Origin of the sequence: Asaia siamensis, from assembly GCF_014635085.1 — a bacterium.
GTDB lineage: Bacteria > Pseudomonadota > Alphaproteobacteria > Acetobacterales > Acetobacteraceae > Asaia > Asaia siamensis.
In genome coordinates this window covers 1-56,984 of the sequence record NZ_BMCH01000006.1, presented here as the reverse complement: position 1 = coordinate 56,984, position 56,984 = coordinate 1, and the positions used below count along the sequence as shown (strand labels likewise).

The window sequence follows — 56,984 nt, the reverse complement described above, 5'->3', positions numbered from 1 at the left end:
TTCCTTTGGCAGGTCGGCAGGCACGAGGTTGATCAGAATGCGTTTGGGCGGAAGCGCAAGACCAAGGGCTGCCAGAGCGGCTCGAACGCGCTCGCGGGCTTCGCCGACAGTCTTGTCAGGCAGGCCTACGATAATGAAGGCGGGCAGGCCCGATGAGATCTGGATCTCGACTGTGACCGGTATCGCATCGATTCCCGCAAAAGCGAAGCTCTGGATGCGGGCAATCGATGAAGAAGAGGACACGGCACCTACTATTGTCAGGAACAGATCTCTCTGTTCCTAACGATTACGCATGCCGCGTCAATATTTCATTAATAATTATTCAGCGCTGGTAGATCAGTCGGGCGCGCATCGTGCCCTTGAGATCGCGCAGTCGGGCGAGCAGACGCGTGTCGAGTTCGCTGTCAGGGCTTGCATCGATTTCGACCACCACATATCCGACCTCGCCGTCGGTCTGCAGATATTGCGCGACAATATTGCATTCCTCGCTCGAGAAGATCTCGTTGATCTGGCGCAGGATGCCAGGTCGGTTTTCATGCACATGCATGAAGCGCGTGCCGCGCGGGCGCTCGGGCAGCTGCACCGGCGGGAAGTTGACGGCACCAAGCGTCGAACCGACATCGGAGTATTCGACAAAGCGACGGGCAACCTCGACGCCGATGCGTTCCTGAGCTTCCATAGTCGAGCCGCCGATATGCGGCGTCAGGATGACATTGGGCAGACCCTGAAGGGGAGAGACGAAGCTCTCGCCAGCACCTTTGGGTTCCTTGGGGAACACATCCACGCCCGCACCCATCAGATGGCCGTCACGCAGGGCGGCGGCAAGGGCGTCGATATCGACAACTGTGCCGCGTGCATTGTTCAGCAGGATCGAATTCGGCTTCATGGCGCGGATTTCGGCCTCGCCGATCATGTCCTTGGTCTGTTCGGTCTGCGGCACGTGCAGGCTTACGATATCCGACTGGGCGAGCAGTTCCTGCAGGGTTGCCACCGGGGTCGCATTGCCATGCGGCAGTTTGTCGACCGTATCGTAGAAGATCACGCGCAGACCGAAAGCCTCAGCCAGAACGGAAAGCTGCGAGCCGATCGAGCCATAGCCGACAATGCCCAGCGTCTTGCCGCGCACTTCCCAGGCATTGATGGCCGATTTGTCCCAGCCGCCTGCATGGCACTGTTCCGAGCGTGACGGAATGCGGCGCAACAGCATGACGATCTCGCCCATGACGAGTTCGGCGACCGAGCGTGTGTTGCTGAAAGGAGCGTTGAAAACCGGAATGCCTGCCATGCGTGCCGCGTTGAGATCAACCTGATTGGTCCCGATGCAGAAGCAGCCGATGGCCATGAGACGGTCAGCGGCCTCGATCACCGGCGCGGTAAGTTGGGTGCGTGAGCGTATACCCACCATATGCACGCCCTTGAGGGCCTCGGTCAGGGCCTCTCCCTCGAGCGCGGTCTTGAGGCAGGTGACCTGCCTGTATCCCTGTGCAGCAAGATGCTGCGCGGCGCTCTCGTGAATCCCTTCAAGAAGAAGAATGCGAATGCGGTCTTTGGGGAGAGAAAACGAGGCTTCCATGTCTGGCTCCTGTCAGCGGCGCAAATCCGAAGAGCGGTGCTAACCTATAGTGCTGTCAGGGGGAAGGGCGAAGGCGCGCAACCGCGTCCTGCAGCAGGGTCTTGTCGCCACAGGCCAGAACAGTGCCGTCACTTTCCAGTGTGAGCGGGGCGCCCTGCCAGTCTGTCATGACACCACCGGCGCCCGTGACTACAGGGACCAGCGCCCCCCAGTCCCAGGGCTTCATGGTGCACTCGGCAATCACATCGATCTGGCCGAGGGCGAGCAGGCCATAGCCATAGGCGTCGCCGCCCCAGCTCGTGCGTCTTGTAGCCGCCTTGAGCCCCGCAAAACGGTTGTCATAGGGGGAGATGAGCATGTCCGGTGAGGTGCAGGAGAGTTCGGCCTCAGCAAGACCCGCGCAGGTCCGTACGCCGATCTGCCCCGGCATGGTGGCGGAGTCGAAACGGGTCTCTGCCCCATCGACGCCGATCCAGCGCTCCTGTGTGAAGGGCTGGTCGATAATGCCGAGAACCGGCCGCCCTTTGTAAAACAGGGCGATGAGCGTTGCGAAGCTCGGGCGGCCGGTGATGAAGGCCCTTGTGCCGTCGATCGGGTCGAGCACCCAGACCCAGTCACCCGTCACGCCCGAAAAGCCGAATTCCTCGCCCAGTATCGCATGGTCGGGGTGACGCTCGGCAATCAGCCCCCGCATGGTGGTTTCTGCTTCGCGATCGGCGCGGGTGACCGGGCTCTCATCGCTCTTGTCATCGACGGTGAGCCCGGCCCGGAAATAAGGCGTGACAGCCGCCCGCGCGCGATCGGCGCAAAGAACAGCGGTATCGAGGCAGGCGGCAAGATCGGAGGCGAGAGTCATGGCGGCAATCCGGGGGGGGCAGGAGGGGCGGGTGCAGAGCGGACGATTGACGCATCAAGGGGGGTGCGGCATGTCTGGCCATGCGCTGCAGCCCTCACAAGACAAGCGGAAAGCCTGCTTCTACCCCATGAAACCGATCATCGTCATCCCATCGCGTCTGGCGTCGACGCGCCTGCCTAACAAGCCTCTCGCCGAGATCGATGGCAAGCCCATGATCCTGCAGGTGGCGCTTCGTGCGCTGGCTGCCGGGATCGGCCCGGTGCTCGTGGCTTCCGGAGATGCGGCCATTCTCGATGTTCTGGCCGGTCACGGCATCGAGGGCGTGTTGACCGATCCGAAGCTGCCGAGCGGGTCAGACCGGGTTCACGCGGCCCTGCAAAGCCATGATCCTGAGCGGCATCATGATGTCGTGATCAATCTGCAGGGCGACCTCCCACTGATCGATCCGTCCTGCCTAGCCTCCGCTCTGCTTCCCGTGGCTCAGGGCGGTTTCGATATCGGTACGCTTGTGGCAGCCGTCGAGACCGAGGAAGAGGCTACCCGCGATTCAGTGGTCAAAGCCGCCTGTGCTTTCGGGGAAGGGCGAGCAATCGCAAGGGCGCTCTACTTCTCGCGTCGCGCCATTCCGTGGGGAGCGGGGCCTCTCTGGCATCATGTAGGCGTCTATGCCTGGCGCCGCGACGCTCTGGCTCGTTTCGTTTCCCTGCCACCATCGGGGCTCGAGAAGCGGGAATCGCTGGAGCAACTTCGCGCGCTTGAAGCCGGTATGAGCATTGGCTGCGTGGCAATTGACGAGGCGCCGCTTGGCGTGGATACGCCTGAAGACCTTATTCGTGTTCGTCAGGCGCTGCGCTCATGACCCAGATCATTGCTTTTCAGGGGCGCCCCGGCGCCTATTCCGACCTGGCCTGTCGCACCGCGCGGCCTGGCTGGGAAACCCTGCCTTGCCCCAGCTTTCAGGCTGCGATCGATGCTGTGCGCGAAGGACGGGCGACGCTGGGCATGCTGGCCTGCGAGAATTCCCTGGCCGGGCGGGTGCCGGAGATTCATGCTCTCCTGCCGGAGGCCGGGTTACCGATCATCGGTGAGCATTTCCAGCGCGTCGAGCACTGCCTGCTCGGTTTGCCAGGCACGCGTATCGAGGATCTGCGCCGTATCCATACCCATCCGGTGGCTCTCGGGCAGATACGCGACCTGATTCGCGAGCTGGGTGTCGAGGCATGCTCGGCCTTTGACACGGCGGGCGCTGCGGAGATGGTTGTTCAGTGGCAATCACGCGAGGACGGGGCGATTGCGTCTTCACTGGCAGCAGAACTGAATGGCCTCGAGATTCTGCGTGCCAATGTCGAGGATGCGGCCCATAATACCACGCGTTTCTATCTGGTCGCGCGTGAAGCGGTATGGCCTTCCGCCGAGGCAGAGCGTGTCATGACGACACTGGTTTTTCGTGTGCTCAATCGCCCCGGCGCGCTTTATCAGGCCTTGGGTGGTTTTGCAGAGAACGGGGTGAACATGACCCGTCTTGAAAGCTATATGAGCCCTGGCACCCTGACGGCGACAGGCTTCCTGTTGGATGTCGAGGGGCATCCGGAACAGGATTCGTTGAAACAGGCACTCTCGGTGTTGCGTGAATGCAGCGAGAATATCGCGATACTCGGCGTCTATCCGGCAAGCCCATCACGCTATCCTGAATAGGGGCTGTCAGGGCGATATCCATTTGACAGCGCCGTTTAGAGTTCTATTTAGCAGCAGGTTTGTTTAACGCGGCAGGTGAGGGCTCATGGCACGGAACAAGGATTTCAAGGGGTCTCTGACCGCGCTGCTGACGCCTTTCCGCGACGACGGCACTGTCGATCTCGCGGCACTTGGTCGTTTCATCGACTGGCAGATCGATCAGGGCACGTCTGGACTTATTCCGGCCGGAACGACGGGCGAAAGCCCGACGCTCACCCATGACGAGCACGCCCTGGTTGTGGCGCATACGGTCAAAATATCCGGCGGTCGCGTGCCGGTTATGGCTGGTGCAGGCTCGAACAGCACCCACGAGGCGATCGGCATGGCGCGCCATGCGAAAGCCGTCGGTGCCGACGCCCTGCTGGTTGTCGCCCCCTATTACAACAAGCCGACGCAGGAAGGGCTGTATCAGCATTTCATGCTGGTGGCCGATGCAACCGATCTGCCGCTTTACGTCTATAACGTGCCCGGCCGTTCTGTTGTTGAAGTTCTGCCTGAAACGATGGCCCGTCTGGCAGAGCATCCGAACATTGTCGGCACGAAGGACGCAACTGCCAATCTCTCTAGGCCGCTGCAGCTTCGCCACCTTCTGGGTGACAAGCCTTTCACCCTGTTGACCGGCGATGACGGGACGGCGGTATCGTTCCTCGCTGCAGGTGGCGCGGGCTGTATCAGTGTAACCGCCAATATCGCCCCCCGGCTTTGCGCAGATATGCATGAAGCCTGGCAGGCAGGCGATGTGGCGCGGGCAATGGAAATCCAGCAGCGTCTGACGCCGCTTCATGACGCCATGTTCTGCGAGAGCAATCCTGGCCCGGTGAAGTATGCGGCCTCGAAGCTCGGTCTGTGCACACCGACCGTTCGCCTGCCTCTTTGTGAACCCGGCGCCGCGTCTTGCGCTGTCATCGAAGAGGCCCTCAAGAAGACGGGCCTGTCAGGATGAATTGTGGCTGAAAAGAAGAAATCCGGTCTGATCTCGCATGGCATCGCCTCGCAGAACAGAAAGGGCCGGTTCAATTATACCATTCTCGAAACCGTCGAAGCGGGGATCGTCCTCAAGGGCCCGGAGGTCAAGAGCCTGCGCATGGGGCGGGCGACGATCAACGAGGCCTATGCCGGTGAGCGCAATGGCGAAATCTGGCTGCTGAACTCCTATATCCCTGAGTATCAGGGAGGTGTGCTGTCGCGCTTCGATACGCGCGCACCGCGCAAGCTTCTGTTGCACAAGAAGCAGGTCGATCATCTGCTCGGTGCCGTCTCACGATCCGGGGCCTCGCTTGTGCCGCTTGATATTCACTTCAATGCGCGCGGCGTTGCCAAGCTGACATTGGGGCTGGGTCAGGGGCGAAAGAAGGAAGACAAACGTCACGCTATTGCCGAGCGCGACTGGCAGCGTGACAAGGCTCGTCTTCTGCGAAGCAAGGGCAAGGATTACTGAGGGAGCTTCTGTCGTCGTAGGTCGCCACAAAGCGGGTCATGAGCAGGCAGCGTCTTGTAAAAAGCCACATCAGGTTTCGGTGTGGCTTTTTTCGTACGCAGATTGCGACTCTATACTGCCTGCATGATGAGTTAACCTGGTAGTTCCGAAGTAAGAAACAGTCGTTCGTTGACTATAAGTTGCAGATCACAGGCACAAAAAAAACCCGGCACTGAGGCCGGGTTTTTCTGGAAGACAAAGCCGATCAGGCGATGTTGATGTCAGCTGCCTCAGGACCCTTCTGGCCCTGAACGACCTTCACATCGACAGCCTGGCCTTCATTAAGGCTCGACAGGCCCGAACGCTCCAGAGCGGAAGCGTGAATGAAGATGTCCTTGCCGCCGTTTTCCGGCGTGATGAAGCCGAAGCCCTTCGTGGCGTTGTACCACTTGACGATGCCGCGCAGCTCCTGAGCCTGCGACAGATCAGGTGCCGGACGAGCCGGACGACCGCCGCCGAAGGACGGGCGCGGACCAGCCGGGTTGAAGGCAGCGCGGGGGCGCGGCGCTTCTTCGGTGCTGGTGTCAACTGTGAGAACTTCAGCAACCTGTCGACCCTTGGGGCCCTGGCCGATGCGGACGTTCAGCGTGGTGCCCGGATTGACGCTGGAATGACCAGCGCTGGACAGCGCGTTTGCATGGAGGAAAACGTCGCCCGATCCATCAGCGAGTTCGACAAAGCCGAAACCCTTTTCGCTGTTGAACCACTTGACGCTGGCGCCTACTTCCGGGCCTGACGCCAGAACCTGGGGGCCGCCCGAAGGGGGACGACGATTTTGCATCCCACCACGGTCACCGCCGAAGGAGGGGGGGGCCATAAAATCGTCATCGAATCCGCCGCGGCGCGGGGAACGTGGGCTGCGGTCGGTACGGTTGCTTCTCAACGGTCTAATCCCGAGATCTGAGCGGTGATCCATCGTCGTGAGAATCACCAGTGTTGTAAGTCGAAACGCTGTGCACGAGCCTGCCGAGGTGAGTGCAACGGGCGATGTCCACAGGGGTTTCGAGGGAACCCTAACACGGTTTTTTCAAACTATGCCACTGGAAAACGTGGCTCGATTACCACGATTTTCTTTATATCGCGTTTTTATGAGCAGATCGTCTTTTCGTTCCTGTCTGCCACTGTTTCCTGATACGTAGAATGAGATAAGGTAGTAACTTACTATTTCAGAAAGGGATGGATTTGCGCTGTTCAAAGTCGCGCTGGCCGAAAGCCAGGCAGGTCACGACAGGATCGCTCTCGGCTCTTGGTCTCGTGCTGGCCGGTGCTTCCGCGGCCCAAGCTACACCCAAGCAGGACCCCTACGGCACCTGGACTCTCCAGGGCGAGAATGACGCTGTCTCGACCTTCAAGGGAACGTCGGACCAGTATTACACCTCTGGTCTGCGCTTCAACTGGACGTCGGGCACAGACAACCTGCCCAAGCCTTTCGCTGATGTGAACCGCTTTCTGCTCGGCAACGGTGTGCAGCGTGTCAGCCTTGGCGTGCAGCAGCTTATCTACACGCCGCGCGACACGCAGGCTGCGCAGCCTGCTTCCGGCGATCGGCCTTACTCCAGTCTTCTGCTTGGTACGGTCAACTTCATCAACGATACCGATTTCTCGCGCAGCGTCGCCGGCATCCAGTTCGGTGTGATGGGGCCCGCGGGTCTGGGCCGTCAGCTTCAGAACGGCTTTCATGGCGCGATTGGCGATACGAAAAACCGGGGCTGGCACACGCAGCTGCAGAACCAGCCGATCTTCCAGATCCAGGCCGGTCGCATCTGGCGTCTGCCTGTCGTCAATCTGTACGGTATCAGCGCCGATGTGCTGCCCGCCATCTCCGGCGCTGCTGGCGATTATCGCACCTATGCCGACGCTGCTGGCACCTTCCGTATCGGACAGGGGCTGGACAGCGATTTTGGCAATGCAACGATCGGGCCGGGCCTCGATGGAACAGATGCTTTCGTCGCAACCCGTCCGGTTGCCTGGTATCTCTATGGCGGGGTTGAGGGTCAGGCTGTGGCCTATGACTCGACCCTGCAGGGCAACACGCTTCGTGATAACTCGCCGCATGTCAGCAAGACCTGGGATGTTGGCATGATCCATGCCGGTCTCGCCGTCATGTGGCACGGTGTGCGTCTATCCTACAGCCAGAACTGGCAGACAGCCCAGTTCAAGACCGCCAAATCCGGTCTGTTCAATTATGGATCGCTCAAGCTCTCGGTCAAGTTCTGATCCGGGCGCAAATGCGGCCGGGTCAGCCCGGCCCATAGAAAAGGCCATGGCACCTCGTGGTGTCATGGCTTTTTTTATGCCCTGGCGGGCGCCAGACGTGACGGTCAGAGATAATCGGTGGTGGGGATGCCAAGCAGATAGCCCTGGACTTCTTCACAGCCATAGGAGTCGAGAAAGGCCATCTGCCTTTCGGTTTCGACGCCCTTTGCGCAGCAGGAAATGCCGAGGCGACGGGCCATCTGGATGGTCTGGCCCATCACTTCATTCACGCGGCGGTCGTCATTCAGACGCTGCATGAAGGAACGATCGAACTTGATCTGGTCGACCGGAAAATTTGCCAGTCGCTCAAGCGAGGAATAGCCAGCGCCAAAATCGTCGAGCGCAACATGCACACCCAGGGCGCGCAAGCGGGAGAGTTCTTGATAGGCGATATCTCGGGGTCCGAAAGAGCGTTTTTCGGAAAGCTCGATCTGAAGCCGTTCAGGGGCGAGGCCCGTCTCACGCAGAACGGTCTCGACCATGGACGACAAGCGGCGTTTGGCGAGCCAGGTCGGAGAGATATTGACGCAGACACGGAGCGGATGACTCCATGACACGGCGGTCTTGCAGGCCGTTTCGAGACTCCATTGATCGAGCTTTTCGATCAACCCGCCGTTTTCTGCGCATTGTATGAAGACTTCGGGGGGCACCTGACCCGTGCCGGGCCGCTCCCAACGCAGCAAAGCCTCCAGGGCAACAACGGTCTGGGTACCTGATGCGATGATGGGCATCCAGTTAAGCGAAAACTCGCCGCGCTCACTGGCGTTGATCAGGTCGCGTTCGAGGCCGGATGTGCCGACCAGCGCAGCGATGCTGGTCAAGCTTGCGCGTCTTTCATGAGCGCCGCCATGAAGGCGAACTTCCGCCATTGCGGCATCGACTGCCTGAAGAAGAGAGGCCGCATTCGCGCCGTCTTCAGGGAAAAGCGCCCAGCCGATCGAGAACGAAGCCTGGATTTCGCTGTCTTCGACGCGGATGGAAGGAGCAAGTGCCTGTCGGATATAGGAGATGAGGGTGCGTGACGTCACCAGAGACAGCCCTGGTGGTGATACGACCAGAATACTGCCGCCGCCAGCATAGCTCAGAAAAGCATGCTGGGGCAGGATTGCCTTAACGCGTCCAATAGCCTCGTCAATGATGCGATTGGATGTTTCCCATCCGTAGCGCAGATTGAGCGTGTTCAGATGGTCGAGGTCGATCGCCATGACCGCAAAACTGCTCTTGCGGGATTCGCTCGTGGTGGTGGCGATCAGCTGTTCGATATGCGCAGCGCAGAGGCTTCGGTCGGGCAGATCGGGGCGCCGCGTCTGCAAGGTCTGGTTGCGCAGGATCGTCCGGGCACAGACTGCCAGATAGGGAGCAAGTTCACGCAGCTCGGATTCTTCGACACTGAGGGGGATGTGAGCGAGGAGCGTGAGGTCCGTGTCGAGTGCGAGGCCGAGTTCGTAACCGCTTTCGGTCTTGTTCAGATAAAGCTGATCAGGGCTGGCGCAGACGGTTTTGACGCAGGCCGGCGTGATCTTTTTTTTCTGGTCCCAGTCACTGGCGATCTCTATGAGGTCGTCCTCACTGTCATAGCCGCAGATGCAGATCGCCGAGGCACTCAACAGCCGGCGCGCGATTTCGAGTATCGCTGTTTGCGGCAAAAGCTGTTTATTCAGTGACATAACGCATCTCTCTCACGGGGAAACCCGCTTATGTAAGACAACGCAGGTTTGGGCAAGTATGCACAATCTTTAGTCAAAAGGCCATATGGCACATTATTTCAAAGATTTAAATAAGTATAAAATCCTTTGGTATTCATGGGCTTATCCCGAACGATTGATACGTTTCATGTCATCTCGGTCAAATATTTTGAGTTGCATTTGAAATTCTTTCGCAATTTCGTTCATTGTTGCGGTTTTTTCTGAAATAATAACTGCGTCGCGATGCGCTTCATGCAGTAGAGACTCAGCATCTACTCCTTCGGTTAGACGAAAAAAGGGCAGGCCGGACTGACGATTTCCGGCCATGTCACCGCCGCCACGCAGTCTGAAATCCCTTTCGGCAATCACAAATCCGTCTTCGGTCTCGCGCAGCAGGGCGAGGCGCTCCTTTCCCGTTGCGCCGGTCGCATCGTCATAGATCAGCAGACAGTACGATGTCGCGGCCCCACGACCTACGCGGCCACGTAGCTGGTGAAGCTGGGCGAGGCCGAAACGCTCGGCATGTTCGATAACCATCACCGATGCATTGGGGATATCGACCCCGACCTCAATGACCGTGGTGGCGACCAGAAGCCGCGTCTCGCCCTGTCGGAACCGGTCCAGCTCTGCCTGCCTCTGGGCAATTTCCTGCCTGCCATGGGCAAGGCCGACGGGCACGGAAAGGCGGAGCGAGAGATCGCCCCAGCGCGCTTCGGCCGCCGCCACATCAAGGACCTCGCTTTCCTCAACAAGGGGGCAGACCCAGAAGATCTGGGCTCCGCGATTCAGGATCCGCGTGATGCCGCCGATCACCTCATCGAGCGTTGAAAGCGGGTGCAGCGAAGTCTGGATCGGTTTCCGCCCGGGCGGTTTTTCGTCGAGCCGGCTGACGCTCAGATCGCCCCATTGGGTCAGGAGCAAGGTTCGGGGTATGGGGGTCGCGGTCATGACCAGAATATCGGTCTGCTCACCCTTGGCACCCAGCATTGATCTCTGTTGCACGCCGAAGCGATGCTGCTCGTCAATAACGGCCAGAGCGAGATCCTGAAATACCACTTTTTCCTGAAACAGGGCATGGGTGCCGATTACGATCCTCGCCGACCCGTCTGCTATGGCGTCAAGCGCCAATCGACGTGCCTTGCCTTTCACACTGCCGGAAAGATAGACGCAAGAGACGCTTGTCAGGCGAGAGAGCGTCTCAAAATGCTGGCTTGCAAGGATTTCGGTTGGCGCCATCAGGGCTGCCTGAGCGCCTGATTCGACCGCGCGCAGCATGGCAAGAAGCGCAACCAGTGTCTTGCCTGCACCCACATCTCCCTGAAGCAGACGCATCATCGGTGCAGGGGCTGCGAGATCAGCGTCGATTTCTGCCAGCGCCCTGATCTGGGCGCCCGTCGGTCGATGCCCGAAGCGGGTCAGGGTTTCGGCGCGCAGGCTATCATCACCACGAATGACGCGACCTGTCTGGGCGCGCGCTTCGCGCCGCGCCATGGCGATGGAGAGCTGATCGGCGAGGCACTCGTCATAGGCCAGTCGCTCGCGTGCCGGCAGGGCAAGGCTCGACCAGTTCTGATCTCCATCGGTTGAGGGCCGGTGCAGCGTCTCCAGCGCCTGGGTAAAACCCGGCCAGTCATGGCGTGCGAGGCGGTCGGCAGCGATCCATTCGGGCAAAGGCGGCATCAGATCGAGCGCCTTGTGTACTGCCCGTCTCATGACCGAGGGGAAAAGACCCGCGGTGAGCGGCCAGACCGGGTCGATAGGCGGGATCGTCTCGCGGCGCGCCCAGCCCAGCATGTAGTCGGGATGGGGCATGGTGAGGGAGAGGCCATAGCGTTCGAGCCGCCCGGAGACAGCAAGTTCGTCGCCCACCGCGACGGACCGGACGAATGACTGATGAAAGAACAGGATCTCGATTTCATCCGTGTCATCACAGGCGCGAATACGGAAAGGCTGCCGCGGGCGCGAGGGTGTCGCGATATCGAGCACGCGCAGCCTTGCGGTAAGCGTGGCGCCGGGCATCAGCTGCTCGCGGGCCTCGCGCAGGGTCAGTACGGTTCTTCGGTCGGTATAGCTTGTCGGAAGGGTGAAAAGGAGGTCGATGATACGCGGGCCGCAGGCAACCTTGCGTAGCAGATCGGCGTAACGAGGGCCGATGCCGGGCAATGTGGCCAGCGGGGCGAGCAGGGGCGAAATGCTTGACGACTCTGGGTGCATGGCCTTCGCGGAACATGGGCTGACAGCAGGAAACGCACAGGCTATAGGATAGAACTGTCATGGAACAAAACGAAACCATCGTCTGGCAGTCTGCCTGCATCGTGGTGCGCGTGCTTTGGATTTCTGAATGACCGATACCCCCAACTGGCCGATCCTCTGGGGCGTGCCGGAAGCCTATACCGCGTTCCTCCTGCGTCGCCGCCTGGGCGAACATGATGGGCCGCTTGTTCATGTCGCTCGTGATGACGCCGCCGTGGCGGCCCTTGCCGATATGCTGGCCTATGTTGAGCCGGATGTAACCGTGCTGCGCTTCCCTGCCTGGGATTGCCTGCCCTATGACCGCGTCTCACCCAATCCGGCCATAACGGCAGAGCGCGCCGCCACATTGACGCGCCTGCTCGAACCGGCGGGAAAGACGCGTCGCATCGTCTTGACGACGGTCCACGCGCTGGTGCAGCGCGTGCCACCCTGCGACGCCTTCCGCAATCAGGCCATTGCGGTGAAAAAAGGCGAAGCGCTCGATCAGGCGATGCTCATCGAATTGCTGATCGCAAGCGGCTACACGCGCACCGATACAGTCATGGAGGCCGGCGAGTTCGCCACGCGAGGCGGTATTTTCGACCTTTTCCCGGCAGGGGCGAGCGAGCCGATCCGTCTCGATCTGTTTGGCGATGAGGTGGATAATATCCGCCGTTTCGACGTTGCCAGCCAGCGTTCGACAGAGACGCTCGACGCGTTCAAACTGCGCCCCGTGTCGGAATATGCGCTGAGCCCCGATGCTATCAGCCGTTTTCGCTCGTCCTGGCGCGATCTGTTCGGTCCGTCCTCTGCTTCCGATGTCGTTTACGAGCATGTCAGCGAGGGGCGTCGCTTCCCCGGACTGGAGCACTATATTCCGCTCTTTCACGAGCATATGGACACGCTGATCGATTATCTGCCCGAGGCATCGGTCAGTATCGATCATCAGGTGCCTGATATTCTCAAGGCGCGGCTCGAAATGATCGCTGATCACTTCGAGGCCAGAAAAGCGCCGGCACGCGAGGGCGAGGCCATTTATCGCGCCCTGCCATCTCATCTGCTCTATCTCAACCGAACCGGCTGGGACGCGATGCTGGCCCGTGTGCCCTGCATCGCGCTCAATCCTTTCGCGAAACCCGACGCGACTGAGGGGCTGGATGCCGGAGGGCGCCCTGGCCCGATTTTCGTGCGGGGCAAGGATGGCACGCGCGAGGGGGCTTTCGAGGCATTCCGCACCCAGATTGAGGCGTGGGAAAAGGCCGGGCGGCGATGCTACGTGACGGCCTGGACCAAAGGTTCGCGCGAGCGAATCGCCTCCTTGCTGAGGGAGCATCGCTTCACCGTCGAATTGCATGACAGCTGGGCGTCGGCTGCCGGTATCGCGCCCGGCATCGTGGGGCTTGTTGTGCTCGGGCTCGAGCGAGGCTTTGTGGGCGACCGCATGGCGTTTATCTCGGAGCAGGATCTGCTGGGCGAACGCATCGCCCGTCCGCCCCGTCGCAAGCGCCGCGCCGAGCAGTTCATCACCGAAGCGTCTGAAATTGCCGAGGGTGATCTGGTTGTTCACGCCGATTACGGCATCGGTCGTTACGAGGGGCTCGAGACGGTCAGCGATGGCGTGGCGCCTCATGATTGTCTGAGACTGCTTTATGACGGCGCGCAGAAGCTGTTCCTGCCGGTTGAAAACATCGAGTTGCTGAGTCGCTTCGGCTCCGATCAGGGGGGTGTTGCGCTCGACAAGCTGGGTGGTCAGGCCTGGCAGGCGCGCAAGGCCAAGATGAAGGAGCGCATCCGCGACATGGCGGGTGAGCTGATTCGCACAGCCGCCGGTCGTGCCATGAAAGAGGCGCCATCGCTGATCCCGGCCGAAGGATTATGGGACGAATTCTGCGCGCGCTTTCCTTTTGTCGAAACAGAGGACCAGTCGCGCGCCATTGCGGATGTGCTCGAAGATCTCACCTCTGGCCGTCCGATGGATCGCCTGGTCTGCGGTGATGTCGGGTTCGGCAAGACCGAAGTGGCGCTTCGCGCCGCCTTTGTCGCGGCGCTTTCAGGCGTTCAGGTGGCGGTGGTTGTGCCGACCACCCTTCTGGCGCGTCAGCATTTCCGTAGCTTCTCGACGCGGTTCGAGGGCTTCCCTGTTCGTGTTGCCCAACTGTCGCGTCTGGTAACGGCAAAAGAGGCCGCCGAGACCCGTCGCGCCCTGGAGGCGGGGGAAGTCGATATTGTGGTCGGTACCCATGCGCTGATCGCCAAATCGGTCGCCTTCGGCAATCTTGGCCTGCTGATCATCGACGAAGAGCAGCATTTCGGTGTTGCCCATAAGGAGCGTCTCAAATCGCTGCGTGAAGATGTGCATGTGCTGACGCTGTCAGCCACGCCGCTTCCCCGCACGCTTCAGCTCTCCCTGAGCGGGGTGCGCGAGATGAGTCTGATCGCGACACCGCCCACCGACAGGCTGGCTGTGCGCACCTTCATCACGCCATTCGATAGCGTGATGATACGTGAGGCCATCCAGCGCGAGCGTTTTCGTGGCGGGCAGGTCTTCTGCGTCGTACCTCGTATCGAGGACATGGATCGTATGGCCGAGCGCCTGCGTGACATTGTGCCTGACGCCAAGACCGTCCAGGCCCATGGGCGTCTCACCCCCGCCGAACTCGAACGAGTCATGACCGAGTTCTCCGACGGGCGCTACGATGTTCTGCTCTCGACCAATATCGTCGAAAGCGGGCTCGATATGCCTGCGGTGAATACGCTCATCATCCATCGCGCCGATATGTTCGGTCTCGGCCAGCTCTATCAGCTTCGCGGCCGTGTCGGGCGAGGCAAGCAGCGTGGCTATGCCTATCTGACCTGGCCCCAGAGCCATCGTCTGTCTGTCGCTTCCGAAAAGCGGCTCGAGATCATGCAGACCCTCGATACGCTGGGCGCCGGCTTTACGCTTGCATCGCACGATCTCGATCTGCGTGGTGCGGGTAACCTGCTCGGTGACGAGCAATCCGGTCATATCAAGGAGGTCGGTATCGAGCTCTATCAGCAGATGCTCGAGGATGCCGTTACCACCATGCGTCTGCAGCGCGACCAGAAGCGTGCGGAAGACAAGGATTGGACACCCAATATCATTCTCGGGCTGCCGGTCCTGATTCCCGAGACCTATGTCCGCGATCTGCCGGTGCGTCTGGGCCTTTACAGGCGTATTGCAGGGCTCGAGGGGGAGGCTGAACTCGATGCCATGCGCGCCGAGATGGTCGATCGCTTCGGCTCCTTGCCGCAGGAAGTCGAAAACCTGCTCGATGTCGTGATCATCAAGCGGCTCTGCAGCGCGGCCGGGGTCGACCGTCTGGAGGCTGGGCCGAAAGGAATGGTCATTCAGTTCCGTAACCGCAAGTTCCGCAATCCTATGGGGCTTCTCAAATGGGTTGAGCGCCACAAGGATCAGGGGGTGAAACTGCGCCCTGACCAGAAACTCGCTGTGGTGCGTGAAATGACCAACGCCCAGCGCATTACCATGGCGCGCAAGGTCATGCGCGCCCTGAAGAAACTGGCGGAGAAGGCGGATAGCTGAGTCGCGAGGAATAAGGGGCGCCCCGTGTCTTTGCTTCCTTTTCCCGGAGGTCGGGATTCAAGGCTGAGTTGCCCCTTGGCGGAAGCCGGGGCAGGGACCGATAGACGCAACTTATCCCCTCTCCATTTGTTCGATTGATATCGAATGAATGGAGAGACTTATGCTGACACTCGATCTTTCAGGCCAGAAGGCTCTTGTCACCGGCTCGACCGGCGGGATCGGTCTGGCGATTGCCGAGCGTCTGGCTCAGGCGGGCGCCCATGTAATCGTCAACGGGCGCGGTGAAGAGCGGACGCGTTCTGCAATCGAGGCTGTACGCAAAAAGCTGCCCAAGGCGCAGGTGACAGGCTTTGCAGGGGATGTGGCGCAGCCTGAGATCATCGCGAAGCTGCAGGACACCCATCCCGAACTGGATATCCTGGTCAATAATCTCGGCATTTTTGAAGAGACGCCCTTTGCCGAGATTTCCGACGAGGACTGGCAGCGTTTTTTCGACATCAACGTGATGAGTGGTGTTCGTCTGTCGCGTGCCTATCTGCCGGGCATGGTGGAAAGGAAGCGCGGGCGTATCGTCTTCATCTCAAGTGAGTCAGGACTGAATATTCCGGCCGAGATGATCCATTACGGATTCAGCAAAGCCGCACAGATCGCGATTGCGCGCGGTCTTGCCGAGAGCGTGGCCGGTAGCGGCGTGACGGTAAACAGCGTGCTCCCGGGGCCGACCCGCACCGAGGGCGTGATGACGATGATACAGAAAGCGGCGGAAAAGACAGGCCGAACATCAGAGGAAACCGAGGCAAGCTTCCTGAAAGATAATCGCCCGACGTCGTTGCTGCAAAGGCTGGAAGAGCCGGAAGAGGTGGCAAATATGGTTGCTTATGTCTGTTCACCGCTCGCCTCGGCCACGTCAGGCGCGGCCTTGCGCGTTGAGGGTGGCCTGCTTCGTCATCCGGGCTGAGCGGCGCGGTCGATCAGGGACGGGGCGTATCATGACGCCCCGTCTGGTCGGGTTAGTTGACGGGAATGGGGATCGAATTGACCTTGAGAATGCCCCCATCGAGAGTCAGATCCCAAAGCACCTGATTGCCGTTGCGATGGCCCATGAACTGCGCGACCGACAGGGCAGTCGTAACCCCGGTCGGCACGACAGGGCGGATGGTGGCGAGCAGATCGTTCAGATCCGTGATGGCGATGTGAAGCGCGCCGGTGCTGGTGGCGGCATTGCGGCCAGGCGTGACCCAGCCCGAACCATCCAGTCGCCCTTTCGCCCAGAGGGCCTCAAGCGATGAAATGGTGATCCTGCCCGTGGGCGTACTTGTGTTCTCGAGCATCTGCTCCGGTATGGTCAGTGTGGTGTTGACGTTGCCGGGCAGAGCCGAGCCGCCAGGCGCCGAAAGTCCCGATGAAGAGACAACGATGTCGATGCCGCCGGATGTCTGACTGGCGCGCATCGTGACGGTGATCTGTTCGGCTGAATAATGCGTGCTGCCATCTGACAGGGCGACCTTGTTCCAGATCATCTCCGCCACTGCGCCCTGATGCAGGGACTCACGAAGAGTGCGCAGGGCCGGACGGCCGTCGACGCCACGGCAGCTTGCGGGCGAGGCGTTATGGACGAGCTTCAGAAGCCCCAGGGACACGAGGCTGTTGGCATCACGCAGATTGGGAAGGGTCAGATGCCCCTGTCGGTCTCTCACCGTAACCTGCTGCACATGAACCTTCGTTTCCGCCCCGGTGAGCTGGGCGGCATAGCCCGTCATGGTGAGAGAGGCCGAGCCCATCGTGCGTGAGGCCGAATCGGCGCTCATACAGGCGGCGGGAACGGCATCGGCCCTGGCGGAATGGGGCAGGGCACCCAGGGCGAGTAGCGTCAGGATGGAAGCGGTTGCGTATTTCATGGGCATCACGATCGGGCTGTTCATCAGAGCAGACAACCGGAATTTTGCGGCAGGAGTGCGGCACCTTGTCTCATGCTGATCAAGGCCCCCCGATGACTCAGGTACCGCCCATGATGGGAGCCTAGCTGCTCATACCCCCTTGATGAGGCAGGATCGGGACTCGATAAGAGGAATACGGTCACCGACCGACTGGCGGGATGCGGTGTGATGCGAGGAGTGCAAGCGATGAGTGGACTGGACCCCGAAGATTTCGCACCGCTGAGGGCGCTTGCCCATCGCATGCTCGATGATGTCTTTGATCGTGCCGAGCGCATGGGTGAGGGGCCGGTCTGGCAAGCCATGCCTGAAGACGCGCGCCAGGCATTCAGGCAGGATCTGCCGCAGCAGGGCCAGACGGCAGAGGCGCTTTACGGGCAATTTCTGGAGCAGATACGCCCCTATTCCAATGGTAACCCACATCCGGGGTTCATGGGGTGGGTGCAGGGCGCCGGAACCCCTGTCGGCATTCTGGCTGAACTGCTCGCTGCCAGCCTGAACGATAATTGCGGCGGGCGCGACCACGCGGCGATCGAGGTAGAGCGTCAGGTGATCCGCTGGGCGTCAGAGATGGTTGGAATGCCCGCAGACTCATCTGGCTGTCTTGTCACCGGGTCTTCCCTGGCGAATTTCATCGGCATTATCACGGCGAGCCGTGCGGTCGATCCGTCCATGCGCCAACATGGCGTGTCAGGGCGCAGGCTTGTGGGCTATGCGGCTGAAACGGCCCATGGCTGCGTCAGCCGTGCGTTCGATCTGGCCGGGCTCGGCAGCGATGCCCTGCGTCTCATCCCGGTGGACGAGCTCTATCGCATGGACGATCAGGCTCTTGCGGCACGTATTCGCGAAGATCGTGCGGCCGGGTTTCATCCGTTTATCATCATCGGTACGGCGGGCAGTGTCGATTGCGGTGCGGTCGATCCGCTGGAGGCTCTGGCCGATATCGCCCAGGCAGAGAAATGCTGGTTTCATGTCGATGGTGCGTTTGGGGCTTTTGCCAGGCTATCGCCCGAACACGCGATCATGCTCGATGGCATTGAAAGAGCCGATAGTCTCGCACTCGATTTTCATAAATGGGGGCAGGTGCCCTATGATGCCGGTTGCGTGCTTGTGCGTGACCGGGCAGCTCACGCGCAGGCTTTTGCCCAGTCATTGAGCTATTTGACGCGCGCTGATCGCGGGCTCGCGGGTAACGCGCCCTGGCCCTGTGATTTCGGGCCTGATCTGTCACGAGGGTTCCGCGCGCTCAAGGTCTGGATGACGCTCGCCCATTACGGGGCATCCCGCATGGGCGAGATGGTGGCAGAATGCTGCGACGTCGCCCGCTATCTGGCCGAGCGCGTCGAAGGTGACGAGCGCTATCTGCTCATGGCGCCTGTTGCCCTCAATATCGTCTGTTTCACGCTCGTTGATTTCGGGGACGAAGCCATCGATGAACTGGTAAAAGATCTGCATGAGAGCGGTGTTGCGGCCCCTTCGACAACGCGTATCGAAGGACGGCTGGTGATCCGTGCGGCGACTGTGAACCATCGCACGACACGCGCGACGATCGACGCCATGCTCGAACAAATCGCCCTGCTCGGGGAAAAATACGCGCAGTAGAGGAGATGAGGTGACGGGCGGTTGCATGGCCACACGCCGCCCTTGTCGACAAAGCCCCGGCGTACTGAGGGGGCCTTTGCCCTGCGTGTGACGCTGCGGAGATGAAGATTTATTCCCGTCCAGGAAAGCCGGAGGTGTCTGACGCTGGTCCCGGCTTATTGGGGAGGGCGTTTACATCTCTCGGCCTAACCGCCTTGTGGTGATACGTCCTCGACAGATTGCCAAAAAGGGCAACGGTGAGACGGTGTGGGCGGCGGCCACGGGAAAGCTTCAAACCGGAAGCCTTCAGAGGAGCGTATGCGCCCAGACTTCAGCCTTCTCTGTAGACCGCCGGGACAGCGGTTCTTGCGCGCAATGAACCTGCGTCAGGACCTTGTATTCGCCCCGCGCCGTCGAGCCGACACGCCCGCCCGGAAAGCAGATAGCCTTTATCGGGCGACGAAAAGGTCCGAGAGTTGTTTGATCATCGTACCACCAAGTTCTTCGGCGTTACTGAGCGTGACCGAATTGCGATAATAGCGCGTCACGTCATGGCCGATACCGATGGCCAGAAGCTCGGTCTCGGGTGATGATTCGATGCGGGCGATGACCGAACGCAGATGATCTTCGAGATAGGAACTCGGATTGGTCGAGAACGTGCTGTCATCGACCGGCGCCCCATCGGAAATGACCATCAGGATACGGCGATGTTCCGGCCTGCGACGCAGGCGCTTCCATGCCCAGAGCAGAGCTTCGCCGTCGATGTTTTCCTTGAGCAGCCCTTCGCGCAGCATGAGGCCAAGGTTGTTGCGGGCGCGACGCAGGGGCGTATCCGCATCCTTGTAGATGATATGACGCAGATCGTTCAGTCGGCCCGGATCTGGCGGGCGCCCGGCGGCTACCCAGCGTTCGCGGCTCTGACCGCCTTTCCAGGCGCGCGTGGTAAAGCCGAGCACCTCGGTTTTGACGCCACAGCGTTCGAGTGTGCGGGCCAGAATATCGCCACACATGGCGGCCACCGAAATGGGGCGCCCGCGCATCGAGCCGGAATTGTCGATCAGCAGGGTCACGACCGTGTCGCGAAATTCTGCCTGACGCTCGGTCTTGTAGGAAAGAGAGAGAGTCGGGTTGGCAACGACGCGGGCCAGACGGGCGGCGTCGAGAATGCCTTCCTCCTGATCGAACGCCCAGGAGCGCTGCTGCTGCGCCATGAGCTTTCGCTGCAGGCGGTGCGCGAGGCGTGAGACCACCCCCTGCAGACTGCTCAGTTGCTGATCGAGCTGCTGGCGCAGTCGAGCAAGTTCGTCCGGGTCGCAGAGTTCGGCAGCATCGGCCTCTTCGTCGAAAGCCGTGGTGAAGATCTTGTAGGCTGGCGGGGCGCTGCTCGCTTCGCTCTCCTTGCCCTCATCATCTTCAAGCGTTCCCGCGGGCTGCTCGGCGCCCTCGTCCTGCAAGTCCGAATCGCTCGCCTCGCGACTGTCGGGCTGCTCGGTGGGCTCGGGCTGAAAGCCGTGTGTGTCGCTGTCGTCCTGATCCTGTGGCGAGGGCTCGTCATCAGGCTGGTCAGACTCTGTCTGGCTGTCGTCGTCCTGATCCGGGTCGTCCGCCTGACTCTCGTCATTGGGCTCTGGCTCTTCGGTCAGATCGAAAGCCTTGAACAATCCCGAACACGCTTCTGCGAAGCGCTGCTGATCCATCTGTGACGACGCAAGCTTCTTCAGGGCGCGTTCAGCGTCAGGTGAGAGTGTCTCACGCCAGGCTTTCAGGGCAGGGCCAGCCTGCGACGGCGAGGTCTCGCCGGACAGGGCCTCTCGCACCAGAAGCGGCAGCGCCACAGTGGCGGGCATGTCATCGCGCGTGGCCATGCGACCATAGCCGCTGTCATGGCAGTCCAGCGCGAGTTTTTCACGCAGATTGGCCTGAACACCGGCCATGTGTCGCGCGCCGAAAACCTCGCAACGCACCTGCTCCAGCGTATCGTAGAGCGGCCGGGTTTCAGGGGTGTCGCTGTTCTGGGGCAGTGGCGCGAGGGTATCGTCATGATGCCTGAGCCGCAGGGCCGCGGCGTCGGCTGCGCCGCGCACGCGCTGGATTTCCTGTGGGGTGAGCGCACGTGACACATAAGGGAGTTGAATACCCTTGGCCTGCTTGGCTGTGGCCGAAGCAGCAAAGCTGATCTCGGTCTCGGCCTCGCCCGAAATGGCGCGCAGGGCCGCGGTCGTTGCACGACGAAACGCGTCCGTGCGTTCACTGCCGGGCAGGGCGAGATCGGTTGCCGAACGGTCTGGCGTCTTTGGCTTGGGGGAAGCCATGGGTCTGTCCCCTTCAGCCATTCAACGGAGACTGGTTGAAACAGCGCTGATAATATTCAGCCACGATCCCGCGCTCGGCTTCGTCGCATTTATTGAGGAAGGTTAGGCGAAATGCAAAAGCCAGATCGCCGAAGATACGCTCGTTTTCCGCCCAGGTGATGACAGCGCGCGGTGACATAACGGTCGAGATGTCTCCCGCCATGAAGCCTGCGCGAGTCAGGTTGGCCAGCGCGACCATGCTTTCAAGACGTTTGGTGATGGCAGGCTCGTTGCCCAGAGCCAGCTTGGCGCGGACTATGCCGACTTCCTGATCCAGCGGCAGATAATTGAGCGAGGCAACGATGTTCCAACGGTCCATCTGGCCCTGATTGATCTGCTGCGTGCCATGATAGAGCCCGGTCGTATCGCCGAGGCCGACCGTGTTAGCCGTGGCGAAAAGGCGGAAGCCGGAATGAGGACGGATCACGCGATTCTGGTCGAGAAGCGTCAGATGGCCTTCTGTCTCGAGCACGCGCTGGATCACGAACATGACGTCGGGGCGACCGGCATCGTATTCGTCGAAAATCAGCGCGACGGGGTGCTGCAGACACCAGGGCAGCAGGCCTTCACGGAATTCCGTAATCTGCTTGCCGTCACGCAGGACGATGGCATCCTTGCCGATCAGATCGATGCGCGAGATATGGCTGTCGAGGTTGATTCGCACGGTCGGCCAGTTGAGGCGCGCAGCAATCTGCTCGATATGCGACGACTTGCCGGTGCCATGAAAGCCCTGCACCATGACGCGACGATTATTCGCAAAGCCAGCCAGAATGGCGCGGGTGGTGTCGCAGTCGAACTGATAGCTCGGGTCGATATCGGGCACATGCTCGGTGCGGATCGAGAAGGCCGGCACCTCCATGTCACAATCGATGCCAAAGACGTCACGGGCGCTGACGATCCGATCGGGCGCGCCAAGGACATGGGTTGGGACCGCGTTCTGTTCTGCGGTGACAACCGTTTCTGGTGCGTCGATGGAGGCGAGATCGCTCATGGGTTCAATCCGTCTTTCACTCTGTCTGGCGACAGTTTGTCTTGTCAGGTTCTCGGCAAGGATATGGTCATGTTTCCCCCGATGGCCAGAGGGAAACGCGCAATAAACCGGGTCAAAGACCGACCAGATGCGCGCGAATCGCACTATAGGCGACACTGACGACCTTGAAACGGTCTTCAGCAGCAGGATCTCCTGCATTGGTATCGGGGTGATGCTTGCGGGCCAGTTCCTTGTAGCGCAGCTTGAGCGCGTCGACCGTTACCGGCCAGTCGAGGGCGAGTGCGCGCAGGTGTTCACGCAGGGCGGGCGGGGCCGCGTCGCGGGCCTTCTGGTGGCGCTGTTTTGCTGCCTGTGCCCGTTTGGCTCGCGTGGATGAAAGGATGTCGAGCGGGTCGAGAACCTCTTCCTCATCGAAATGCTGCCCGCCGCGTGTGCCAAGTTTCCATGAAGGGCGCTGCCACGAAATATCGGCACGGAGCTGGGATTCGATCTGGCCGGGCGTCATGCCTTTATAGAAATCCCAGCGTGCATTGTATTGACGGACATGCTCCAGGCAGAACCAGAAATACTGCCTCAATTGCGTGCGGTCCTTGGGCGCACGATATCCCGCATGCTCCGTGCAGCCGGGCATGTCGCAATAGCGCTCCGGTGCATCGGGATCAGGGTCGAAGGCCCTGTGTTTGGTAGATTTGCGCTGCATGATCGGGTTTATGTGCGTTGTAAGAGACGCCGATGCAAGAAGGGAGTGCTCATGAGTGACCTCAAGGAACGCGCAGCGCGCATGAAGGCTGCGCTCGATGTCGCGTTGCAGCCTGTAGAGATGACAATACGAGACGACAGCAAGCGTCATGCACATCATGCGGGGCGCAACGGGATCGAGGGTGACGAGACCCACTTCACCATGACCATTGTCAGCGAGCGCTTCGGCGGCATGAATCGGGTGGCGCGGCACAGGCTGGTCAATGAGTTGCTCAAGCCGGAATTTGAAACCGGGCTTCACGCGCTCTCGCTCAAGCTTTCCGCACCGGCTGAGCTATGAAAGCCGTAACGCGTCTTCTCTCGGCTCTGGCGCTCTCAGGGGCATTGGCAGGTTGCGCCGTGAACGGCATGGAAGGGCTGTCGGCCACGCAGCAGCGTGAGGCGCATCGCGTCGAGGCGGCACTCAATCGTCCTGCAACGCTTGAAGGGCATTTCGTTCAGGTCGGTCCCGGGCGGAATGACGGGGCAGGACATTTCTCCTATCGCCCCGGCGCGCTCGCTCTGGATTATGTATCGCCACACGCCATGACGCTCCGTGCTTCCGGTGCGCATCTCGTGATCGACGATTCACAGACCGGGTCTGTGACCAAAATCAGTCTGGCGCGCAATCCGCTGGGCCTGCTTCTGCATGTGCCGGTGCGTTTTGCCGGTGCGATCCGTGTGACGGATATCCGGACCAGTGCGGGTGCAGCGCAGATTTCGCTCGCAGAGGCGAATAACCCGTCACAGGGTCTGCTGACCCTGCAACTGATCGAGAACGAGGGAAGGCTTCAGCTTTCCACGCTCGACGGCGTCGATGCGCGTGGCAACCGAATCGTATTGTCGCTTTCTGATGTCACGGAAACGGGTGTGGCACCGAAGAACTGAGGCCATGTGGCAAGGAGCGCTTCATCCAGATCTTCCATTGTGAGGTCCGGATCGAAGCGCTTCACGCTCGTGACCCCATATTCCCTAATGCCGCACGGGATGATTCCATCGAAATCGCTCAAAAGCGGATCGAAATTGATCGAGATTCCGTGCCAGGACACCCAACGGCTTACTCTTATGCCGATAGCGGCGATCTTTGTTTCCAGTCCTGAGAGGGGGTCATCGACCCATACGCCGATTCGTCCGCATTCGGTGCGCCCCTTGATTCCAAGCCGGGCAAGGCTCGTAACCACCCATCTCTCCAGGCTCTGCACGAAGGCACGCAGATCGCGCGCCGGTGTCGGGCCGTGGTCACGCTGCAGATCAAGCATGACATAAACGATTCGCTGACCGGGCCCATGATAGGTCCATTGCCCGCCGCGCCCGGCATCATAGGTGGGTAGACCGTCCGGGTTGATCAGATCGGCCGGTTTTGCCGAGGTGCCTGCCGTGTAGAGACGCGGGTGCTCCAGAAACCACAGGATTTCCCCTGTCTCGCCAGTTCTTATGGCTGCGGCACGTTGCTGCATCGCCTCAAACGCAAGTTCATAGGGAATCAGCTCTTTTTCCCTTTTCCAGGATATTTTGTCGAAAATTGCCTTTTCGGCGATTGCCTGCTCATCAGTCATCGGCTATAGCCCCCTTCACACGAGCGGTATCGCCCAGAGCGGGCCGCTTGTCACGATGCGGTCGTGGCGGAATGGTAGACGCGCAAGCTTGAGGTGCTTGTGGGGGCAACCCCGTGGAAGTTCGAGTCTTCTCGACCGCACCATGAACTGGAAGCACCCCCTTCGGGGGGTGCCAGTCCACCGGAAATCTCTCAAAAAATCTAATGCAAGCGGAATGAACTTTCATTAACCTATTGGCTTTCTATCGCCATGGTGTTTGTGAAATTTTGTGTTCCTGCCATCACTTTGCCGAAGTTCTGGCCTCAGATACTGGATGTGAGACAATCATCGTGTAATCTGGGGCACAATCTTCGGGTATAGTTCTGGTCAAGATGCCCAAGATTGCGCTGCATACTCTACAGAGATCCAAAGGTCGGAAAACGTGATCAAGCCGCTCAGAAAAGCTGTACTCCCCGTCGCTGGCATGGGGACGCGCTTTCTCCCTGCCACCAAGGCCATGCCGAAAGAGATGCTGCCGGTCGTTGACCGCCCTCTGATCCAGTATGCCGTTGATGAAGCACGCAAGGCTGGTATCGATCAGTTCTGCCTGATTACCGGTCGCGGCAAGGACAGCCTGATCGACTATTTCGACGTCGCATTCGAGCTCGAAACAACCCTCAAGGAGCGCGGCAAGAATTCCTTGCTTGAAACGCTGCAGCCCAGCTCCATCGAGGCAGGCTCGCTCGCGGCCGTTCGTCAGCAGGAACCGCTCGGTCTCGGTCATGCTATCTGGTGTGCCCGCTCGTTTATCGGTGACGATCCGTTTGCCATTCTTCTGCCGGACGACATCGTGCAGGGCGAGAAGGGCTGCGTCGCACAGCTGGTCGAAGTATATAACCAGACGGGCGGTAACGTCGTTGCTGTTTCCGAAGTGCCTAAGGAGCACACCAACCGCTACGGCATTCTTGATGTAGGCAAGGATGACGGCAAGCTGGTTGAGGTCAAGGGGCTGGTTGAAAAGCCGAACCCTGAAGACGCCCCTTCCAATCTCTCCATCATCGGTCGCTATGTGCTGCTGCCCGAGATCATGACCCATCTTTCCAAGCTGGAGCGTGGCGCAGGTGGTGAAGTGCAGCTGACAGATGCGATGGCCAAGATGATCGGCCACGCGCCGTTCCACGGTCTGCGTTATGACGGCATCCGTTATGATTGCGGCGACAAGGCCGGTTATCTGGAAGCACAGATCGCCTTCGCACTCGAGCGCCCGGACCTGCGCGACGCCATGCGCGGGTTCATCAAGAAATACGCCGATGCCTGATGGACACTCTGCTTCGTCATGAGTTCCATCCTTCCATCCTGCGGGAATATGATATCCGCGGGTTGGTTGATAAGATGCTTTTCGAGAACGACGCTCAGGCTCTGGGCGTCGTTTTTGCGTCAGTGCTGCGCAAGCGGGGTCTTGATTATGTTCTCGTCGGGCATGACGGTCGTGACAGCTCGCCCCGTCTGGAGCAGGCCTTGGTTGCCGGGCTCGTAACAGGTGGAATGAATGTAAGGCGCCTCGGTTGCTGCGCCACGCCAGAGCTTTATCACGCGTCCTTTCGCGAGCAGGCGTCAGGCGCCATCATGGTGACGGGAAGCCATAACCCGATAGGGTATAATGGCTTCAAGATCCTGCTCAATAATCAGCCTTTCTTCGGCGCCTCCCTTCAGGAAATTGCGCAGAGCCTGCGCGAGGGTGTGCAGGCTGGCCGTCAGATCGGTCAAGCGAGCGATTATTCTGCTGATGGGCGCTATGAGGCAGCCTTGGCGGAAGGTCTGCGTCAGCATGGGCGGCAACTGCGTGTCGTCTGGGATAACAGCCATTCCTCGGCGGCTCATGCGCTGGGGCGGCTTCTGAACCATCTCCCTGGCGAGCATATCGTACTAAACGGGACCGTGGATGGACTGTTCCCTGCGCATCATCCTGACCCGACATTGCCCGAGAACATGGTGCAGCTGCAGCGCGCCGTGCAGGAAAATTCTGCCGATCTTGGCGTCGCCTTTGATGGCGATGCGGATCGAGTTGGTGCCGTTGACGAGAAGGGTGCCCTCATTCCGGCAGACCGGTTGAGCCTGCTTTTTGCTCAAGCCATTCTTAAGGAACGGCCCGGTGCGATGATTCTAGGCGACGTGAAAATGTCGCAGGTGTTTTTCGATGGCGTCGAATCTGCTGGCGGGCGTGTTGCGATGTGTCCGAGCGGTCATTCCGAGGTCAAGGCAGCGATGCGCGAATCAGGGGCGGCTTTTGCCGGGGAGATGTCGGGACATTTCTTCTTTGCCGATCGCTGGCCGGGTTTCGATGATGGGCTTTATGCCGCTGTGCGGTTGATCGATCTTCTGGCTGGGCAGGAAAAATCTCTCTCGGCGCTCTGCGGGGCTCTACCCCGTCTTGTGGCGACGCCGGAGATTCGTTTCGATTGTGAGGATAATCTCAAATTCGGAATTGTCGACAGGATCATCGCCCGGTGTCGCGCGGAAGGCGATGACAGCGTGCTGACAGATGGCATGCGTGTGAAGGCGGCTGGCGGATGGTGGCTGTTGAGGGCCTCCAACACCCAGCCTGCCCTCGTCGCTCGTATCGAAGGTGTCGATCATGCTGCCTGCCATGACATGATCACCCGTATCGCGGCCCTGCTGCGAGACGAGAATGTCGCCCTGCCGCCGATTGAAGGATTTGATGAGGCCCGTTCATGAGATCGGAAATCGCCTTCTATGAACCAGGCCAGTTTGTGACGCATCCCGATTGCCCTGATTGGGGCGTAGGGCAGATCCAGAGTGTGACCGGCCACCGTGTGACGATTAATTTCGAGAACAGGGGCAAGGTCCTTATCAACGCCCAGCTGATCGACCTGATTGTCATTGAGTGAGACGAGGGCAGGCAAGGTGAGGGAGCTGCGTGCTCTCGGCAGGGCAGGGCTCGATCTGTTTTTTCCCCCTATTTGCCTTTCCTGCGGTGGCGAAACCACTCAATCAGGACTGGTCTGTCTCGACTGCTTCCAGCATCTGCATCCGGTGGTTCTCTCATGTCGTCATTGCGCCCTGCCGGTGGCGTCGGAGGCTTACCTCAACATAAGCGGCCATTGTGCAAAATGCGCCCCTCCCTCCGGCTGTTGGGACGAGGCGCAAGCGGCGTGGCTATATGAGGGTACGGCGCGTCGCCTGATTCTGCACTTCAAATACGGCGATCGGCTGGAAAGTGCCTCATTCCTCGCGCAAGGTATGACGGCCTCGGCCGGTCGGGTGCTGGCACATGCGGATTATCTTGTACCTGTACCGCTGCACCGGCATCGTTTCTGGCATCGTCGCTATAATCAGGCTGTGCTTCTTGCGCGACATATTGCGCGCTTGCAGCCTGGCCTGCGTGTTCTACCCGACGCCCTGATCCGCCATCGCGCGACGCAGAATCTTGCCAGCCTGTTTCACGATCAGCGCGCGCAGATGCTGGAAAATGCCTTCAGCGTTGCGGCGTCGAAGCGTGATCTTCTTGTCGGCCGACATATCGTTCTGATCGACGATATCTTGACCACGGGGGCGACCGCCTCCATTTGCGCTAGGCATCTCCGACAGGCGGGGGCGAAGCGTGTGGATCTTCTGGTGGCAGCGCGTACTGTCAAGCTGGCAGATGACTCCGACAGGCTTCACGCTTAATGGCAGTGAGGATTGAGTTCACCGTGCAGAAAATCGAGATCTACACCCAGCCGGGTTGCCCCTATTGCGTACGCGCCGTGCAGATTCTGGCGTCCAAAAACGTTGCTTTTGAAGAGATCAACGCACCGCATGGCACTCCCGAACGTCAGGACGCGATCCGTCGCTCGGGAGGCGGGCGTACCGTCCCGCAGATCTTTGTCGACGAGCAGGCGCTTGGCGGCTGCACAGACCTCATGCAGCTCGATGCCAGCGGTCAGCTTGATACGATTCTTGGCAAGAAATGATTTGTTATAGACTGCATTGCACAGTCGGGCATGAGTTCGAGGGCTGGTTTCCCGATGCGGATTCCTTTGACACGCAGAAAGCGCGCGGTCTTGTGGTTTGCCCGCAATGCGGTGTCAGTACTGTCGAGAAAAGCCTTATGGCGCCAGCCCTGGCGCGCTCTGCCAAAGCCCCCTCGATCGAGCCAGCTGATCAGGTCCTGATGGCGCTGCGAGCGATCAGGAAAGAGGTTGAATCGCACTGTGACAATGTGGGCGACCGATTTGCCGAAGAAGCGTTGAAGCGTCATGATGCGCGCGACGACGGGGAGCGCCGGTCCGAGCGTGGCATCTATGGCACGATGAGCGACTCCGAAAGGGAAAGGCTCGAAGATGAAGGCGTCGATTTTACCCCGATTCCCTGGATCGACCGCTCGGAGTCGTGAAGGGCAGACGACGGGGCGTGGCGTGCTTACAGGTGCCGCCCATTTGATACGGCTCATGCCGCTTCTTGCTCTTCTGGGGGTGTCGCAGGCGATGGCCCAGACCGCAGGTAATCCGCCCGCACCCGAAGAGGGACTCTGGCTCGCACAAGATCACGATGGTGTGTTTCAGATCGGTCATTGCGGCGATACGCTCTGCGGGCGCCTGATCGGTATGCTTTATGACGGTCCCGTTCCCAAGGATGTGTGGGGGCGTTCACAATGTGGGCTGGTCATGCTGACCGATTTCCGATTAAGCAAGGACGAAAACGTGTGGCGGGGGCATATTCTCGATCCGGAAACAGGACGTACCTACGACGCCCGTATCCATGCCGAGTCTGCCGAGGTGCTGAAGCTGCGCGGTTTCATTCTGGGAATTCCCCTTTTCGGCAAGACGCAGACCTGGACCCGTTATCACGGCACGATCGGGCCCGAGTGCAAATTGCCCTGAACCGGAACGCCACCCGAGGAGCTTGAGATTAGACAATGAAGACGATCCTTTCCCGCCGCAGCTTCGCGTTGGGTACTCTTGGCCTGCTGGGATGCGCCACGGCGCACGCGCAGGATGCCACCGACAAGACACCGGCCGTGCCGCCGCCGCCGCCCAAGCCGGTATCCAAGACGATCTGTTTCGTCGGGGGCTATACCAAGCATGCCCCTCCGGGTGGTGCCGGTAACGGCGAAGGGATCGCCGTATTCGAGATGGATCGTGAAACCGGCGTTCTGACGCCTGTAACGACCTTTACCGATATCGCCAGCCCATCTTTCATCACGCTCTCGCATGACAAGCGCTTTCTTTACGCGCTGAGCGAGATTGACGATTTCAACAAGGATGGTGACGGCTCTGTCACGGCCTTCGCTGTTGATCGCAAGACAGGTTCGCTCAAGAAGCTGAACACCGTCAGCTCCGGCGGTGCGGTGCCAGCCCATCTGAGCGTGCATCATTCGGGTCGTTACGTGCTGGTCGCCAATTATATGGGCGGTTCTGTCGGCGTGCTGCCGATCCGTCCTGACGGCTCGCTCGGCCCCGCAACGGATGTGGTGCATAACACCGGACCGCGTCAGCCTGAGCGTGCCGCCGATAACCCTCAGGGAAATTTCGCTGTTTCCGATCACTCCGGGTCGCACCCGCATATGATCCAGAGCGACCCGAGCGGCAAGTTTGTTATAGCTGATGATGCCGGGCTCGACCGTGTCTATGTCTGGACGCTGAACCTGCAGACGGGCAAGCTTGTGCCGGCCAAGGTGCCCTATTACGACATGACGCCTGGCAGTGCGCCGCGTCACTTCCAGTTCAATCGCTCGGGCAAGCTGATGTACAATCTCTGCGAGCAGGACTCGAAGATTGTTGTCAGCGCCTTTGATCCGCAGACCGGTGCCATCAATAATCTTCAATCGGTCAGCACGGTTACCTCGCATTTCCGTGGCAGCACCCTGGCAGCAGAAATCCTGATTTCTGCCGATGACCGCTTTGTCTATGCCTCCAACCGCCTCGGTGATTCGCTCGCCGTGTTCAAGGTTGGTGAAGATGGTACCCTTACCCTGCAGGACGAAGCATGGATGCATGCCGATTACGGCCGCGCCATGATGTTCGACCCCTCGGGCAATTTCCTGTTCTGCGCCAATCAGCGCAGCGATGCCGTGACGTCGTTCCGCATCGACAAGGCGAGCGGCCAGCTCGGCTTTACCGAAAACTTTACCCCTGTCGGCAGCCCGACGACTTTCGCCTTCATGGATACGGAAGTCTGAAGAAATACGTTGGGGAGGAGCGGGCTTACCCGTTCCTCCTCAACCGTGACCTTCACGAATTGAGGGTCGTGCAGGAGGCGTTTTTTTTTGCCTCCCCCCTGAGCGGTAACGCCCTTAGTCGCGCACGAACATCGTAATGTAATTGATGCTTGTGTCGCGTGTGATGCGCCAATGCATCGGGCGGTAGCTCATTCCGGCAACATCGATCATTCGCAGCCCGACAGCGCGCCCCATGCGGTGCAGCTCTTCAGGTTTGATGAATTTCTTCCAGTCATGCGTGCCGACCGGCAGAAGCCGCGCAATATACTCGGCACCGACCTTGGCCACGGCCAGGGAACGCAGGGTGCGATTGAGGGTGGAAACCGCAATCAGTCCACCGGGTCGGGTAAGTGAACGCAGCAGCGCAAGAAACTCCTGGGGGTCGTTCACGTGTTCGATCACTTCGAGTGCCGAGATCACGTCAAAGCCCTGTCCTTCGCGCACCAGCTCTTCTGCACTGCCCTTGCGGTAGGTGAGGCTGCCCGAGTTTTCCGGCAGCGGGTTCGCGGCGAGATGGGCCTCGGCAGCCCGGATTCCCTCTGGTGATGCATCGAGCCCCAGAACATCATGGCCCATACGCGCAAAAGCCTCGCTGGCCAGACCAGCGCCGCAGCCAATGTCGAGCAGAGACAGCGTGCCGCCACGCAGGCCTTCCAGACGCCTGAGATGGGCATTTGCCCACTCGGTGCGCATGGGGTTCATGTCATGCAGGGGCTTCATCGGCCCTTTGGGGTCCCACCAGGTCGCAGCCAGCTGGTCGAAATGGGCGATCTCGCGATCGGAGACGGAAGAAGCGGCGTGATCTGGCATTGTGGTTCCAAAAAGACAGAAATGAGACCGTTTTACCAGAGTATCTGGACGGCGCGATCCGGACTTAGTATGTGACCGGCCTTTCCTTGCGCAACATCGCAGGCTGGAAAATCCGATCCCGGCGCTCTGTGATTGACCGCTTTCTGCTACGTACGGAGCCAGGTGCACCATTATGACGTCATCAGACCAGCGCCCAACCCGGATCGTTATGAAGTTCGGTGGAACCTCTGTGGCCGATCTGGACCGCATTCGCGCCGTCGCCGAACGCGTGCGTATTGAGCGCGACAAGGGGCATCAGGTTGCCGTGGTGGTGTCGGCCATGGCCGGTGTCACCAATCAGATGGTGGGCTACGTTCAGGCGCTCGACCCCATGGCCGATGCGCGCGAATATGATGCCGTGGTGGCAAGTGGCGAGCAGGTGACGAGTGGCCTTACGGCGATTGCACTCCAGACGCTTGGTGTGCCGTCGCGCTCGTGGCAGGGCTGGCAGATCCCGTTCCGTACGGATGACGCCCATGGCAAGGCGCGCATCGGCGATGTTGAGGGCGCGGCGCTGATTGCCTGCATGGAGCGTGGCGAGGTGCCGGTCATCGCAGGTTTTCAGGGCGTGGCGCCGGGTGAGCGCATCAGCACGCTTGGTCGCGGCGGCTCGGATACGTCTGCTGTCGCGGTGGCGGCTGCCATCAAGGCGGATCGGTGCGATATCTATACCGATGTCGATGGCATCTACACGACCGACCCGCGTATCGTGAAAAAGGCTAAGAAGCTGGATCGTATCACCTTTGAGGAGATGCTTGAGCTGGCTTCGGTCGGGGCCAAGGTACTCCAGACCCGTTCGGTCGGGCTGGCGATGAAAGAAAAAGTGCGCGTACGCGTGTTGTCGAGTTTTGAGCCCGAGACGGAACTCTCCGGGTCGCTGGTGGTGGATGAGGACGAGATGATGGAAAAGGAACTGGTCACGGGGATCGCCTACTCCCTGGACGAGGCAAAGATCTCGGTGAGCCGTATCCCGGACCGTCCGGGCATCGCTGCCGCCATTTTCAGCCCGCTCACTGCGGCGCGCGTCAATGTGGACATGATCGTCCAGAGCGTTGGCTCTGACGGCTCGACCAACATGACCTTCACCGTGCCGAAGGGTGATCAGGCCCGCGCGCTCGCCGCGCTCGAAGCGGCACGCGGTGATATCCAGTATGGCGAAATCCATACCGCCAATGATGTTGTGAAGATCAGCGTTGTGGGCATCGGCATGCGCTCGCATTCGGGCATGGCCAGCACGATGTTCCAGACGCTCGCCGAGCGCGGCATCAATGTTCAGGTCATTTCGACCAGCGAAATCAAGATCTCCGTCCTGATCGATGCTGAATATATGGAACTCGCCATGCGCGCCCTGCACACGGCCTATGGGCTGGATGGTGAATGACCATGACAATCGCTGATCAGACCCGTCAGAAAGCCCGCGAGACGCTTGATCGTCTTTGGGCGCCCGGTTGCGCCTTCCTTGGAACGCCGACAGCCATTCTGGGCGGCGCCATGTCCTGGGTGAGTGAGCGCAACCTCGTATCGGCCATCTCCAATGCGGGTGGATTTGGTGTGATCGCCTGTGGCGCGATGATGCCCGATCGTCTTGCCGAGGAAATTGCGGCAACGCAGGCGCTGACGGACAAGCCGTTTGGCGTGAACCTCATCACCATGCATCCTGAACTGGACCGTCTGGTTGATGTCTGCCTCGAGCACAAGGTCGGCCATATCGTTCTGGCAGGCGGCGTGCCGAGCGGTGCGACCATCAAGCAGGTGCGTGACGGTGGCGCCCGTGCCATCGGTTTTGCCCCGGCCCTTGCCCTCGGCAAGCGTCTGGTCAAACAGGGTATCGAAGCCCTTGTGATCGAAGGTTCGGAAGCCGGTGGTCATGTTGGCCCGGTCTCGCTTAATGTTCTGGCGCAGGAAATCCTGCCGCATATCCACGACGTACCGGTTTTTGTTGCCGGTGGTCTGGCGCGCGGTGATGCGGTTCTGGGATATCTGGAGCAGGGCGCTGCTGGCGCACAGCTCGGCACAGTTTTTGCGGCCAGCACGGAAAGCATCGCCCATGAAGCCTTCAAGAAGGCTTTTGTGCGCGCTGCCGCTCGTGATGCGGTCACCTCGAACCAGATCGATGAGCGTTTTCCAGTTATCCCCGTGCGTGGTCTTAACAATGCGGGAACGCGTCGTTTCATGGCCCATCAGGCGGCAACGCTTGCGCGCTTCACCTCAGGTGAACTGAGCAAGGAAGACGCCCAGCTCGAGATTGAGCATTTCTGGGCCGGTGCGCTGCGTCGCGCCGTGATCGAGGGCGATGTCGAGGAAGGCTCGGTGATGGCGGGCCAGTCTGTCGGCATGGTGAAGTCTGTTCGCCCTGTTGCGGAAATCCTGCATGACCTGGTCGAGCAGGCTGTCGATGCACTGGTTGCAAGAGAGGCGCGTACCGGGCATCTTCACACTTCTGAGATCGCAATCGGGTAATCATGCCAGAGAAGACGACAGACCGTATTCCGGGATGGCAGGGTGGAAGCGCTGATGGCGCGCGCGGCCTTGGGGCCGATCTGCGTGCCAGACGCGAAGAGCTTGGCTGGACCTTGCCCGATGTGGCGAACTGGCTGCGCATTCGCGAGAGCTACCTCATCGCCCTTGAAAAAGGGAATACGTCTGTCTTTCCAGGCAGCGCCTATGCGCTTGGCTTTCTGCGCAGCTATGCTTCGGCCCTCGGCATGGATCCCGACCAGGCTGTGTCGCGCTTCAGGCAGGACACACGCGGCGCCCTTGATCGCAAACCCGATTTGAGCTTTCCCGAACCTGTTTCCGAGCGTGGTGTTCCTGTCGGGCTCTGGGTCGGGGCGGGGCTCGCCGTTCTGGTTGGTACCTATATCGGCTATTACCATTTCTTCGGCGCCGATCCGGCGCCGACCCATCAGATGCCGCCTGTCGCCGAAATCATGCCTGGCGTTACCCAGCACGGCACGCCTTCGCCTCAGATTGCTGCCGTCATGCCTGATCGGGGGCTGGCGCCATCACCGCAGACGACACCGCCTGAGGTACCTGCTGCACGTGCAGCTTCCCAGACGGCAGGCCCTGCTCAGTCTTCCTCCGTTCAAAGCCAGAACACACCGCCGACGCCGGGTAATAATAATCCGGCAGCCAGTATGCCTGCGCCGCAGACAGGACAGGCGGAGCAGTCTCCTCCATTGCCTTCCGCATTCACAGCGCAGCCAGGGGCAACCCAACCGTCACAGGCTGGAACTGCCCAGCCTGCAGGAACGCAGCCCGTTATTTCCGAGACGGTGCCCGCCAGCGCGGCTGCTCCCGCAGCGCCTGCGAACATGATCGTGCTGCATGCCGGGGCTGATGCCTGGGTCTCGATCAGGGACAAGGCTGGGGCGACCGTTTTCAGTCGTGTGCTGAAATCAGGTGAAACCTGGCAGGGGCCGGAAGATGCCGGACCGTATCGCATGACACTCGGCAATGCCGGTGGTCTGACGCTGAGCGCAGGTGATGTGACGACATCGGCGCTTGGGCGTGTTGGCGCCGTGCGTCGTGGGCTCGTTGTTACTGCGGAGGCGATCCGCAACGGACAACTCGGTCAGGACAATGCGGTGAGCACGCCGGTTGCGCCAGCTGCTTCGAGTACTGCCTCTGCAACCGGTGATGCCCCGTCGGGTCGGAATGTAACGCCAGTCTTGAAAAAGGCACCGGTGACACCAAGAACTACAGCAGTGACACATGAGTCGGAAACCGACCGTCTGAACGCGCGGCAACTGGAACAAACAGCGCAGCCACGCTAAAGCCTTGTCCCTATCGGAGCCTGCCTCCGACAGGTAATGCAGGCATGAGAAATAACTACAGACCCTGAACACCAGCTTCGACAGGTGTGAGAGGGTCAAGATGAGACGGGCAGGGCGCTCCCCAAAGGGGTGCACTGGCCAGCATGACACAGACATTGGGTGAGTGACACGGGACTGGGGTTCCGGTGCTTTCCCCGGAGAACAGGGCGGGACCCGCGCTGTCTTTCCGTTACGGAGACGAGATTATGAGCGGATATCGCCCTTACCAGTATATCGAACGTCGCAAGTCCCGTCAGATTCATGTTGGCAAGGTGGCAGTCGGCGGGGATGCGCCGATCTCGGTCCAGACCATGACCAACACCCTGACGTCCGATGCCAAGGCAACAATCGAGCAGATCCGCCTGTCGGAAATCGCCGGTGTGGATATCGTGCGCGTTTCCTGCCCAGATGAGGAAAGCACCGCCGCTCTCGCCGAAATCGTGCGCGAAGTGAATGTGCCGATCGTTGCCGACATTCATTTCCATTACAAGCGCGCCATTGAGGCGGCGAAGGCCGGGGCAGCCTGTCTGCGTATCAATCCGGGCAATATTGGCAGCGCCGAGCGTGTGCGTGAAGTTGTCAACGCTGCGCGCGATTATGGTTGCTCGATCCGTATCGGTGTGAATGCAGGTTCGCTTGAGAAGCATCTGCTCGAAAAATACGGTGAGCCCAACCCTGATGCGCTGGTAGAGAGCGCGCTCGAACACGCCAAGATCCTGCAGGATCACGATTTCCATGAATTCAAGATCAGCGTTAAGGCGTCTGATGTGTTCATGGCGGTTGCGGCCTATCAACAGCTTGCCGAAGTGTGCGACCATCCCCTGCATATCGGTATCACCGAGGCCGGATCGAAGCGCGCAGGTACCGTGAAGTCGTCGATCGGTCTGGGCAATCTGCTCTGGGCCGGTGTGGGTGACACCATGCGTGTGTCGCTCTCTGCGCCTCCGGAAGAGGAAGTGCTTGTCGGCTGGGATATTCTTAAATCCCTCGGCCTGCGTCATCGCGGTGTGAAGATCATTTCGTGCCCGTCCTGTGCGCGACAGGGCTTCAACGTGGTGGAGACGGTGCAGACGCTCGAAGATCGTCTGCAGCACATCAAGACGCCTCTCACTCTGTCGATCATTGGCTGTGTCGTGAATGGCCCCGGTGAGGCGTTGATGACCGATCTCGGTGTCACCGGCGGTGGCGCCGGTCGTCACATGGTTTATTCGGCAGGCAAGCAGGACCATCGCTTGAACGAGGGCCAGGACATGATCGAACACATCGTCGATCTCGTCGAAGAGCGCGTCGCGAAGATCGAAGCCGAGAAGGCCGAACTGGCCGAGCAGGAAGCCGCCCAGCAGGCTGAGGCCGCTCTCGCATCGGCAGGTGTCTGAGTAGATGAGCCAGCTTCAACCGGTTCGTGGCACGCATGACCTGATTGGCGACACGGCCCGTCGCCATGCTCATGTTGTCGAAACGGCGCGTGAGATCACGCGCCGCTACGGCTATGAGGAATGGTCGACTCCGATTTTCGAGGATACCCGTGTCTTCTCGCGCACGCTCGGCGATACTTCCGATGTCGTGACGAAGGAGATGTACACTTTCGAGGATCGTGGCGGCGACAGCCTGACCCTGCGCCCCGAGGGTACCGCGGCGATCTGCCGTGCTTTCGTGACGAACGGCCTGACCCAGGCCCTGCCTCAGCGCGTTTTCTATCAGGGACCGATGTTCCGCTATGAGCGTCCGCAGAAAGGGCGCTTCCGCCAGTTCCATCAGATCGGCGCCGAACTTCTTGGGGCGACCGATGCGCTGATGGATGCCGAAACCATCGCTATGGCTCATGCCATTCTCAAGGCGTTGGGTCTTGGTGATGCGGTAAAGCTGGAAATCAACACGCTGGGCGATCTTGAGAGCCGTCAGGCCTGGCGCGAGGCGCTCGTCGCCTATTTCAAGGCGCATGAAAGCGCGCTTTCTGATGAAAGCCGCGCCCGACTTGAAGCCAATCCCCTGCGTATCCTCGACAGCAAATCGCCGCAGGACCGGGCATTGCTCGAGGAGGCTCCGAAATTCGGCGCCTATCTGAACGAGTTCTCCCGCAATTTCTGGGATGACCTGCGCCGCAAGCTTGATCTGTTCGGTGTGAGCTTTGTTGAGAACCCGCATATCGTGCGCGGTCTCGACTATTACAGCCACACCGCCTTCGAGTTCGTGACCGATCGCCTTGGCGCACAGGGCACGGTTCTGGCTGGTGGCCGCTATGAGGGCCTTGTGGCCCAGATGGGTGGCCCGGCAACCCTTGCTATCGGCTGGGCTGGTGGTATCGAACGTCTGGCCCTGCTGATTGACAGCGCTCCCGAACAGGCTCGGTCAATTGCCGTTCTGCCCACGGGTGACTCCACCTTGCCCGCTTCGGTCACCGCCGTTCAGGCGCTGCGTCAGGCCGGTTTCGCCGCCGAGCTGGAAACACGTTCTTCGCTCAAGAAGCGTATGGAGCGCGTGGTCAAATCGGGCGCCGCCCATATGGTTCTGGTGGGCGAAGACGAGCTGGCACGGGGCGCCGTGACGGTGCGCGATCTGGGCAGGCGTGAGCAGGTTGAAATCGCACTCGCTTCTCTGGCGGATCATTTCCTGAAAGCTGTCTGATCGTGGCTCTTGACGACAGGCTGGAGCGTATTGTCGCCCGGTCGGATGAATTGCAGGCGCTGATGTCCAGCGGCGAGATCCAGGGCGACGACTTCGTCAGGGCGTCGCGCGAGTTTGCCGAACTGGAGCCTGTCGTCTCTTCCATTCTGGCCTATCGTCGCGCCGACGCTGCACGCAGTGACGCTCTGGCCCTGCTCGATGACCCCGAGATGCGTGAACTGGCCCAGGGCGAAATCGACGCACTCGAGGGGCAGCTCGAAGGATTGCACCAGCAGGTCCGTCTGGCGCTTCTGCCGCGTGACGAAGCCGATGAGCGCAGCGCCATTCTTGAAATCCGCCCCGCTGCGGGTGGTGATGAGGCCGCGCTTTTCGCTGCAGAGCTGTTCGGCGCCTATAAGCGCTTCTCTGATCTGCATGGCTGGCGTTTCGAGATCATGGAGTATGACGAGAGCGACCTGTCGGGGCTTCGCGAGGGTGTCGCGACGATTTCGGGTCGGTCGGTCTTCGCCCGCCTGAAATACGAATCGGGGGTCCATCGCGTACAGCGTGTTCCTGCAACCGAAAGCCAGGGGCGTATCCATACCTCAACTGTTACCGTAGCCGTTCTTCCCGAAGCGGAAGAAGTGGATGTGGCGATTGATGAGGGGGATCTGCGCATCGATGTTTACCGTGCCTCGGGCGCGGGCGGGCAGCATGTGAACAAGACCGAAAGCGCTGTGCGTATCACCCATATGCCGAGTGGCGTTGTGGTGGCGATGCAGGAAGAAAAAAGCCAGCACAAGAACAAGGCCAAGGCGATGAAGATCCTGCGGGCGCGTCTCTATGAGAGGCAGCGCGCCGAGGCTCACGCAAGCCGCGCCGCAGATCGCAAATCACAGGTTGGCACGGGTGATCGCTCTGAACGTATCCGCACCTATAATTTCCCACAGGGGCGGGTGACGGATCACCGAATCAACCTGACCCTGCACAAGATTGATCGCGTGATGCTTGGGGAATTTGACGAGATTGTCGATGCGCTGGCTCAGGAAGAGCAGACAGCGCTACTTGCAGCCGAGGGGCTGAGCTGAACCAGTCCTCCCCCGGTTTCGGGTCGTTCTCTGGCTCAGCTCACCGGAGAGGCGCAGATCTCCGCGTGGCCCGGATGATGTCTGGCTACATTGGGGTCGGACGGATCGCGCAGGAAGAAGTCGGTAAAGCCTTCATCGCCAAGCGCGACCAGATGGTGCCCTTCGGGATGGCTCAGCGTGCCCTCGCTGCTGACCTGGTGCGTCTCGGAGCGCCCTTCGGCGTTGATAACCGTAATCTGGCCGCAGAGCGCATAGCTGTGATTGACGCGCCCAAGCGGGATTTCGATTTTTTTCGTCAGGCTGGGTGTCTTGTCATCAAGACGAAACGTCGCGGCAAGTGTCCCATCAATATAGAGTCGCGATATTTCAGACACCTCGATGGGAGCGCGGTCGTCCGTTACAGTGAAGCTTTCGGCAAGGGCGATACCCGGGCTGATGCCGCTCACGGCAGCGAGCAGGAAGAAAATCTTTCTCATTCCTGTTTTATAAGACGTTTCAGGAGAAAAGAGTGAGCGGTAATCGACGCGCCCTCAGGGATGTGCTGATTGAGACGGCAGCGTCTCTGGAAAAGGCAGGCATAGAGGCCCCGCGAATGGAGGCACGCCGACTTGTCTGCTGGGCGATCGGGTGTGAGGCGTCAGGGTTGCTGTCGCTCGACACACTACCAGGAGAGGCAGCGCCAAGGCTCGAAGCGGGGCTTGCGCAACGCTGCACGCGTCGACCACTGGCGCTGATTGAGGGCGAGACCGGGTTCTGGACCCTGACATTATCGGTCTCATCGGACACGCTCATTCCGCGCGGTGATAGTGAGGCCCTGATCGAAGCCTTACTGAACCTGCGACCGGACAAAACGCGAATTCGCTCTATTCTCGATCTTGGCACTGGAACGGGCTGTCTGCTTCTGGCCGCGTTGAGCGAATACGCTCAGGCTTATGGTGTCGGTGTCGATCTTTCTCCTGATGCCGCGGCTCTTGCCCATGCCAATGCAAAACGTAACGCGCTGGCCAGCCGCGCCGGTTTTCTTGCCGGCAACTGGTTTTCAGCGCTTAGCGGGCAATACGATGTGATCATCAGTAACCCGCCTTATATCCGTTCGGGCGATCTTGCAGGGCTGATGCCCGAGGTGCGCGACCATGAGCCAGCGCGTGCACTCATCGCCGGAGAAGACGGGCTCGATGCCTATAGGCTGATCATTGCTCAGGCCGTGGCCCATCTCGCTCCGAAGGGGGTGCTGATTTTCGAGATAGGGCAGGGGCAGGAGGCGGATGTCATCGCGCTGGCAGGAAGTGCAGGCTTCGTGCTCGTTGAGGCAAAGGCTGATCTCGGCGGGATCATCAGAGCGTTATGTTTTGAGCGTTCTTTCGTTCCGTCGCAGTCTGACGCATGAAAACCATTGGCAGAATGGCGTAAGCTTGCTATTTTCCGAAGAACGGCTTGCTCGGGTCGCGGTGACGTTCACCGACACGGCAAGGCGTTTTCCGCCCCTCGCAATGATCTTGATGATTGAGCTGAGCGGATTACTGGCCTGATCTCGTAATCCGGCCGTCATGAGACAAACCAAGGGTCATTCATTCCCTGCAATCGCTTGGATCCTTCTGGTGACGGATCGGGATTGCGAATACGAAAGTGCTACGCGGATCCATGAACATGAAACGTATGAGAAGCCGTCACCATCGCCCGAGCGGTGGCGGATCGCGTCAATCCAATGGTCAGACGCCTCTGAATCGCAACCATGTCTTCGATAGCAATGGCCCTGACATGCGGGTGCGCGGCACCGCGCAACAGCTTTTCGAGAAATATCTTCAGCTTGGTCGCGATGCGACGGGCACTGGCGATCGTATTCTGGCAGAAGCCTATTTCCAGCATGCCGAGCATTATTTCCGCATTCTGAACGCCATGACGCAGGCCGCCCAGCAAAGCCAGATGGAGCGCCAGGAGCGTCATCAGCAGCGTACACGCAGCCAGCAGGAGCAAGAAGACCGTCGTCAGAGCGATGAGTCGGGTGCCGAAAATGACAGCGAAGAGCAGGTCGAAGAGACCGCTGAATAACGCGCAGATTTCTAGAACAGGCCCTTGAACCGCTCAGGCAAGGGCCAGAGCCTGTCACCTGATAGGCTCAGATCGATAGGATAGGGGTCTTCGGCCCTTTCTAGCCCCTCCCTGACAAGGCGCTCACGCCAAGGTGTCAGGGAAGGATCATCTTCAAGAAGCGTTGCCTCTTCGACCGTCAACCCACCCATACCGGCCAGCATGTCACGCCATGCCTCGTTGGTCATGCGTTGATGGGTGCCGGCCTCTTCGCTGCACCACGCCTGTTCGCGAGTTCGAGCAAGCCGTTTCAACCCCTCCCTGAGATCGCTATAGCGCAGATGGAACAGCATGAGCGCCGGATCGGGGTTCGGCAGGACTTCTTTCACGCTGTGAAAACCGGGTGACCAGGTGACGGGCGCCCTGATCAGGCATGGCTTGCACATGGCAGCGGATAAACGCAGCGAACTGCGTTGCAGCGAAAGAGGATGATCGAAATCGAGGTCGGGTTCCTGATCCGCATGATGAATGAGGTCAAATCCTGTTGCCGTCAGACACAGCGCAGCACGAGACGCTGCCAGTGCGTCAAGCGAGGGAAAACAGGCTGGATCCGCCACGATGATCTCATCGACATCGCAATACAGCACCGTTTCATACCACTCGAGCAGGCCCGCGCAGAGCGCACTGATTGCGCGGGTACGCTGGGCGTCATTCTGGGGCGAACGAGGAATGCGCAGGCGGTTGCAGGGCAGGGCGTCAGTCGAGCCGTCATCAGACCCATGGTCGATGACATAACACCGCTCCATGCCCACTAGACCTGCATAGTGACGCAGCCAGACCGGCAGGAAGACCGGTTCGTTATAGACCATGGTAACGGCAGCGATCGGTGCTCTCATGAGCATTTCTAGCTCGTGCGCGGCAGATCTGTCTATCAGAGGGAGAGAACCGGTCGGATGGTAGCGGCGGACGGATTTGAACCGCCGACCAAGGGATTATGATTCCCCTGCTCTACCGCTGAGCTACGCCGCCATCGCGACCGGTGGGCGTGGAATTAAAAGGGTTGGGCGGATGTGTCAACACTCTGAGGAAAGGTTTTTGCGCGCATCGTGTTTTTGAGCCTTTGGCACTCTGTGGCATTGTGCACCAATGGGTTAGACGATGCGTTGCATGACCTGCCCGACAGGCCTCATCCCTCTCAAGGATCTGGATCTCAGATTTGAAGCAGCAGTTTCTCAGCTCCCTTTTCGCCCTGCGCTCCTATTTCGACTGGCTGCCTGCGCAGCTGGTCTCCATTCTCATGCTTATCGTGCTGGCGACGGTCTCTTTCTACGCCAGCAAGCTCGTTTCGGTGATCATTCTGCGTATCTTCGGTAATCGCGAAGACGCCGTGCTGCGCAAGATCATTCTGGCAATGAGACGACCGGTAAGGGTGATGGTTGTGCTTGCAGTGCTTCTCTCGGCATTGCCTGCAGCGTCTGGGTTCACGTGGGAAACCACCCAGCTCCTGCAGAAGCTTCTGCTCTTCATGGGCATTCTGATGGTCGGCTATGCGGCCATTGTTGCCTTCAGAATCATGACAGAGGCCTATCTGCAGCGGATCACGTCGCGCGATCATTCCGACGACATCATGATCCGCACCCATCAGACACAGATAAGGGTGCTCAGGCGGCTGACGGAGATACTGGTCGGAATCGTGACCGTTGCAGCAGCACTCATGACGTTCGATTCAGTACGGCAATATGGCGTCTCGCTTTTTGCGTCTGCAGGCGCCGCGTCTCTCGTGGTCGGTCTTTCTGCGCGCGGGTTGCTAACCAACCTTCTCGCAGGGGTGCAGATTGCCATCACCCAGCCGATCCGCATGGAAGATCTGATCATTATTAATGGGGACTGGGCATGGGTTGAGGAAATTACCTCCACCTATGTGGTGCTGCGCGTCTGGGACTGGCGACGCCATATCGTGCCGATTTCCTATTTTCTGGAAAATCGTTTCGAAAACTGGACGCATAACTCGGCGGCCATCATTGGCGTCGTGTTTCTCTACGTCGATTATGAGGCGCCAATTGAGACGATCCGCGGTTTCCTTGGCGAAATCATCAAGACCTGCCCGTTATGGGACGGCAAGGTATTCGATTGTCAGGTGGCCGATTGCGATGCGCAGACATTGAAGATCCGTATCATTGCCAGCGCCCGCAACGCCCTGCAGAGTTGGGATCTGCGCTGCGATATCCGGGAAAAGATCATTTTGCGCATGCGTGCCGAGTGCCCCGAGGCCCTGCCGAGATCGCGTTTTGCTGTGGTGCCTCCGCGGCCGGGTGAGGAGGCCTGGCCCAGTGCCGATGCCATCTCACCACCAATCGACCGGCCGCCGCCCGGCTCTTATATGGGGCCAGGAACGGTCATGCCTCGGGGAGGCGCAGATCTTTGAGAAAAAAGCGTCTCATGAAGGTTTTGACGCTGTGCCAGTGAAGTTCGAAAATCGTCATTTATCCTGTCTCCTAAGGAAACAGACATACGCGAAACCGGGCGCCTGTATGGCATTTATTTCATGAGAATGTCATATTCTTTGATGATCCGGTTTTTGGTTTTCTGTCCGGATACCGAGCCTTTCTAATGACTTATCTCACCAAATCAGTATGTTAATAATTTCACTGTAGTGACTGGAGCCGGTCTGCGGGTGTTAATATTGGGTACAAAACCGATAATATGCTCAGATCACACTTAGGGGAGTGCCATACGTGACCACCTATCTCGTTGTTTATGAAAGAAAAGAAGGCGAATCCTACGACGCCGTCGAACAGAAGCTGTCTGGCTTTGGTGAAGTTTTCCATGAAATCGATAATTTCTGGATCATTGCGTCCAATCTGATCATTTCAGATCTGCGCGATGTCCTGGCGAAGCTTCTGCCGCCAGACGCGAAGCTTATGGTCACGAAATATGTGCCGCATAATGCCATGGAGATGGGCGCGGCAGCCTGGCACGGTTTTACCTTGCCTCAGGAGAGCTGGCTCGCTGGGCGTCTGTGAAAATTGAAAACGGGGCGCTTATGAGCGCCCCGTGCGGGACGTATGTCAGGGTTTCCTGCTGATCCCGCTTTTCAGTCGCCAGTATGCTCGTCGAGATGACGAGCATAGAGCGCCCCGATTGCCGCTGAGGCGAGGCGTGCCGTTGCATCATCGGCGCGGCTGGTCAGCAATACGGGTACTTTCGCCCCAATCACGATTCCCGACGTCGCAGCCTTGCCGAGAAACGCGAGCGTCTTGACGAGAATATTGCCTGACTCAAGATCGGGAGCGATGAGGATCTGAGCGCGGCCCGCGACAGGGGACTCGACACCTTTGATCTCGGCCGATTCAAAGCTGACGGCAACGTCCATGGCCAGGGGGCCATCGAGCACACCGCCGGTAATTTCCTTGCGGTCAGCCATCTTGCACAGGCTCGCAGCATCGAGCGTGCCCTGAATTTTGGTGTTGATCGTCTCCACCGCCGAAAGCAGGGCGACACGGGGTGTGCCCAGACCGAGCGCGTGATGCAGATCGATGGCGTTCTGCACGATATCACGCTTGGTTGTGAGAACAGGCGCAATGTTGATGGCGGCGTCCGAGACCAGAAGCAGGTCGGGGTAATCGGGCACGGCAATACAGAAGACATGGCTCATGCGCCGCTTCGTTCGCAGTCCGCTCTCTTGCCTGATAACGCCAGCCATGAAAGTATCGGTGTGCAGGCTCCCTTTGGTGAGACCGCGCACGACGCCTTCATGCACGAGCGCAACAGCATGCTTTACGGCAGCTTCAGGGGTTGCAGCCTGTTCGATGCGCATTCCCTCGATGTCGAGGCCGTACTGCGCCGCTGTTTTCTCGATCTTCTCGCGATCGCCGACGAGTATGGGCACAATGATGCCATGACGCGCAGCTTCGACGGCGCCACCAAGTGCATGGCTGCTGCAGGGCCAGACAATGGCGTAGGGTACGGGGCCAAGCTGGGACGCCTTGGTAACGAGGGCGCGCATCAGCGCATGCTGTTCGGGGAAAATGGATGAGAGCCTGTCGTCAGACGATGCTGGCTTCGAATTGGTTGTGCTTGAGGGCATGAGTCTGGTGCTCCTGATACAGGATCATTCGTCAGACGCAGGAGCACGAGACGCTCCCCATTGCTGACGAGCGGAAATTGGATGCGGGAAACAGCTGAGCGGATCGGGAGAAGCTGCAGACCCCACCATCGCTGCCGACAGGCCCTGCGACAGGGGGTGAGTTTGGCGCAGGATTATGGCGTGATCAGCACTCTGCATGGGCTCTTCATATCAGACACACTGCAATAGCGGCGGATCAGCTTTTCTTGAGCTTGTGATCAAACCGTGAATCGGGTCCGGAAGTCATGTCGCGGTGGTTACCGACACTCACGCCAGGCTTGACGCCCTGAACACCATGACACCGGCATTGGGCTATGCCCTGTCGCTTGGCAAGTGCTTTTGAGCCAGGCTTTCACTGGGAAGCCTTCGATAATCTCATGCAGGCAGGTACGAAAGCCAATGAAGGTGGTTCGGCCAAGCGGGCGCCAGCTCTGCCGGTCTAGTGGTGCAAGAGTTCGGGCGATGCGTTCAGGCTGTAACAGCAGATTTTAAAGTGCGCGGGAGACATTCTGGATAGAACGGTCAGTGTAACGACCTGCGGCTAGACTGTGACTTGACCATGCCGACAGCCATGCGGGTGAACATGAAGAGAAGCCCCCCGATGAAAAGGCCCTCGCCAAGCATGTCGAGAAAATCGCTCAGAACCGGGGTTCCGTAAGGAGAGACAATTCCCAATGCGGAGGATATTGCCCAGACACAGAGCGCGGCGAGAATGAAGATTGAATTTTTCAGCATGCAGGTTCCTTACAAAAAAATTCACATTATTCACGAAGCGGTGCGGGGTGGGAGTTAACGTAGATTAACGAGTAAACTGCAAGTGTTTTTTTTACCAAAAATCCGATTTAGCTAGAAAAAGGCTTAATTTAATATAGTGACTTTCTTGCGTTTGCATTGGTCGAGACCCGTATCCTTCACTGAAAACAGTCCCCCAATTCACGCAAAAAAGGTACCGATTCTTTTAGAGGGGAGGGTAAGTCTTTACCGATGAATAATGTGTTTTTGACCTTTATTTGTCGTAGTTATTAACGACTCATAGATTATTTGTCATCTCTTCTCGTTTCGTAATGACTGTATCGTCATGATCTTGGTTTGCGAGATTGTCCAATTCTCCCGCGTCGGTTGTCCCGCCAGCTTTGTGGCGCAGAACTCGGCCCAGGCGCCTTTGCCGAGGCAAAGGTGAGGAGGAGACCAATCACGTTTAACGATCACGGTTATGTGATTCATCTGTAATTACGCGAACGTCTGGGCAGGGTTGCAATTTGCAACAGCGGTAACGGTGCTGTTGCGTGCGCTCAGAGCAATGGGCGCGGGTGGTCGACGAAAACCAGCCCTGGCTTTCGTCGTGTTGAATCATGTTTGCTTCTGCAGTTCGAAGGTCGGGTATCGCGGCCTGAGGCCTTACAATCAATCGCCTTGCTTTTGCGCATTTTCGGCTGCTTTTCGGGTTGCTCGAGGCCTCCCGCGCCGATCCCGCGTTTTGGATCTGCGCAATATATTCGTGGAGGTGCGGCGAGCTTGTGTCAGCTTTTCTGCGCGTCGTTGCTGGCACTAATCCGCCAGACCTTCAAAGCAGATTTGACCAGGCAGGGGTGCGTAGGGCTCAGGAGCCGCGTTCTCGGCTTGGTAGGTAAGTTCGCATTTCAAGGGTGAGGCGGTGATGCCATGTGCTCTTCGCTTTTTGTCCGGGCACGTGCACAAAGAATCGCTGCTGGTGCGATGGCTGACAAAGCTCGCTGGGATGAAGATGGGCCATTATTCGCGCAGCTTATCCAGACGCTCCCGTTCACCGGAGGGAGGCCGCGTGGCGCAAGAAGGTGGCTCGGGAGGAAAGAGATTCCTGTGGCGTGGAATGTCAGCGGACCATCGTCAGGCTGATCACACAACTCTGACCCGGGAATGAAAATCGCTCGGTTCAGGCGCTTTAAAATACGAAACGCGATCGCATAACAGCGGGCGATTGCATTTTAGTTCTGTATTTGGGGGAGGTTTCGACGGACCGGATGGTGGGCGCAACAGGGATTGAACCTGTGACCCCTACCATGTCAAGGTAGTGCTCTACCGCTGAGCTATGCGCCCATCCGGTCCGTGAGCGGCGTTTTAGCGGGCGTTGACGGGGCTGGCAAGATGGGTTTTTTAAAAAAATCACCAAACCGGAAAAAAAATGACTCATGGCCCTCCGGCGGAGCCAGATCTCTGTCTTTCAAAGAATTTTGTGCTGCATGACGTGGGCGACCCTGCCTCACCACTGGTGATGGCGTCGCCGCATTCCGGACGTGACTATCCTGAGGCCTTCCTGAAGCAGTCGCGTCTGGATCTGCTCTCCCTTCGCCGTAGTGAAGATGCCTATGTCGATGGGCTGTTCGACTCTGCACCACAATATGGTGTGCCACTTCTCTGCGCGTCATTTCCGCGATCCTATTGCGACGTAAACCGCTACGCCTGGGAACTGGACCAGGGGATGTTTCGTGAGCGTCTCCCGGAAGGTAGCCTCACCAATACCGACAAGGTGCGCAACGGGCTCGGGATGATGGCGCGTATCGCCGGGGCAGGGCGTGGTATCTACCGTCATCAACTTCCTGTTTCCGAAGCCTATGAGCGCATCGCTTCCTGCTGGCTGCCCTATCATGAGGCGCTCGAAGCCATGATAGAGCGCAGTCTCGCGCGTTTTGGCGTGTGCCTGCTGATTGATCTGCATTCCATGCCGAGCCTGACTCATCTGCGTCTGCCCGATATCGTTCTGGGCGATCTCCATGGGAAAAGCTGCGCCGGGTCCATCGTGGATGGCGTGGCGGCCTGCATGGCGAAGGCGGGATTTTCCACAGGGCGCAACCGGCCTTATGCCGGCGGCTACATAACCGCGCGTCACGGTAACCCGTCGGGCGGTGTGCATGTCATTCAAATGGAGATAGGGCGCGGGCTTTATCTTGATGAGCAGATTGTGCAGCCCTCAGCGGCTTTCAGCACCGTGCGTGCGCAATTCGAGAGAATCTTGCCGGAAATGATCGCGCTCGCGCGCGGGTTAGAGCCAGCGAGCACCGGGCGCGCCTGCGCCTGACGGGTGGGTCTGACGATCAACTCCGGCTGATTCCGAAGCAAGGGGGCTCGATTGATGCTACCAAGCTGTGTTTCAAAGAGTGCCTTGCTGGCGGAACGACATTTCGTTGTGCCGGTTAAGCATATGGTATTTCACAAGACTGGAAGACTTGCCCCATGACCCTTTCCCCAGAAGAGCGCCCGGATATTGTCCTGATCGGTGCGGGTGTCATGAGTGCGAGTTTCGCCGCGCTGATCCGTTCTCTCGACCCGTCTCTGACGCTCAGCGTCTACGAGACGCTCGATTCCTGCGCGAGGGAGAGTTCGGAGGCATGGAACAACGCTGGCACCGGGCATGCCGCCTATTGCGAACTGAATTATACGACGCGCCGCAAGGATGGCAGCATCGATATCGCCAAGGCGCTCGATGTAAACACGGAATTCGATCTGTCGCGTCAGCTCTGGGCCCATCTGGTCGAAAAGAACTGGATCGAAGATCCTTCTGCCTTCATCCGCAATTGCCCGCATATGAGCTTCGTGCGGGGGGCGGAGAATGTCGCGTTTCTGCGTGCCCGCTATGAAGCCATGGTGAAGCATCATTGCTTCGACACGATGAGCTATACCGAAGATCCTGCCAAAATTGCGGAATGGGCACCACTCATGATGGGCCGACGCGCATCTGGTGAGAAGCTTGCCGCAACGCGTGTGACCGAAGGCACAGATGTTGATTTCGGGACGCTGACGCGGGTGCTGTTCTCGAAGCTCAAGATGAAGCAGGGCGTCGCTCTTCATTATCGTCATAAGGTGACGGCTCTCTCACGCGAACCCGGTGGACGCTGGCGGGTGACCACGGTGAATACGTCTACCGGGGAGACGAAAACTGTCTCGGCCGGTTTTGTTTTTGTTGGGGCAGGTGGCGCCGCACTCGACCTGCTCAAGCGTGCTGATCTGCCGGAAGCACATGGCTATGCCGGTTTTCCTGTCAGCGGGCTTTTCCTGCATGCTGACAACCTCGATTTGTGCCAGCGTCATACAGCCAAGGTCTATGGCAAGGCAGCGGTCGGCTCGCCGCCTATGTCCGTGCCGCATCTTGATACGCGCGTGATCGGGGGCAGACCCTATCTGCTTTTCGGTCCTTATGCGGGGTTCACGACCAAATTCCTTAAATCCGGAAAATGGACGGATCTGCCGCGCTCCATCACGCGCGACAACATCAAGGCAATGTTCGATGTCATGGTCGATAACCGTGATCTGGTGCGCTATCTTGTCGGTCAGGTCATGCAAAAACAATCGGCGCGCTTCGCTGCCCTGCAGGAATTCTACCCCGCAGCGCGCGAGCATGACTGGAACGTCGGAGTGGCAGGGCAGAGAGTACAGATCATCAAAACTGAAAAGGGTCGAGGCACTTTGAAATTCGGCACCGAGGTTCTCTGCGCACAGGATCACAGCCTGGCAGCCGTGCTCGGCGCGTCTCCGGGGGCATCGATTGCGGCTTCTGTGGCGTTGCAGGTGGTGACGAAAAATTTCGCCCATCGTCTGCCTGAATGGCGTGAGAAACTGAAGACGATCATCCCCAGCTACGGCGTCGATCTGCGTCAGGACGCAGCCACCTGCCGCGCCATTCGCGAAAAGACGGGTAAGGTTCTCGGTATCTGAATTTGCGGCCGTTCAACCGGTCCTGAAGAGCCGTAATGGCCTAGCCCGGCCAGCCAGCGCTATCGGGTCCAGAGTAGAGGGGCGGGTAGGACTGGCACTATCTACCCATCGTCTCGCGATTGTTTCCCTTAGCGCCGAGCCTGCTTGGCGGAGAGGGGGCGGTGCGAGAGGCGCCGCAACGAATCGTGCGTTGATAAGACAGCTTATTGCCGGGCCCAGCTCCTGATCGCATGTGGCCCGTGTGCTTTGTGCTCGAGGTGCTTCTGCGCTTATCGCCAACCCAGTCAGAATAGATCTGACCGCTCGGGCGCAGTCGCATCCAGCCAGGATTGCAGCGTGTAGGCAGCAGCCATTTTATCGACCACTTCGGCGCGTCGTTTACGGGTCATGTCGGCCTCTTGAATCAGAAAGCGGTTGACGGCGCTGGAGGAGAGACGCTCGTCCCAGCAGCAGGCAGGCAGATCGAGCCGGTTGGAGAGTTCGGTCATCCAGTCCTGTGCCGCACGGGCAGCGGGCCCGAATGACCCGTCGAGCGAGAGAGGCAGCCCGCAAATGAGGCCCCCAATCCCTTCGCGCTGCACGATCTTCGCCACTTCCTGCGCTGTCTCGCCAAATTTGCCGCGCTTGAGGCTCTTATAGGGCGAGGCCAGCATGAGCGTCACATCGCTCAGGGCGAGGCCGATCGTCTTTTGTCCGGGGTCGATCCCGAGCAGACGCAGACCGGGGGGGAAGGCTTCGCGCAGGGCGTATGGATTGAACAGACTCATGGGAAGGCGTTATGATCTCGCTAAATTCTGGACCGTCGGGATTATCCGCTCACTTTCAGGAAAGTCGATCCTTTATGTCGTTGGAAACGCGCACAGTCAGGCGCATAGCAAAATTGGCCCGAATTGGCCTCAGTGATCAGGAATGCGAAGCCATGCGCCAGGAGCTGAGTGGCATCCTGGGCTGGGTCGAGCAACTGAACGAGGTCGATATTACTGACGTGCCGCCGATGATCGGCACCGGGCTTGCCGTGCCGCGCCTGCGTGAAGACGTCGTGACCGATGGCGACAAGCGCGACGCGGTTCTGGCCAATGCTCCCGACAGTGTCGGGCCCTATTTTACCGTTCCGAAGGTTGTTGAGTGATGCATGATCTGACCCTCGCCTCTGCGCGAAAGGCTCTCAGGGAGCGTCGTCTCTCAGCCGTTGAACTGACCGATCATTTTCTGGCCTCGATCAGGAAGTTCGATGGCGAGATCAACAGCTTCGTGACGGTTACGGAAGATCAGGCCCGCGCGGGTGCCCGTGCGGCCGACGCGCTGCTTGCGACCGACAACGCTCCTTCGCTCTGTGGCCTGCCGCTGGGCATCAAGGATCTGTTCTGCACCAATGGTGTGCGCACCACGGCGTCGAGCAACATCCTGCGCAATTTTGTGCCACCTTATGAGAGCACGGTGACGTCGAACCTGCTGGCTGACGGCGCAATTTTTCTCGGCAAGATGAATCTTGACGAATTCGCCATGGGCTCGACCAACATGACGTCGGCTTTTGGTCCCGTGACCAATCCGTGGCGCCGTAAGAACTCGGATGTAAAGCTCGTTCCTGGCGGGTCTTCGGGCGGCTCGGCTGCTGCTGTGGCTGCCGGTCTGGCTCTGGGGACAACCGGCACCGACACCGGCGGCTCCATCCGTCAGCCTGCAGCTTTCTGCGGCATTACCGGCATCAAGCCGACCTATGGTCGCTGCTCGCGCTTCGGTACGATTGCCTTCGCGAGCTCTCTCGATCAGGCCGGGCCGATGGCGCGTACGATGGAAGATTGCGCGATCCTGCTCGAATCCATGGCTGGTTTCGACCCCAAAGACAGCACATCGGTCGATCGCCCCGTTCCGCGTTACGAAGACGCCCTTGAGCGTGGCGTGAAGGGGCTGAAGGTCGGTATCCCTCGCGAATACCGCCCCGATACCCTGCCTGCCGATATCGCCGCGCTTTGGGATCAGGGCATCGCCTGGCTGCGTGATGCTGGTGCAGAGATTGTCGACGTCTCCCTGCCGCACACGAAATACGGTCTGCCCACCTATTATATCGTGGCTCTGGCTGAAGCCTCATCCAACCTTGCCCGTTATGACGGCGTCCGTTTCGGCGAACGCGTCGATGCGGGTACGCTGGACGAACTGTATGAGGCCACGCGTCATGCCGGGTTTGGTGAGGAAGTGCGTCGTCGTATCCTGATGGGCACCTATGTGCTGTCGTCAGGCTATTACGATGCCTATTACCTGCGCGCGCAGAAGGTTCGTACGCTGATCCAGCGCGACTTCCTGAATGCGTTCGAGAAGGTGGATGTGCTGCTGACGCCGACCGCGCCTTCGGCAGCCTTCGCTCACTCGGAACGGCCGACCGATCCGGTACAGATCTATCTCAACGATATCTTTACCGTCCCGGCGAGCATGGCTGGTGTTCCGGCACTGTCGCTACCCGCTGGTCTCGATCATGACGGTCTGCCGCTCGGGCTGCAGCTCATCGGGCGCTACTTTGAGGAAGAGACATTGTTCGCCGCCGGGCGTGTCATGGAAAAGGCAGCAGGCTTTACGCACAAGCCTGCTTTGCATGCGGGAGCATTCGCATGAGCGGCTATATCATCGAAGGCGCAACAGGCCCCTGGGAAATTGTTGTCGGGCTTGAAGTCCACGCGCAGGTCATCAGCCACGCCAAGCTGTTTTCGGGTGCCTCTGCCGAATATGGTGGCGAGCCCAACACGCATGTCAGCCTGATTGATGCAGGTTTTCCGGGCATGCTGCCGGTAATCAACGCCGAGTGCGTAGCGCAGGCTGTACGCACGGGTCTGGGCCTCAACGCCCAGATTCATCTGATGAGCCGTTTTGATCGCAAGAACTATTTCTATGCCGATCTGCCGCAGGGTTATCAGATCAGCCAGTTCGCTCATCCGATTGTGGGTGAGGGGCAGGTCGAGATTGAGCTTGCCAATGGTTCGGTGCGCCATATCGGCGTGACGCGCCTGCATCTTGAGCAGGATGCTGGCAAATCGATGCATGATCAGGATCCGACGCGATCCTTTATCGATCTGAATCGTGCTGGTGTGGCGCTGATGGAAATCGTCAGTGAGCCCGATATCCGCTCTCCGGAAGAAGCTGGGGCCTATCTGCGCAAGCTGCGCCAGATCCTGCGTTATCTCGGCACCTGCGACGGGAACATGGAAGAAGGCTCGATGCGTGCCGACGTCAATGTCTCGGTGCGCAAGGCTGGCGAGGAATATCGCACGCGCTGCGAAATCAAGAACGTCAATTCGATCCGCTATGTCATGCAGGCTATTGAAGTCGAAGCCGCGCGTCAGGTCGAGATCTGGGAAGCTGGCGGCACGGTCGATCAGGAAACACGTCTGTTCGATCATGTTCGCAGCGAAACGCGCTCGCTTCGTTCCAAGGAAGACGCGCATGACTATCGCTACTTCCCCGATCCGGATCTTCTGCCGCTCCTTATCGAGCGCGACTGGGTGGAGGGCCTGCGTGCTGCCCTACCTGAGCTGCCGGAGGCCAAGCGCGAGCGTCTGGAAAAGACCTATGGCATTTCGCGTTATGAATCCGGCGTCCTGACGGTCGAGCAGGGGATTGCCGATTTTTACGAGACCGTGGCCAAGGGCAGTGATCCGCGTCTGGCGGTCACCTGGATGCTGGGTGATTTCTTCGCAGCGCTGAACAGAACGGGTGCGACGATCGAGACGAGCCCGGTCAAGGCTGAGGGGCTCATGGAGCTTCTGGCGCTAATCACGGATTCGACGATCAACGGCAAGATCGCGAAGGAAGTGCTCGAAGATATGTTCGAGACGGGCGATTCGGCCTCGGTGATCGTCGAACGCAAAGGTTTGCGTCAGGTCACGGATACGGGCGCTATTGAAGCTGAAATCCGGACCATTCTTTCGGCGCATGCAGACAAGCTGGCGGAGTATAAGAGCGGCAAGGACAAGCTGTTCGGTTTCTTCGTTGGTCAGACGATGAAAGCCATGAAAGGCAAGGCCAATCCGGCCATGGTGAACGAGCTTCTGGTCAAGCTCCTCGCTGAGTAAAAAATCTGCAAAAGGGGGGTTTGACGCGACGTTCAAATCCCCCTAGAAGCAGTTCTGCAAACGCCGTGAAAACTGCGTCCCTCTAGGCGGAGGGGTGGCCGAGAGGCTGAAGGCGGCGGTTTGCTAAACCGTTGTACGATGTCAAGTCGTACCGTGGGTTCGAATCCCATCCCCTCCGCCAATCTCCCTTTTTGTCTAGTTTTCATCTGTATCCTAAATGGCAGATTTCTGCGGATATCCTCTCATTTCGTGTTGCATCCCGACTCATCAAATTGCACTGTATCCCACTGCTCGCGTGGTATGGAGTGTGGGAATAGATGGGCCGGTTATCAGCGACCTCTGTAAAAGCCACCAAAGAGCCTGGACGCTTCGGAGATGGCGATGGGCTCTATCTTGTCGTGACCCCCTCGGGGAGCAAATCCTGGGTTTGCAGGGTTCAGAAGAACGGCAAGCGACGGGATATCGGCTTAGGCAGCGTCAAGAAGGTGCCCTTGGCCCTCGCTCGGGAGCGTGCTGTTAAAACACGGATGCAGGTCGAGGTCGGAATTGACCCCGTCTCAGAGCGCCGTAAAGAGGCAGGTATTCCCACATTCCGCGAAGCCGTCTCTCTGGTCTTCGCCGAGAACAAGGCGAGTTGGAAAAATCAGAAACACCGCGCCCAGTGGTTGTCCACGCTGGAGCGCTACGCCTTTCCAATCATCGGTGACCTTTCCATCTCGGAGCTCGATGGACATCATGCGCGCGATGTTGTCGCTCCCATCTGGCTAGAGAAACCCGAAACAGCGCGCCGGGTCCGTCAGCGCATTGGCAGCGTCGTGGATTGGGCTATTGGCAAAGGCTACCGAACCTTACCGTTGCCGCTCGCAGCTATGGACAAATCTCTCCCGCGAATCAAATCCAAGCCAATTCATCATGCGGCACTTCCATATGCGGAGGTTCCGCAATTTCTGGCTTATCTCAAAGACGGTGATTCGATCGGTCGCTTAGCCCTGTCGGTCTTGATCCTCACGGCGACACGCTCGGGCGAGGTCCGGGGCGCAACGTGGGATGAAATTGACTTCGAGAATGCGCTCTGGACGATCCCGGCTGAGCGTATGAAGGCAGGCCGAGAGCATGTCATCCCTCTCTCATCCTCAGCACTCGCGCTGCTGCAGAAAGCTGCGACTTATCGCGAAGCGCGGAGCCCTCTGGTCTTTCCAGGACAGCGAGGTGCGAAGCCGCTGTCGGATATGACGCTCACCAAAATCTGTCGAGACGCCAAAATCGAAGCCGTCCCACATGGTTTCCGGTCGTCTTTCCGCGACTGGGTCGCGGAAGAAACCACCTTTGATGGCGATATTGCCGAAATGGCCTTGGCTCATGCGATCGGGAATAAGGTCGAAGCTGCTTATCGCCGAGGGAACTTGCTCGATAAACGGCGCGTGATGATGGATGCTTGGGCCCAGTTTTGCTCGCAATCGAAATCATAAATCATTTAGGTTGATCCGGTTTTCAACTGAAATGAGCGGAATGGGCCATGATCACACCGTGGGAAAATGCCTTCACCGTTGGGGGATATTTTGTAAACCCTGATCGTCCATCGGACGGGAAAAGGCGAATATTAGACTATTCGAAGTCATCTACCCTTCAGATGGCTTATATTTTCTTTGTTAGATATCTAGTTTCAATTTCTTCAGCGATATTCCTTCTAGTAGCTACGATGGCATTTGTTCTCAATGAGATATTTCACAGAACTTCTCATAAAAACATATTTCTTGTTTTTGTAATTTCAGCTTGCGCGCTCCTTTTTTCAATATACGTGTGCGACCGTATTCATTTTACTCGCTCTCGCATCCCGTTTTTTACCCTGCCGGATGAAAGTTCTTTTCCCGAGTTGCGCCCCTTAATTGCTGCATTGCGATCGGGTGAATGGGAAGCAAAAACGTCGCAGGGTATCATTCCAAACTACGTTTTTCAGAACCGCTGGTGGGTTTTGTTATTCTCTGGTGCAGACTTTAATGAGCGCCGCCGCTGGATTAATCGTTATTGGCGGACGGCTTATCATGGCGATGTTTGGGTCCGACGCGTTGCGGGGTCACTGCCTTGGCCGACAGATAAGCTTGAGCAGCCTTGTGACGTGAAGAACCGGAACAACACATCGAAGGCATTGGTCGAGAAAGTTGTGCGCCACAAAAAGGTAGTAGATGCCGTTGAAAAGCGAACCGGGCGCTGGTTTGCGGAGATTCCAAAAGATCAGCACGAGGCCTTCATTGAAGCCTATATTGGGGAAACCCGTAAAATCGGCGAAGCGGCTGAGCAGCTCAAAATTGTCCTCCGCAGCATTATGAATCTTCCGAATGAAAGGGCGAAAGACACCCTGGATGAATTAGCTGAATACATCCTCATTGCACTTGAAGATTCGAAGCGGCAAGGGAAGATCGAAACGATTTGGGTTACTGATCTCCGAGATCCAAAGCCTTTGGAAACGATCAAAAAAATCATTGGAAATGGAAAAAACCATTCTTACGACAAAATACGCAATCGTGTGCTTGCGACGATCCGCAATGGATTTGTGCATAAGAATATATAAATTCCAATGCCTTACGTTTTACGCCGTATGGCTTTCCATCTTCTTGGGTAAAAGCTCACGCATGGTGAGTCGCACGATTTAGGTTTGATCCGTTCCCCATCACTTGGAACGGATCATGATGACACAACACACGAACCTAAATCTTCTCCTCACGATCGACGATGTGCTCCGTATGACGGGCTATCGCAGCCGATCGAGCATTTATCGCCTCATGAAGCGCTCCCAAATCCCGCTACCGATCATGGTCGGCGGAGGCCGCGTCCGATGGCGCTCCGGCGATATCGAGCACTGGCTCAAGAGGCTCCCGACCCAATCCTACCGCTGACAGCCTGAGGCGGCGCTTGCCTCGTTCAACGCCGCGCCGATCAGCCCTCCCAGACATTTCTCCCTTTCTCTGAGTTTGCGTCCCTGAACGCGAAAAGGATCT

General features: G+C 59.0%; 53 protein-coding genes and 4 tRNA genes (1 of these 57 running past the window's edge). 38 read left to right on the top strand and 19 right to left on the bottom strand.

Translation table 11 applies throughout. The annotated features are described in order from the left end of the window. From IEV53_RS11280 to IEV53_RS11270, 3 genes are all read right to left on the bottom strand, one after another. Positions 1-243, bottom strand: the 5' portion of a protein-coding gene (locus tag IEV53_RS11280; protein WP_188426893.1) for a YifB family Mg chelatase-like AAA ATPase. It extends 1,248 nt beyond the left edge of the window; only the first 243 of its 1,491 coding nucleotides appear in the window; its start codon is at positions 241-243; the stop codon falls past the left edge of the window. A 79-nt stretch (positions 244-322) separates the two neighbouring features. Next, the gene (gene serA / locus IEV53_RS11275; RefSeq protein WP_188426892.1) at positions 323-1,573 is read right to left on the bottom strand and encodes a phosphoglycerate dehydrogenase; all 1,251 of its coding nucleotides are present in this window, start codon (positions 1,571-1,573) and stop codon (positions 323-325) included. A 55-nt stretch (positions 1,574-1,628) separates the two neighbouring features. Beyond that, a complete protein-coding gene (locus IEV53_RS11270; RefSeq protein ID WP_188426891.1) occupies positions 1,629-2,429 on the bottom strand; it encodes an inositol monophosphatase family protein in 801 nt (266 codons plus the stop codon). A gap of 127 nt (positions 2,430-2,556) precedes the next feature. On the opposite strand from IEV53_RS11270, the gene IEV53_RS11265 reads away from it, so the two are divergent. From IEV53_RS11265 to smpB, 4 genes are all read left to right on the top strand, one after another. Then, entirely contained in the window at positions 2,557-3,288 is a 732-nt protein-coding gene (locus tag IEV53_RS11265; RefSeq protein WP_188427096.1) for a 3-deoxy-manno-octulosonate cytidylyltransferase, read from the top strand. Then, the gene (locus IEV53_RS11260; protein WP_188426890.1) at positions 3,285-4,124 is read left to right on the top strand and encodes a prephenate dehydratase; all 840 of its coding nucleotides are present in this window, start codon (positions 3,285-3,287) and stop codon (positions 4,122-4,124) included. Before IEV53_RS11265 ends, IEV53_RS11260 begins: the two co-directional genes overlap by 4 nt. Before the next feature lie 85 nt (positions 4,125-4,209). After that, positions 4,210-5,106 (top strand): 4-hydroxy-tetrahydrodipicolinate synthase, encoded by an 897-nt coding sequence (gene dapA / locus IEV53_RS11255; protein WP_188426889.1) that lies wholly within the window; start codon positions 4,210-4,212, stop codon positions 5,104-5,106. Then, the gene (gene smpB / locus IEV53_RS11250; RefSeq protein WP_188427095.1) at positions 5,107-5,601 is read left to right on the top strand and encodes an SsrA-binding protein SmpB; all 495 of its coding nucleotides are present in this window, start codon (positions 5,107-5,109) and stop codon (positions 5,599-5,601) included. A 244-nt stretch (positions 5,602-5,845) separates the two neighbouring features. On the opposite strand, the gene IEV53_RS14925 is transcribed toward smpB, so the two are convergent. Beyond that, on the bottom strand, positions 5,846-6,523 hold the full coding sequence (locus IEV53_RS14925; protein ID WP_304500613.1) for a cold-shock protein: 678 nt from the start codon (positions 6,521-6,523) through the stop codon (positions 5,846-5,848). Positions 6,524-6,822: 299 nt separating this feature from the next. On the opposite strand from IEV53_RS14925, the gene IEV53_RS11240 reads away from it, so the two are divergent. Beyond that, entirely contained in the window at positions 6,823-7,857 is a 1,035-nt protein-coding gene (locus IEV53_RS11240; RefSeq protein WP_371869869.1) for a lipid A deacylase LpxR family protein, read from the top strand. 104 nt (positions 7,858-7,961) lie between these two features. Here the strand turns inward: IEV53_RS11240 and IEV53_RS11235 are convergent, their stop codons facing one another. Both IEV53_RS11235 and recG read right to left on the bottom strand, forming a co-directional pair. Then, positions 7,962-9,563, bottom strand: a complete 1,602-nt coding sequence (locus IEV53_RS11235) for a putative bifunctional diguanylate cyclase/phosphodiesterase (RefSeq protein WP_188426886.1) — start codon at positions 9,561-9,563, stop codon at positions 7,962-7,964. Positions 9,564-9,704: 141 nt separating this feature from the next. Next, positions 9,705-11,795 (bottom strand): ATP-dependent DNA helicase RecG, encoded by a 2,091-nt coding sequence (gene recG / locus IEV53_RS11230; protein ID WP_188426885.1) that lies wholly within the window; start codon positions 11,793-11,795, stop codon positions 9,705-9,707. A gap of 127 nt (positions 11,796-11,922) precedes the next feature. On the opposite strand from recG, the gene mfd reads away from it, so the two are divergent. Both mfd and IEV53_RS11220 read left to right on the top strand, forming a co-directional pair. Next, the gene (gene mfd / locus IEV53_RS11225; RefSeq protein ID WP_188426884.1) at positions 11,923-15,378 is read left to right on the top strand and encodes a transcription-repair coupling factor; all 3,456 of its coding nucleotides are present in this window, start codon (positions 11,923-11,925) and stop codon (positions 15,376-15,378) included. A 163-nt stretch (positions 15,379-15,541) separates the two neighbouring features. Next, positions 15,542-16,336: an SDR family NAD(P)-dependent oxidoreductase gene (locus IEV53_RS11220; RefSeq protein ID WP_188427094.1), complete on the top strand. Its 795-nt coding sequence runs from the start codon at positions 15,542-15,544 to the stop codon at positions 16,334-16,336. A 52-nt stretch (positions 16,337-16,388) separates the two neighbouring features. Here IEV53_RS11220 and IEV53_RS11215 read toward each other — a convergent pair whose 3' ends face one another. Further along, positions 16,389-17,300 (bottom strand): hypothetical protein, encoded by a 912-nt coding sequence (locus tag IEV53_RS11215; RefSeq protein WP_188426883.1) that lies wholly within the window; start codon positions 17,298-17,300, stop codon positions 16,389-16,391. 201 nt (positions 17,301-17,501) lie between these two features. Here IEV53_RS11215 and IEV53_RS11210 point away from each other — a divergent pair, with 201 nt between their 5' ends. Then, entirely contained in the window at positions 17,502-18,914 is a 1,413-nt protein-coding gene (locus tag IEV53_RS11210) for a pyridoxal phosphate-dependent decarboxylase family protein (RefSeq protein WP_188426882.1), read from the top strand. A gap of 428 nt (positions 18,915-19,342) precedes the next feature. On the opposite strand, the gene IEV53_RS11205 is transcribed toward IEV53_RS11210, so the two are convergent. From IEV53_RS11205 to IEV53_RS11195, 3 genes are all read right to left on the bottom strand, one after another. Continuing rightward, positions 19,343-21,205 carry a cobaltochelatase CobT-related protein gene (locus IEV53_RS11205; RefSeq protein WP_229719843.1) on the bottom strand — a complete coding sequence of 621 codons (1,863 nt, stop codon included), beginning with the start codon at positions 21,203-21,205 and terminating at the stop codon, positions 19,343-19,345. 13 nt (positions 21,206-21,218) lie between these two features. Then, positions 21,219-22,235: an AAA family ATPase gene (locus tag IEV53_RS11200; protein WP_188426880.1), complete on the bottom strand. Its 1,017-nt coding sequence runs from the start codon at positions 22,233-22,235 to the stop codon at positions 21,219-21,221. Between the two features lie 112 nt (positions 22,236-22,347). After that, positions 22,348-22,935 (bottom strand): J domain-containing protein, encoded by a 588-nt coding sequence (locus IEV53_RS11195; protein ID WP_188426879.1) that lies wholly within the window; start codon positions 22,933-22,935, stop codon positions 22,348-22,350. Between the two features lie 51 nt (positions 22,936-22,986). Between IEV53_RS11195 and IEV53_RS11190 the strand changes: the two genes are divergently transcribed. Together IEV53_RS11190 and IEV53_RS11185 are read left to right on the top strand one after the other, a co-directional pair. After that, complete coding sequence (locus IEV53_RS11190) at positions 22,987-23,274, top strand: BolA family protein (protein WP_188426878.1); 288 nt, start codon at positions 22,987-22,989, stop codon at positions 23,272-23,274. Further along, positions 23,271-23,861, top strand: a complete 591-nt coding sequence (locus IEV53_RS11185; RefSeq protein WP_188426877.1) for a LolA family protein — start codon at positions 23,271-23,273, stop codon at positions 23,859-23,861. The genes IEV53_RS11190 and IEV53_RS11185 overlap by 4 nt, the downstream gene beginning before the upstream one ends. Here IEV53_RS11185 and lipB read toward each other — a convergent pair. Continuing rightward, positions 23,765-24,529, bottom strand: coding sequence for a lipoyl(octanoyl) transferase LipB (gene lipB / locus IEV53_RS11180; protein WP_188426876.1), 765 nt, complete (start codon positions 24,527-24,529; stop codon positions 23,765-23,767). The genes IEV53_RS11185 and lipB overlap by 97 nt on opposite strands. Positions 24,530-24,586: 57 nt before the next feature. Here lipB and IEV53_RS11175 point away from each other — a divergent pair. The 9 genes from IEV53_RS11175 (at position 24,587) to IEV53_RS11135 (ending at position 30,689) form a co-directional block, all read left to right on the top strand. Next, positions 24,587-24,672, top strand: a tRNA-Leu gene (locus IEV53_RS11175). Between the two features lie 278 nt (positions 24,673-24,950). Further along, the gene (gene galU / locus IEV53_RS11170) at positions 24,951-25,826 is read left to right on the top strand and encodes a UTP--glucose-1-phosphate uridylyltransferase GalU (protein ID WP_188426875.1); all 876 of its coding nucleotides are present in this window, start codon (positions 24,951-24,953) and stop codon (positions 25,824-25,826) included. Then, positions 25,826-27,244, top strand: coding sequence for a phosphomannomutase/phosphoglucomutase (locus IEV53_RS11165; protein ID WP_188426874.1), 1,419 nt, complete (start codon positions 25,826-25,828; stop codon positions 27,242-27,244). The genes galU and IEV53_RS11165 overlap by 1 nt, the downstream gene beginning before the upstream one ends. After that, a complete protein-coding gene (locus IEV53_RS11160; RefSeq protein WP_188426873.1) occupies positions 27,241-27,417 on the top strand; it encodes a DUF3553 domain-containing protein in 177 nt (58 codons plus the stop codon). Before IEV53_RS11165 ends, IEV53_RS11160 begins: the two co-directional genes overlap by 4 nt. Before the next feature lie 16 nt (positions 27,418-27,433). Next, positions 27,434-28,198 (top strand): ComF family protein, encoded by a 765-nt coding sequence (locus tag IEV53_RS11155; protein WP_229719842.1) that lies wholly within the window; start codon positions 27,434-27,436, stop codon positions 28,196-28,198. Positions 28,199-28,221: 23 nt separating this feature from the next. Further along, on the top strand, positions 28,222-28,482 hold the full coding sequence (gene grxC, locus IEV53_RS11150) for a glutaredoxin 3 (RefSeq protein WP_188427092.1): 261 nt from the start codon (positions 28,222-28,224) through the stop codon (positions 28,480-28,482). Continuing rightward, entirely contained in the window at positions 28,479-28,904 is a 426-nt protein-coding gene (locus tag IEV53_RS11145; RefSeq protein ID WP_188426872.1) for a DUF1178 family protein, read from the top strand. Before grxC ends, IEV53_RS11145 begins: the two co-directional genes overlap by 4 nt. 55 nt (positions 28,905-28,959) lie before the next feature. After that, positions 28,960-29,391 (top strand): DUF2147 domain-containing protein, encoded by a 432-nt coding sequence (locus tag IEV53_RS11140; protein WP_188426871.1) that lies wholly within the window; start codon positions 28,960-28,962, stop codon positions 29,389-29,391. 35 nt (positions 29,392-29,426) lie between these two features. Continuing rightward, positions 29,427-30,689 carry a lactonase family protein gene (locus tag IEV53_RS11135; RefSeq protein WP_188426870.1) on the top strand — a complete coding sequence of 421 codons (1,263 nt, stop codon included), beginning with the start codon at positions 29,427-29,429 and terminating at the stop codon, positions 30,687-30,689. Between the two features lie 114 nt (positions 30,690-30,803). Here the strand turns inward: IEV53_RS11135 and ubiG are convergent, their stop codons facing one another. Next, positions 30,804-31,538 (bottom strand): bifunctional 2-polyprenyl-6-hydroxyphenol methylase/3-demethylubiquinol 3-O-methyltransferase UbiG, encoded by a 735-nt coding sequence (gene ubiG / locus IEV53_RS11130; RefSeq protein ID WP_188426869.1) that lies wholly within the window; start codon positions 31,536-31,538, stop codon positions 30,804-30,806. Positions 31,539-31,710: 172 nt separating this feature from the next. Between ubiG and IEV53_RS11125 the strand changes: the two genes are divergently transcribed. From IEV53_RS11125 to prfA, 6 genes are all read left to right on the top strand, one after another. Beyond that, positions 31,711-32,958, top strand: a complete 1,248-nt coding sequence (locus IEV53_RS11125) for an aspartate kinase (RefSeq protein WP_188426868.1) — start codon at positions 31,711-31,713, stop codon at positions 32,956-32,958. Positions 32,959-32,960: 2 nt separating this feature from the next. Continuing rightward, entirely contained in the window at positions 32,961-34,037 is a 1,077-nt protein-coding gene (locus IEV53_RS11120; protein WP_188426867.1) for an NAD(P)H-dependent flavin oxidoreductase, read from the top strand. A 2-nt stretch (positions 34,038-34,039) separates the two neighbouring features. After that, positions 34,040-35,353 (top strand): helix-turn-helix domain-containing protein, encoded by a 1,314-nt coding sequence (locus IEV53_RS11115; protein ID WP_188426866.1) that lies wholly within the window; start codon positions 34,040-34,042, stop codon positions 35,351-35,353. Between the two features lie 245 nt (positions 35,354-35,598). Continuing rightward, the gene (gene ispG, locus IEV53_RS11110) at positions 35,599-36,768 is read left to right on the top strand and encodes a flavodoxin-dependent (E)-4-hydroxy-3-methylbut-2-enyl-diphosphate synthase (protein ID WP_188426865.1); all 1,170 of its coding nucleotides are present in this window, start codon (positions 35,599-35,601) and stop codon (positions 36,766-36,768) included. Positions 36,769-36,772: 4 nt separating this feature from the next. Beyond that, a complete protein-coding gene (gene hisS, locus IEV53_RS11105; protein WP_188426864.1) occupies positions 36,773-38,017 on the top strand; it encodes a histidine--tRNA ligase in 1,245 nt (414 codons plus the stop codon). Positions 38,018-38,019: 2 nt separating this feature from the next. Next, positions 38,020-39,084: a peptide chain release factor 1 gene (gene prfA, locus IEV53_RS11100; RefSeq protein ID WP_188426863.1), complete on the top strand. Its 1,065-nt coding sequence runs from the start codon at positions 38,020-38,022 to the stop codon at positions 39,082-39,084. 35 nt (positions 39,085-39,119) lie between these two features. On the opposite strand, the gene IEV53_RS11095 is transcribed toward prfA, so the two are convergent. After that, the gene (locus IEV53_RS11095) at positions 39,120-39,560 is read right to left on the bottom strand and encodes a hypothetical protein (protein ID WP_188426862.1); all 441 of its coding nucleotides are present in this window, start codon (positions 39,558-39,560) and stop codon (positions 39,120-39,122) included. A gap of 32 nt (positions 39,561-39,592) precedes the next feature. Here IEV53_RS11095 and prmC point away from each other — a divergent pair, with 32 nt between their 5' ends. Together prmC and IEV53_RS11085 are read left to right on the top strand one after the other, a co-directional pair. Further along, the gene (gene prmC, locus IEV53_RS11090; protein WP_188426861.1) at positions 39,593-40,471 is read left to right on the top strand and encodes a peptide chain release factor N(5)-glutamine methyltransferase; all 879 of its coding nucleotides are present in this window, start codon (positions 39,593-39,595) and stop codon (positions 40,469-40,471) included. A 260-nt stretch (positions 40,472-40,731) separates the two neighbouring features. Then, positions 40,732-41,133 (top strand): DUF4167 domain-containing protein, encoded by a 402-nt coding sequence (locus IEV53_RS11085; protein ID WP_229719840.1) that lies wholly within the window; start codon positions 40,732-40,734, stop codon positions 41,131-41,133. A gap of 11 nt (positions 41,134-41,144) precedes the next feature. On the opposite strand, the gene IEV53_RS11080 is transcribed toward IEV53_RS11085, so the two are convergent. Together IEV53_RS11080 and IEV53_RS11075 are read right to left on the bottom strand one after the other, a co-directional pair. Next, positions 41,145-42,008, bottom strand: a complete 864-nt coding sequence (locus IEV53_RS11080) for a glycosyltransferase family 2 protein (protein ID WP_229719839.1) — start codon at positions 42,006-42,008, stop codon at positions 41,145-41,147. A gap of 58 nt (positions 42,009-42,066) precedes the next feature. Next, positions 42,067-42,141, bottom strand: a tRNA-Met gene (locus IEV53_RS11075). A gap of 187 nt (positions 42,142-42,328) precedes the next feature. Between IEV53_RS11075 and IEV53_RS11070 the strand changes: the two genes are divergently transcribed. Beyond that, complete coding sequence (locus tag IEV53_RS11070) at positions 42,329-43,537, top strand: mechanosensitive ion channel family protein (RefSeq protein ID WP_188426858.1); 1,209 nt, start codon at positions 42,329-42,331, stop codon at positions 43,535-43,537. A 310-nt stretch (positions 43,538-43,847) separates the two neighbouring features. Next, a complete protein-coding gene (locus tag IEV53_RS11065) occupies positions 43,848-44,135 on the top strand; it encodes a hypothetical protein (RefSeq protein ID WP_188426857.1) in 288 nt (95 codons plus the stop codon). Between the two features lie 71 nt (positions 44,136-44,206). On the opposite strand, the gene IEV53_RS11060 is transcribed toward IEV53_RS11065, so the two are convergent. The 3 genes from IEV53_RS11060 to IEV53_RS11050 form a co-directional block, all read right to left on the bottom strand. Beyond that, positions 44,207-45,199, bottom strand: a complete 993-nt coding sequence (locus IEV53_RS11060; protein ID WP_188426856.1) for a bifunctional enoyl-CoA hydratase/phosphate acetyltransferase — start codon at positions 45,197-45,199, stop codon at positions 44,207-44,209. 561 nt (positions 45,200-45,760) lie between these two features. After that, entirely contained in the window at positions 45,761-45,973 is a 213-nt protein-coding gene (locus tag IEV53_RS11055) for a hypothetical protein (protein ID WP_188426855.1), read from the bottom strand. Between the two features lie 1,266 nt (positions 45,974-47,239). Next, a tRNA-Val gene (locus tag IEV53_RS11050) sits at positions 47,240-47,314 on the bottom strand. A gap of 85 nt (positions 47,315-47,399) precedes the next feature. On the opposite strand from IEV53_RS11050, the gene IEV53_RS11045 reads away from it, so the two are divergent. Continuing rightward, positions 47,400-48,293, top strand: a complete 894-nt coding sequence (locus IEV53_RS11045) for an N-formylglutamate amidohydrolase (RefSeq protein WP_188426854.1) — start codon at positions 47,400-47,402, stop codon at positions 48,291-48,293. A gap of 155 nt (positions 48,294-48,448) precedes the next feature. After that, positions 48,449-49,927 (top strand): malate dehydrogenase (quinone), encoded by a 1,479-nt coding sequence (gene mqo / locus IEV53_RS11040; RefSeq protein ID WP_188426853.1) that lies wholly within the window; start codon positions 48,449-48,451, stop codon positions 49,925-49,927. 284 nt (positions 49,928-50,211) lie between these two features. Here the strand turns inward: mqo and ruvX are convergent, their stop codons facing one another. After that, the gene (gene ruvX / locus IEV53_RS11035; RefSeq protein ID WP_188426852.1) at positions 50,212-50,694 is read right to left on the bottom strand and encodes a Holliday junction resolvase RuvX; all 483 of its coding nucleotides are present in this window, start codon (positions 50,692-50,694) and stop codon (positions 50,212-50,214) included. A gap of 74 nt (positions 50,695-50,768) precedes the next feature. Between ruvX and gatC the strand changes: the two genes are divergently transcribed. From gatC to IEV53_RS11000, 7 genes are all read left to right on the top strand, one after another. After that, complete coding sequence (gatC, locus tag IEV53_RS11030; RefSeq protein ID WP_188426851.1) at positions 50,769-51,056, top strand: Asp-tRNA(Asn)/Glu-tRNA(Gln) amidotransferase subunit GatC; 288 nt, start codon at positions 50,769-50,771, stop codon at positions 51,054-51,056. Continuing rightward, the gene (gene gatA / locus IEV53_RS11025; RefSeq protein WP_188426850.1) at positions 51,056-52,534 is read left to right on the top strand and encodes an Asp-tRNA(Asn)/Glu-tRNA(Gln) amidotransferase subunit GatA; all 1,479 of its coding nucleotides are present in this window, start codon (positions 51,056-51,058) and stop codon (positions 52,532-52,534) included. The genes gatC and gatA overlap by 1 nt, the downstream gene beginning before the upstream one ends. Beyond that, the gene (gene gatB, locus IEV53_RS11020; RefSeq protein ID WP_188426849.1) at positions 52,531-53,988 is read left to right on the top strand and encodes an Asp-tRNA(Asn)/Glu-tRNA(Gln) amidotransferase subunit GatB; all 1,458 of its coding nucleotides are present in this window, start codon (positions 52,531-52,533) and stop codon (positions 53,986-53,988) included. Before gatA ends, gatB begins: the two co-directional genes overlap by 4 nt. Before the next feature lie 88 nt (positions 53,989-54,076). Beyond that, positions 54,077-54,169 (top strand) — tRNA-Ser (locus IEV53_RS11015). 136 nt (positions 54,170-54,305) lie between these two features. Then, the gene (locus IEV53_RS11010) at positions 54,306-55,457 is read left to right on the top strand and encodes a tyrosine-type recombinase/integrase (protein ID WP_188426848.1); all 1,152 of its coding nucleotides are present in this window, start codon (positions 54,306-54,308) and stop codon (positions 55,455-55,457) included. A 47-nt stretch (positions 55,458-55,504) separates the two neighbouring features. Then, positions 55,505-56,557, top strand: a complete 1,053-nt coding sequence (locus IEV53_RS11005; RefSeq protein ID WP_188426847.1) for a hypothetical protein — start codon at positions 55,505-55,507, stop codon at positions 56,555-56,557. A gap of 115 nt (positions 56,558-56,672) precedes the next feature. After that, entirely contained in the window at positions 56,673-56,882 is a 210-nt protein-coding gene (locus tag IEV53_RS11000; RefSeq protein WP_229719838.1) for a helix-turn-helix transcriptional regulator, read from the top strand. The last annotated feature ends 102 nt before the right edge of the window (positions 56,883-56,984 follow it).

Bases quoted from the DNA above. Each gene is read 5' to 3' on its own strand.
- IEV53_RS11115 (WP_188426866.1), top strand. From the start codon at position 34,040: ATGCCAGAGAAGACGACAGACCGTATTCCGGGATGGCAGGGTGGAAGC.
- IEV53_RS11190 (WP_188426878.1), top strand. From the start codon at position 22,987: ATGAGTGACCTCAAGGAACGCGCAGCGCGCATGAAGGCTGCGCTCGAT.
- IEV53_RS11215 (WP_188426883.1), bottom strand. From the start codon at position 17,300: ATGAACAGCCCGATCGTGATGCCCATGAAATACGCAACCGCTTCCATC.
- IEV53_RS11120 (WP_188426867.1), top strand. From the start codon at position 32,961: ATGACAATCGCTGATCAGACCCGTCAGAAAGCCCGCGAGACGCTTGAT.
- ispG (WP_188426865.1), top strand. From the start codon at position 35,599: ATGAGCGGATATCGCCCTTACCAGTATATCGAACGTCGCAAGTCCCGT.
- IEV53_RS11195 (WP_188426879.1), bottom strand. From the start codon at position 22,935: ATGCAGCGCAAATCTACCAAACACAGGGCCTTCGACCCTGATCCCGAT.
- IEV53_RS11260 (WP_188426890.1), top strand. From the start codon at position 3,285: ATGACCCAGATCATTGCTTTTCAGGGGCGCCCCGGCGCCTATTCCGAC.
- ubiG (WP_188426869.1), bottom strand. From the start codon at position 31,538: ATGCCAGATCACGCCGCTTCTTCCGTCTCCGATCGCGAGATCGCCCAT.
- gatB (WP_188426849.1), top strand. From the start codon at position 52,531: ATGAGCGGCTATATCATCGAAGGCGCAACAGGCCCCTGGGAAATTGTT.
- IEV53_RS11145 (WP_188426872.1), top strand. From the start codon at position 28,479: ATGATTTGTTATAGACTGCATTGCACAGTCGGGCATGAGTTCGAGGGC.
- IEV53_RS11160 (WP_188426873.1), top strand. From the start codon at position 27,241: ATGAGATCGGAAATCGCCTTCTATGAACCAGGCCAGTTTGTGACGCAT.
- mqo (WP_188426853.1), top strand. From the start codon at position 48,449: ATGACCCTTTCCCCAGAAGAGCGCCCGGATATTGTCCTGATCGGTGCG.
- IEV53_RS11135 (WP_188426870.1), top strand. From the start codon at position 29,427: ATGAAGACGATCCTTTCCCGCCGCAGCTTCGCGTTGGGTACTCTTGGC.
- IEV53_RS11210 (WP_188426882.1), top strand. From the start codon at position 17,502: ATGAGTGGACTGGACCCCGAAGATTTCGCACCGCTGAGGGCGCTTGCC.
- dapA (WP_188426889.1), top strand. From the start codon at position 4,210: ATGGCACGGAACAAGGATTTCAAGGGGTCTCTGACCGCGCTGCTGACG.
- IEV53_RS11165 (WP_188426874.1), top strand. From the start codon at position 25,826: ATGGACACTCTGCTTCGTCATGAGTTCCATCCTTCCATCCTGCGGGAA.
- IEV53_RS11125 (WP_188426868.1), top strand. From the start codon at position 31,711: ATGACGTCATCAGACCAGCGCCCAACCCGGATCGTTATGAAGTTCGGT.
- mfd (WP_188426884.1), top strand. From the start codon at position 11,923: ATGACCGATACCCCCAACTGGCCGATCCTCTGGGGCGTGCCGGAAGCC.
- IEV53_RS11055 (WP_188426855.1), bottom strand. From the start codon at position 45,973: ATGCTGAAAAATTCAATCTTCATTCTCGCCGCGCTCTGTGTCTGGGCA.
- IEV53_RS11005 (WP_188426847.1), top strand. From the start codon at position 55,505: ATGATCACACCGTGGGAAAATGCCTTCACCGTTGGGGGATATTTTGTA.
- gatA (WP_188426850.1), top strand. From the start codon at position 51,056: ATGCATGATCTGACCCTCGCCTCTGCGCGAAAGGCTCTCAGGGAGCGT.
- ruvX (WP_188426852.1), bottom strand. From the start codon at position 50,694: ATGAGTCTGTTCAATCCATACGCCCTGCGCGAAGCCTTCCCCCCCGGT.
- hisS (WP_188426864.1), top strand. From the start codon at position 36,773: ATGAGCCAGCTTCAACCGGTTCGTGGCACGCATGACCTGATTGGCGAC.
- IEV53_RS11140 (WP_188426871.1), top strand. From the start codon at position 28,960: ATGCCGCTTCTTGCTCTTCTGGGGGTGTCGCAGGCGATGGCCCAGACC.
- IEV53_RS11265 (WP_188427096.1), top strand. From the start codon at position 2,557: ATGAAACCGATCATCGTCATCCCATCGCGTCTGGCGTCGACGCGCCTG.
- IEV53_RS11235 (WP_188426886.1), bottom strand. From the start codon at position 9,563: ATGTCACTGAATAAACAGCTTTTGCCGCAAACAGCGATACTCGAAATC.
- lipB (WP_188426876.1), bottom strand. From the start codon at position 24,529: ATGACTGATGAGCAGGCAATCGCCGAAAAGGCAATTTTCGACAAAATA.
- IEV53_RS11010 (WP_188426848.1), top strand. From the start codon at position 54,306: ATGGGCCGGTTATCAGCGACCTCTGTAAAAGCCACCAAAGAGCCTGGA.
- gatC (WP_188426851.1), top strand. From the start codon at position 50,769: ATGTCGTTGGAAACGCGCACAGTCAGGCGCATAGCAAAATTGGCCCGA.
- IEV53_RS11270 (WP_188426891.1), bottom strand. From the start codon at position 2,429: ATGACTCTCGCCTCCGATCTTGCCGCCTGCCTCGATACCGCTGTTCTT.
- IEV53_RS11000 (WP_229719838.1), top strand. From the start codon at position 56,673: ATGATGACACAACACACGAACCTAAATCTTCTCCTCACGATCGACGAT.
- IEV53_RS11205 (WP_229719843.1), bottom strand. From the start codon at position 21,205: ATGGCTTCCCCCAAGCCAAAGACGCCAGACCGTTCGGCAACCGATCTC.
- IEV53_RS11045 (WP_188426854.1), top strand. From the start codon at position 47,400: ATGACTCATGGCCCTCCGGCGGAGCCAGATCTCTGTCTTTCAAAGAAT.
- IEV53_RS11085 (WP_229719840.1), top strand. From the start codon at position 40,732: ATGAAACGTATGAGAAGCCGTCACCATCGCCCGAGCGGTGGCGGATCG.
- IEV53_RS11080 (WP_229719839.1), bottom strand. From the start codon at position 42,008: ATGAGAGCACCGATCGCTGCCGTTACCATGGTCTATAACGAACCGGTC.
- recG (WP_188426885.1), bottom strand. From the start codon at position 11,795: ATGCACCCAGAGTCGTCAAGCATTTCGCCCCTGCTCGCCCCGCTGGCC.
- serA (WP_188426892.1), bottom strand. From the start codon at position 1,573: ATGGAAGCCTCGTTTTCTCTCCCCAAAGACCGCATTCGCATTCTTCTT.
- IEV53_RS11200 (WP_188426880.1), bottom strand. From the start codon at position 22,235: ATGAGCGATCTCGCCTCCATCGACGCACCAGAAACGGTTGTCACCGCA.
- IEV53_RS11060 (WP_188426856.1), bottom strand. From the start codon at position 45,199: ATGCCCTCAAGCACAACCAATTCGAAGCCAGCATCGTCTGACGACAGG.
- IEV53_RS11095 (WP_188426862.1), bottom strand. From the start codon at position 39,560: ATGAGAAAGATTTTCTTCCTGCTCGCTGCCGTGAGCGGCATCAGCCCG.
- IEV53_RS11185 (WP_188426877.1), top strand. From the start codon at position 23,271: ATGAAAGCCGTAACGCGTCTTCTCTCGGCTCTGGCGCTCTCAGGGGCA.